Source organism: Clostridium sp. MB05 (assembly GCF_046581255.1).
Classification (GTDB): Bacteria; Bacillota; Clostridia; order Clostridiales; family Clostridiaceae; genus Clostridium.
Genome location: NZ_CP174370.1, coordinates 1111543 through 1169213, shown reverse-complemented (window position 1 = coordinate 1169213; position 57671 = coordinate 1111543). Strand labels below are relative to the sequence as shown.

57 protein-coding genes (2 of these 57 only partly in view) are annotated in these 57671 nt (G+C 28.9%); 9 read left to right on the top strand and 48 right to left on the bottom strand.

Annotation, left to right across the window (positions count from 1 at the left end; genetic code table 11):
* The 4 genes from selD to ACH36K_RS05535 all read right to left on the bottom strand — a co-directional run.
* Positions 1-224: the start of a selenide, water dikinase SelD gene (selD, locus tag ACH36K_RS05550; RefSeq protein ID WP_411169962.1), read on the bottom strand. The gene continues 835 nt to the left of window position 1, outside the view; 224 of the gene's 1059 nt are visible here — the first part of the coding sequence; its start codon is at positions 222-224; the stop codon falls past the left edge of the window.
* A gap of 200 nt (positions 225-424) precedes the next feature.
* Positions 425-1564, bottom strand: coding sequence for a mechanosensitive ion channel family protein (locus ACH36K_RS05545; RefSeq protein WP_411169961.1), 1140 nt, complete (start codon positions 1562-1564; stop codon positions 425-427).
* A gap of 275 nt (positions 1565-1839) precedes the next feature.
* Positions 1840-1998 carry a DUF1540 domain-containing protein gene (locus ACH36K_RS05540; protein WP_411169960.1) on the bottom strand — a complete coding sequence of 53 codons (159 nt, stop codon included), beginning with the start codon at positions 1996-1998 and terminating at the stop codon, positions 1840-1842.
* Between the two features lie 120 nt (positions 1999-2118).
* Entirely contained in the window at positions 2119-2724 is a 606-nt protein-coding gene (locus tag ACH36K_RS05535; RefSeq protein WP_411169959.1) for an FMN-dependent NADH-azoreductase, read from the bottom strand.
* A 196-nt stretch (positions 2725-2920) separates the two neighbouring features.
* On the opposite strand from ACH36K_RS05535, the gene ACH36K_RS05530 reads away from it, so the two are divergent.
* A complete protein-coding gene (locus ACH36K_RS05530) occupies positions 2921-3298 on the top strand; it encodes a winged helix-turn-helix transcriptional regulator (protein WP_411169958.1) in 378 nt (125 codons plus the stop codon).
* 291 nt (positions 3299-3589) lie between these two features.
* On the opposite strand, the gene sdaAA is transcribed toward ACH36K_RS05530, so the two are convergent.
* From sdaAA to ACH36K_RS05510, 4 genes are all read right to left on the bottom strand, one after another.
* Positions 3590-4471, bottom strand: coding sequence for an L-serine ammonia-lyase, iron-sulfur-dependent, subunit alpha (gene sdaAA / locus ACH36K_RS05525; RefSeq protein ID WP_411169957.1), 882 nt, complete (start codon positions 4469-4471; stop codon positions 3590-3592).
* 1 nt (position 4472) lies between these two features.
* A complete protein-coding gene (gene sdaAB, locus ACH36K_RS05520; protein WP_411169956.1) occupies positions 4473-5153 on the bottom strand; it encodes an L-serine ammonia-lyase, iron-sulfur-dependent subunit beta in 681 nt (226 codons plus the stop codon).
* A gap of 128 nt (positions 5154-5281) precedes the next feature.
* The gene (locus ACH36K_RS05515; RefSeq protein WP_411169955.1) at positions 5282-5872 is read right to left on the bottom strand and encodes a hypothetical protein; all 591 of its coding nucleotides are present in this window, start codon (positions 5870-5872) and stop codon (positions 5282-5284) included.
* A gap of 89 nt (positions 5873-5961) precedes the next feature.
* Positions 5962-7617: a nucleoside kinase gene (locus ACH36K_RS05510; protein WP_411169954.1), complete on the bottom strand. Its 1656-nt coding sequence runs from the start codon at positions 7615-7617 to the stop codon at positions 5962-5964.
* 185 nt (positions 7618-7802) lie between these two features.
* Here ACH36K_RS05510 and ACH36K_RS05505 point away from each other — a divergent pair, with 185 nt between their 5' ends.
* The 3 genes from ACH36K_RS05505 to ACH36K_RS05495 all read left to right on the top strand — a co-directional run bounded on the left by ACH36K_RS05505 (position 7803) and on the right by ACH36K_RS05495 (position 10356).
* Positions 7803-8474 (top strand): DUF421 domain-containing protein, encoded by a 672-nt coding sequence (locus ACH36K_RS05505; RefSeq protein ID WP_411169953.1) that lies wholly within the window; start codon positions 7803-7805, stop codon positions 8472-8474.
* Positions 8474-8854, top strand: coding sequence for a DUF4363 family protein (locus tag ACH36K_RS05500; RefSeq protein WP_411169952.1), 381 nt, complete (start codon positions 8474-8476; stop codon positions 8852-8854). Before ACH36K_RS05505 ends, ACH36K_RS05500 begins: the two co-directional genes overlap by 1 nt.
* A 308-nt stretch (positions 8855-9162) precedes the next feature.
* Complete coding sequence (locus tag ACH36K_RS05495; protein WP_411169951.1) at positions 9163-10356, top strand: 3D domain-containing protein; 1194 nt, start codon at positions 9163-9165, stop codon at positions 10354-10356.
* 236 nt (positions 10357-10592) lie between these two features.
* On the opposite strand, the gene ACH36K_RS05490 is transcribed toward ACH36K_RS05495, so the two are convergent.
* From ACH36K_RS05490 to ACH36K_RS05395, 20 genes are all read right to left on the bottom strand, one after another.
* Positions 10593-11786, bottom strand: a complete 1194-nt coding sequence (locus tag ACH36K_RS05490) for an acetate/propionate family kinase (protein ID WP_411169950.1) — start codon at positions 11784-11786, stop codon at positions 10593-10595.
* Positions 11787-11801: 15 nt separating this feature from the next.
* Positions 11802-12803 (bottom strand): phosphate acetyltransferase, encoded by a 1002-nt coding sequence (gene pta, locus ACH36K_RS05485; protein WP_411169949.1) that lies wholly within the window; start codon positions 12801-12803, stop codon positions 11802-11804.
* 28 nt (positions 12804-12831) lie between these two features.
* Positions 12832-13248, bottom strand: coding sequence for a MaoC family dehydratase (locus ACH36K_RS05480; RefSeq protein ID WP_411169948.1), 417 nt, complete (start codon positions 13246-13248; stop codon positions 12832-12834).
* Between the two features lie 55 nt (positions 13249-13303).
* A complete protein-coding gene (locus tag ACH36K_RS05475; RefSeq protein ID WP_411169947.1) occupies positions 13304-14485 on the bottom strand; it encodes an acetyl-CoA C-acetyltransferase in 1182 nt (393 codons plus the stop codon).
* 11 nt (positions 14486-14496) lie between these two features.
* Positions 14497-15219 carry a beta-ketoacyl-ACP reductase gene (locus tag ACH36K_RS05470; RefSeq protein WP_411169946.1) on the bottom strand — a complete coding sequence of 241 codons (723 nt, stop codon included), beginning with the start codon at positions 15217-15219 and terminating at the stop codon, positions 14497-14499.
* A 105-nt stretch (positions 15220-15324) separates the two neighbouring features.
* Positions 15325-15900 (bottom strand): TetR/AcrR family transcriptional regulator, encoded by a 576-nt coding sequence (locus ACH36K_RS05465; RefSeq protein ID WP_411169945.1) that lies wholly within the window; start codon positions 15898-15900, stop codon positions 15325-15327.
* A gap of 66 nt (positions 15901-15966) precedes the next feature.
* Positions 15967-16791, bottom strand: a complete 825-nt coding sequence (locus ACH36K_RS05460) for an alpha/beta fold hydrolase (RefSeq protein WP_411169944.1) — start codon at positions 16789-16791, stop codon at positions 15967-15969.
* A gap of 24 nt (positions 16792-16815) precedes the next feature.
* Positions 16816-18150 (bottom strand): acetyl-CoA hydrolase/transferase family protein, encoded by a 1335-nt coding sequence (locus tag ACH36K_RS05455; protein ID WP_411169943.1) that lies wholly within the window; start codon positions 18148-18150, stop codon positions 16816-16818.
* A 68-nt stretch (positions 18151-18218) separates the two neighbouring features.
* Positions 18219-19433, bottom strand: a complete 1215-nt coding sequence (locus tag ACH36K_RS05450; RefSeq protein WP_411169942.1) for an ABC transporter substrate-binding protein — start codon at positions 19431-19433, stop codon at positions 18219-18221.
* Between the two features lie 67 nt (positions 19434-19500).
* Complete coding sequence (locus ACH36K_RS05445) at positions 19501-20220, bottom strand: ABC transporter ATP-binding protein (RefSeq protein ID WP_411169941.1); 720 nt, start codon at positions 20218-20220, stop codon at positions 19501-19503.
* A 1-nt stretch (position 20221) separates the two neighbouring features.
* Positions 20222-21010, bottom strand: a complete 789-nt coding sequence (locus tag ACH36K_RS05440) for an ABC transporter ATP-binding protein (RefSeq protein WP_411169940.1) — start codon at positions 21008-21010, stop codon at positions 20222-20224.
* Entirely contained in the window at positions 20988-21998 is a 1011-nt protein-coding gene (locus tag ACH36K_RS05435) for a branched-chain amino acid ABC transporter permease (RefSeq protein ID WP_411169939.1), read from the bottom strand. Before ACH36K_RS05435 ends, ACH36K_RS05440 begins: the two co-directional genes overlap by 23 nt.
* A 13-nt stretch (positions 21999-22011) precedes the next feature.
* Positions 22012-22887 (bottom strand): branched-chain amino acid ABC transporter permease, encoded by an 876-nt coding sequence (locus tag ACH36K_RS05430; RefSeq protein WP_411169938.1) that lies wholly within the window; start codon positions 22885-22887, stop codon positions 22012-22014.
* Positions 22888-22890: 3 nt separating this feature from the next.
* On the bottom strand, positions 22891-23910 hold the full coding sequence (locus ACH36K_RS05425) for a 3-oxoacyl-ACP synthase (RefSeq protein WP_411169937.1): 1020 nt from the start codon (positions 23908-23910) through the stop codon (positions 22891-22893).
* A gap of 268 nt (positions 23911-24178) precedes the next feature.
* Complete coding sequence (locus tag ACH36K_RS05420) at positions 24179-25066, bottom strand: alpha/beta fold hydrolase (protein ID WP_411169936.1); 888 nt, start codon at positions 25064-25066, stop codon at positions 24179-24181.
* A 179-nt stretch (positions 25067-25245) separates the two neighbouring features.
* Entirely contained in the window at positions 25246-26286 is a 1041-nt protein-coding gene (locus ACH36K_RS05415; protein ID WP_411169935.1) for a nucleoid-associated protein, read from the bottom strand.
* 87 nt (positions 26287-26373) lie between these two features.
* The gene (locus tag ACH36K_RS05410; RefSeq protein ID WP_411169934.1) at positions 26374-27033 is read right to left on the bottom strand and encodes an HAD family hydrolase; all 660 of its coding nucleotides are present in this window, start codon (positions 27031-27033) and stop codon (positions 26374-26376) included.
* Between the two features lie 187 nt (positions 27034-27220).
* Entirely contained in the window at positions 27221-32443 is a 5223-nt protein-coding gene (gene pbp4b / locus ACH36K_RS05405) for a penicillin binding protein PBP4B (protein ID WP_411169933.1), read from the bottom strand.
* 434 nt (positions 32444-32877) lie between these two features.
* Entirely contained in the window at positions 32878-32961 is an 84-nt protein-coding gene (locus ACH36K_RS05400) for a hypothetical protein (protein ID WP_411170656.1), read from the bottom strand.
* A gap of 13 nt (positions 32962-32974) precedes the next feature.
* On the bottom strand, positions 32975-33124 hold the full coding sequence (locus ACH36K_RS05395) for a hypothetical protein (RefSeq protein ID WP_411169932.1): 150 nt from the start codon (positions 33122-33124) through the stop codon (positions 32975-32977).
* A gap of 389 nt (positions 33125-33513) precedes the next feature.
* On the opposite strand from ACH36K_RS05395, the gene fba reads away from it, so the two are divergent.
* The gene (fba, locus tag ACH36K_RS05390) at positions 33514-34377 is read left to right on the top strand and encodes a class II fructose-1,6-bisphosphate aldolase (protein WP_411169931.1); all 864 of its coding nucleotides are present in this window, start codon (positions 33514-33516) and stop codon (positions 34375-34377) included.
* 113 nt (positions 34378-34490) lie between these two features.
* On the opposite strand, the gene ACH36K_RS05385 is transcribed toward fba, so the two are convergent.
* Entirely contained in the window at positions 34491-35306 is an 816-nt protein-coding gene (locus ACH36K_RS05385; RefSeq protein ID WP_411169930.1) for a ZIP family metal transporter, read from the bottom strand.
* A 95-nt stretch (positions 35307-35401) separates the two neighbouring features.
* Positions 35402-35962 (bottom strand): class IV adenylate cyclase, encoded by a 561-nt coding sequence (locus ACH36K_RS05380; RefSeq protein ID WP_411169929.1) that lies wholly within the window; start codon positions 35960-35962, stop codon positions 35402-35404.
* A 333-nt stretch (positions 35963-36295) separates the two neighbouring features.
* Here ACH36K_RS05380 and ACH36K_RS05375 point away from each other — a divergent pair, with 333 nt between their 5' ends.
* Positions 36296-37342 carry an HD-GYP domain-containing protein gene (locus tag ACH36K_RS05375; RefSeq protein WP_411169928.1) on the top strand — a complete coding sequence of 349 codons (1047 nt, stop codon included), beginning with the start codon at positions 36296-36298 and terminating at the stop codon, positions 37340-37342.
* A 211-nt stretch (positions 37343-37553) separates the two neighbouring features.
* Here ACH36K_RS05375 and aroF read toward each other — a convergent pair whose 3' ends face one another.
* The 15 genes from aroF to ACH36K_RS05300 all read right to left on the bottom strand — a co-directional run bounded on the left by aroF (position 37554) and on the right by ACH36K_RS05300 (position 51295).
* Positions 37554-38576, bottom strand: coding sequence for a 3-deoxy-7-phosphoheptulonate synthase (gene aroF, locus ACH36K_RS05370; RefSeq protein ID WP_411169927.1), 1023 nt, complete (start codon positions 38574-38576; stop codon positions 37554-37556).
* Positions 38577-38622: 46 nt separating this feature from the next.
* A complete protein-coding gene (gene aroQ / locus ACH36K_RS05365; protein WP_411169926.1) occupies positions 38623-39054 on the bottom strand; it encodes a type II 3-dehydroquinate dehydratase in 432 nt (143 codons plus the stop codon).
* Positions 39055-39177: 123 nt separating this feature from the next.
* Positions 39178-39678 carry a shikimate kinase gene (locus ACH36K_RS05360; protein ID WP_411169925.1) on the bottom strand — a complete coding sequence of 167 codons (501 nt, stop codon included), beginning with the start codon at positions 39676-39678 and terminating at the stop codon, positions 39178-39180.
* Between the two features lie 17 nt (positions 39679-39695).
* Complete coding sequence (gene aroE / locus ACH36K_RS05355) at positions 39696-40505, bottom strand: shikimate dehydrogenase (protein ID WP_411169924.1); 810 nt, start codon at positions 40503-40505, stop codon at positions 39696-39698.
* A 120-nt stretch (positions 40506-40625) separates the two neighbouring features.
* A complete protein-coding gene (locus tag ACH36K_RS05350; RefSeq protein ID WP_411169923.1) occupies positions 40626-41042 on the bottom strand; it encodes a GNAT family N-acetyltransferase in 417 nt (138 codons plus the stop codon).
* A gap of 304 nt (positions 41043-41346) precedes the next feature.
* Positions 41347-41637 carry a chorismate mutase gene (locus ACH36K_RS05345; RefSeq protein ID WP_411169922.1) on the bottom strand — a complete coding sequence of 97 codons (291 nt, stop codon included), beginning with the start codon at positions 41635-41637 and terminating at the stop codon, positions 41347-41349.
* A gap of 2 nt (positions 41638-41639) precedes the next feature.
* Entirely contained in the window at positions 41640-42722 is a 1083-nt protein-coding gene (aroC, locus tag ACH36K_RS05340; RefSeq protein WP_411169921.1) for a chorismate synthase, read from the bottom strand.
* The gene (gene aroA, locus ACH36K_RS05335) at positions 42700-43995 is read right to left on the bottom strand and encodes a 3-phosphoshikimate 1-carboxyvinyltransferase (protein WP_411169920.1); all 1296 of its coding nucleotides are present in this window, start codon (positions 43993-43995) and stop codon (positions 42700-42702) included. Before aroA ends, aroC begins: the two co-directional genes overlap by 23 nt.
* Before the next feature lie 91 nt (positions 43996-44086).
* Positions 44087-45136 carry a 3-dehydroquinate synthase gene (gene aroB, locus ACH36K_RS05330; protein ID WP_411169919.1) on the bottom strand — a complete coding sequence of 350 codons (1050 nt, stop codon included), beginning with the start codon at positions 45134-45136 and terminating at the stop codon, positions 44087-44089.
* A 64-nt stretch (positions 45137-45200) separates the two neighbouring features.
* Positions 45201-46628, bottom strand: a complete 1428-nt coding sequence (gene cls, locus ACH36K_RS05325; RefSeq protein ID WP_411169918.1) for a cardiolipin synthase — start codon at positions 46626-46628, stop codon at positions 45201-45203.
* 228 nt (positions 46629-46856) lie between these two features.
* Complete coding sequence (locus ACH36K_RS05320) at positions 46857-47405, bottom strand: NADH peroxidase (RefSeq protein ID WP_411168699.1); 549 nt, start codon at positions 47403-47405, stop codon at positions 46857-46859.
* Positions 47406-47665: 260 nt separating this feature from the next.
* Entirely contained in the window at positions 47666-48613 is a 948-nt protein-coding gene (locus ACH36K_RS05315; RefSeq protein WP_411169917.1) for a siderophore ABC transporter substrate-binding protein, read from the bottom strand.
* A gap of 41 nt (positions 48614-48654) precedes the next feature.
* The gene (locus tag ACH36K_RS05310) at positions 48655-49410 is read right to left on the bottom strand and encodes an ABC transporter ATP-binding protein (protein ID WP_411169916.1); all 756 of its coding nucleotides are present in this window, start codon (positions 49408-49410) and stop codon (positions 48655-48657) included.
* Positions 49407-50360, bottom strand: coding sequence for an iron chelate uptake ABC transporter family permease subunit (locus ACH36K_RS05305; RefSeq protein ID WP_411169915.1), 954 nt, complete (start codon positions 50358-50360; stop codon positions 49407-49409). Before ACH36K_RS05305 ends, ACH36K_RS05310 begins: the two co-directional genes overlap by 4 nt.
* Complete coding sequence (locus tag ACH36K_RS05300) at positions 50360-51295, bottom strand: ABC transporter permease (RefSeq protein WP_411169914.1); 936 nt, start codon at positions 51293-51295, stop codon at positions 50360-50362. Before ACH36K_RS05300 ends, ACH36K_RS05305 begins: the two co-directional genes overlap by 1 nt.
* 180 nt (positions 51296-51475) lie before the next feature.
* Here ACH36K_RS05300 and ACH36K_RS05295 point away from each other — a divergent pair, with 180 nt between their 5' ends.
* The gene (locus ACH36K_RS05295; protein WP_411169913.1) at positions 51476-52180 is read left to right on the top strand and encodes an exosporium glycoprotein BclB-related protein; all 705 of its coding nucleotides are present in this window, start codon (positions 51476-51478) and stop codon (positions 52178-52180) included.
* A gap of 118 nt (positions 52181-52298) precedes the next feature.
* Here the strand turns inward: ACH36K_RS05295 and ACH36K_RS05290 are convergent, their stop codons facing one another.
* Positions 52299-53093, bottom strand: a complete 795-nt coding sequence (locus tag ACH36K_RS05290) for a GTP pyrophosphokinase family protein (RefSeq protein WP_411169912.1) — start codon at positions 53091-53093, stop codon at positions 52299-52301.
* A gap of 164 nt (positions 53094-53257) precedes the next feature.
* Here ACH36K_RS05290 and ACH36K_RS05285 point away from each other — a divergent pair, with 164 nt between their 5' ends.
* Positions 53258-53983, top strand: a complete 726-nt coding sequence (locus ACH36K_RS05285) for a DUF2225 domain-containing protein (RefSeq protein ID WP_411169911.1) — start codon at positions 53258-53260, stop codon at positions 53981-53983.
* Between the two features lies 1 nt (position 53984).
* Positions 53985-54959, top strand: a complete 975-nt coding sequence (locus tag ACH36K_RS05280; RefSeq protein WP_411169910.1) for a methyl-accepting chemotaxis protein — start codon at positions 53985-53987, stop codon at positions 54957-54959.
* Positions 54960-55017: 58 nt separating this feature from the next.
* Here ACH36K_RS05280 and ACH36K_RS05275 read toward each other — a convergent pair whose 3' ends face one another.
* Positions 55018-57492 carry an FAD-dependent oxidoreductase gene (locus tag ACH36K_RS05275; protein WP_411169909.1) on the bottom strand — a complete coding sequence of 825 codons (2475 nt, stop codon included), beginning with the start codon at positions 57490-57492 and terminating at the stop codon, positions 55018-55020.
* A 177-nt stretch (positions 57493-57669) separates the two neighbouring features.
* Positions 57670-57671 carry a 2-nt sliver of an ArsR/SmtB family transcription factor gene (locus ACH36K_RS05270; protein WP_411169908.1) on the bottom strand. 277 nt of this gene lie beyond the right edge of the window, so a 2-nt sliver of its 279-nt coding sequence is all that appears in the window; its start codon lies beyond the right edge, outside the window; the stop codon is cut by the window's right edge — 2 of its three bases fall inside, at positions 57670-57671.

The following is a 57671-nucleotide window of genomic DNA, read 5'->3' as shown; positions in this document are numbered from 1 at the left end:
ACTGGTGTAAAAAAATCTACTGTTTGCACTAACGCTAAATCTTCTGATAATTTATAAACACCAGCATCATCTGATTTATCAAATCCAACGATTAAATTTGGATCTCTATCTTCTTCCTTTGCCTCTATATGACACAAAACCTTTGCTAATCCATCTGGGGTAAATTTACCCGCGCATCCACATCGTTTTGATAATTGCGTAAGTTTTTTATTATTTATTTCCATATAAACACCTCATATATATTATTTAAAAGTACTATTTTTAATTATAATTTACTTAATAATTAAATTATAACACTAAATTTATATAAAAAAGTGGACATATGTAAATTTACTTATTCCGTCGCTCCGCTCCAACTCAACGCAAACTTACATATGTCCACTTAAATACTGAAGGTAAGAAAAGAATAGATAGGATCTCCTATCTATTTTCCACGTTCTTCTTCAGTTATATTTCTTATTGATTCTAATTCTGTACACTCTGTCTCACAATTGGAACCTCTATGTTCAAGTCCATTTCCAAAATTAAATGTAAAAAACATCAATTCAACTTCTTTGTCTCGAAGTATTTTTAATATTTTAATATTTATTTCTTCTTTAAGTTTTTCATAACAAGTGTAGTTTAATTCATTTGTATAAAAATAAACAAAAATCCCAAAACCATAAGTAGATAATTCATTAAAGCTTACTATAATTAAATCCTTATCTATTTTTTCATGCTCCTTAAGCAAATTTTCTATTTCATTTATAATGCCTTCAATTTTTTCTACTTCTGTATCAAATTTTATTGTGAATTTAAAATGTATTCTTCTTAATTTTCTTTGTGTCCAATTTATAATATTTTCATTTGCTAATTTAGAATTAGGTACAGTTGCAACGGCCATAGAAAATGTTCTAATTTTTGTACTTCTAAAGGTTATATCTTCTACTATTCCTTCAACTTGAGAGGTTTGTATCCAATCACCTATTGCAAAAGGTCTATCTAATACTATTATCATTCCTCCAAATAAATTAGAAAAAGCGTCTTGTGCCATTAAAGCAAAGGCTATACCGCTAATTCCAAGCCCTGCTATAAATCCTGTAAACCCAAATTCTCTAGCTATGCAGCTTATTCCAATAACAACGATAATTAATCTTATTATTATAGAAATAAAAGGGAAGACTATGGTATTTCCTCCATCACCTCTATGCATTCTTGTATATAAAAGCGAATTTTCTAATGTTAAGTTATATAAAAAATAACAGGCAACTATAACTACAAATACCATTTTTAATCTATCACTTGTAACTGTATTTACATTTAATCCATCAAAATCTATAATTCTCAAAGATAAATATAAAGAATATAGTATTATGTATAATTTAGTCGGCTTTTCTAAAGCCCTAACAAGGCTATCATCTGCAAAATTTTTAGTCTTTTTTGCTAGTCTAATAATATGGGTAAATATATTATCTACTATATATTTATTTATAGTTATTGCTAAAACTATAACTATAATTGCAATTAAATATTTGCTTATACTTATTTGAAATAATACTTTAATAATATCTTCTAATTCTTTCATAGTTCCTCCTAAAAGGACTTCTACAAAATGTTAACTATAAACTTAATAACACCTGTATTTTATTTGATATCAAGTATTATTTTTACCTATATATTTTGTTCTTATCCAATTAATTTAGAAGTGGACTACTTTAATTTTAATTCATTAACTCTAAATAATTTTTAACTATAAAAAGATAGAGAAAGTATAAATTTCTCTATCTTTTTATTAATTCTTTTATAATGAATTATTTTATTCATTATCTAATTTCAATTCTAAATTATCAAGTTTAATTACTATCTTAATTCAAAAGAATTGCAATCTGTACATTCAACTTGAGTTGGGTGTTTTTCATGTGTTCCAACTTCAATCATTGATAGTGTACAATACTTTTCATTTGTATTGTTATACTTACATTGTTCAACTGTACATTTTATGTTTGGATTCTTATCCATTTAAATCACCACCTTACAAAGTTATTATTTACTTTTAAATTTATACTATTCATAGCTTGAATATAATTTATGGTGATGATTTTAATTTATATTATTTAATCTTAATATTTCTTATTAATTCTAAAATTCTTTTGCTATTTCTTTTGCTTCTGAAATTGTATCTGAAAGTATCTTTTCAACATCCATTCCATATACATCAAGACTTTCAGCAGCAAGGCTCTTAACATCTTTTATTCCAAAGAAAGCTAAAATTGTTCTTAAATATCTTTCTCCCATTTCAAATTGTGAAGTTACTGAATTTGTATAATCTCCACCTCTTCCTGAAACTATAAGAGCCTTATTAGCCTTACATATTCCAACTGGACCTTCTGCAGTATATTTAAAAGTTATTCCTGTTACACTTACATAATCAAAGTAAGCTTTAACTATAGCTGGTGCTCCTAAATTCCACATAGGAGCTGCTATAATAACTTTGTCAGCCTCAGCCATTTGATATGCATATTTTAATATTGGATGATTTTTACTTTCTTCAGTTTTTTCTCCAAATACTGCTTGTAAATCTTCTGGTCTTAAGAAATCAATTTTTTCCTTATATAAGTCTAATACTGTAATTTCATCACTTGGATTATTCTTTTTATATTCCTCAATAAAACTATCAGAAACCTTAAATGTTCTTGATTCACCTTCTGGTTTAATATTTGCTTTTATATATAGTATTTTACTCATTTTTTCCTCCTATTTATATTACCATTGTAATATATATCTTTTTTGTTATAATATAAATATTAGATTATATGATATATTTTTTCAAGTAGGTACTTTTTTTATATATAGTATATAAAAAGATACTATATATTAATATTTAATATATTTATTATGTTTCAATTTTAATAAATATATGTTATAAGTAAGGAGACATTTTATGGAAAAGTTTTCAATAAATCATACAGACTGTTATGTAAATGAAAATACAAATTCTCACGAAATATGCCCAATGATTTTAGTTCACAAACTAATTTCAGGAAAATGGAAAATACTAATACTTTGGTATTTATGTAATGGCTCACTTAGATTTAGTGATATTAAAAGAAAACTTCCTAACGTTACTCAAAAAATGTTAACAAACCAGCTTAGAAGTTTAGAAGAAGATAATTTAATTTATAGAAAGGTTTATCCTGTGGTTCCTCCTAAGGTTGAATATGGATTAACTGAAATTGGTACAAAAATTATACCTGTTTTAAAATCTATGCATAACTATGGAAAAGAATATATAGATATGCTTAATGGTGAAATTTTATAAATTGCGAATTAAACTTAATGCCCTGTATTAATGAGGCTAATTCGTCATTTAATAATTTTAAGTGGAGAAATATAAGTTGGCGAAGATAAATAGAATATGTGGAATAAGCATATAGCGAGCAGTTAGAAGTACTTAGTGAAGGAAAGACCACTAGGCCTTAGTGTTGTTGGTTTGTTTGAGTGTAGCGAGTTTAACCAAAACTCTTGGCATAGTAGTTTTTCTGAGCCTAGTACTTCTTTGCGTAGCTATTTAGCTTATGGAACATATCTATTTATTGTAGCCTTTATATTCTCAATTTTCTCCAAAAGCCTTTTTCTTTAAAGCTAATCCAGCTTTTGTTATAGCCACTCCTCCAAGTCCTGTTTCCCTTAATGATGAAGGTAAACTTCGTCCTACCTTATACATTGCAGATAAAGCATCATCAAAAGGTATTTTAGATTCTACACCTGCCATAACTAAATCTGCTGTGCATAAAGCACTTATTGCTCCAGAAGAATTTCTTTTAGCACAAGGTATTTCCACTAAACCTGCAACTGGATCGCAAACTAATCCTAATATATTTTTAAACACTATCGCAGCTGCATCTAATGACATTTTAGGTGTTCCACCCATCATTTCTACAACTGCTGCTGATGCCATTGCTGCTGCTGAGCCACATTCAGCTTGACACCCACCTTCTGCTCCTGCAAATGTTGCATTTCTTCCAATAATCATTCCAACTGCTGCTGATGCGAATAAAGCCTTCATAAGCTCTTCATCATTTTTACCAAGTTTTTCTCCAGCTGTTAGTATTACTGCTGGCAGAATTCCACAAGATCCAGCTGTTGGACAAGCAACTATTTTCCCCATAGAAGCATTAACTTCTGAAGATGAAAGAGCCATAGCCATAGCCAATATCATTGTATCTCCTGTTAATGATTTTCCCTTTTTTAAATATTCTTGTAACTTATAGGCATCTCCACCAATTAATCCACTAACAGAATATATCTCTTTTTCTCTAGCTTCAGCTGCTCCAACTCTCATAACCTCTAAAGTTTTTTTCATTTTTAAGAAAACTTCTTCTCTTGAAATATCTCTATCTTCCATTTCTCTTATAATTGCATATTCACTTAATGAAATTGAATTTTCTTCGCATATATGTACAAGTTCTTCTCCAGACTTTGCTATATCCAAACTATTCACCCTCCTCAACTTTATTAATAAGGATTACTTTTTCTATTCCTTCAACTTTTTTAATTTCTTCTATTAATTCACTTGGAATTTTACTATCAACTTCAAATGTCATAGTAGCATTTTTACCTCTTTGGTTTCTACCTAAATTTAAAAATGCAATATTAACTTTATTATCATATAAAATATTTGTAACCTTTGCTACAGTTCCAGGTATATCTCTATGTGAAGTTATTATAGTTGCATAAGCACCTGTAAATTTAACTTTATTTCCGTTTATTTCAACAATTTCAATATTTCCTCCGCCTATTGAACTGCCTATGACATCACATTCCTTGCCATTTTTACATTTCATTAAAAATCTAACAGTGTTAGGATGATAATCTCCTAAATCTTCATCCTTAAATGCTATTTTTATTTCCTTTTCTTTTGCAATTTCAAGAGAATCTCTAAGCCTTTCATCTGATGGATCCATTCCCATTATTCCAGCTACTAAGGCTCTATCTGTTCCATGTCCCTTGTAGGTTTTTCCAAAGGATCCATGTAATAAAAAAGTAACCTCAACTACTTCATCTCCAGCTATTGTACGAGCAACCTTTCCAAGCCTTGCTGCTCCTGCTGTATGTGATGAAGATGGCCCTACCATTATAGGTCCTAATATATCAAAAACACCCATGCCACTCATGCTTTTTTCTCCTTTAGTTATAAATTTAATTTAACTATTTATTATTATATATATGAACCTAATAATTATCTATAATTTATTAATTTAAATCTCAATAATTATTAGTCACTATTATACATTGGTAAAACTCATTTATTATATAGTTTTTTACAATCTACATTTTCTCTAATAAACATTTTATACTTGCTCTTTTTATAAACAATTTCTACTATGCTACCCAAATTAATTTCTTTAATCTTTATATATTCTACATCTTTTCTTTTTATTTTAATAACTTTATCATTTTTTAATACTTCAAATTCTTCCTTGTCTAAATTATAAAATGTACCTACATATTTCTTTTTCTCTATTATATATGTACATATAAGTACTGATAAAATTATAATCCAGGTTAAACATATATAACTATTACTATATCGTGGTATAAAAAATAGCAGCCAATATAGTCCAGTATTTCCTATATACCTCTTATCAATATTAAAAAGCATATTTTCTTTATTTAATTCACTATATAGGTACTCTAACTTCTTTCTTTCACTAAATAAAAGAGAATTCATATTTAGTGAATGCACTTTTCCATTATAACAAAGTATAGCTAAGATATTCTCATCATAATATAAACTTCTAATATCACATTTTTTTATAACACGTTTTTTATATATAATCTCTTCTTCATTTACATCTAAAATTACCCTACCATAGTCACTTAATAATACCATTAAAATTCACCCACCCAAAAATAGTATAAAATAACAGACAATTAATTATATATTAATTGCCTATTATTTTTTAATATAAAAATCTACTATTAATACTTATAAAAAACACTTCCACCGATGAATTCTCTTAAAATACTATTTGTAGGAACGTAATCCTTATCTATTTCTTTAAAGAAACCTAGAAATGATTTTAATCTACTTACTTCTAAATAAACTGGACTATCCTGGCTTATTTTATTTAATTCCTCTAAGGCATATTTCTTTAATACACATAGCTCATAAACTAAAGTAGAATTAAACATTACATCAGCCTCTTCTTGAAAAACAAAAATATTTTTTTCTTCTCCTCTTCTAATAGATGGCCACATCTTCAACGTTTGCTCTGCTCCATAACCCCTTGATAAATAATCTCTAACTATTCTTCTAATTCTTCTTATATCTGTTGTTGCTATTCTATTATGATTATCTAAATTAAGTTGTGTTAGTGCTGATATATATACTTTAAATTTATGCTTATCAGAAATAGAAGCTGTAAGCATTGGATTTAATCCATGAATCCCTTCAATCAAAAGTATTCCATTACTTGGAAGGATCAATTTATGACCTATCCATTCTCTTTCACCCTTTTTAAAGTTAAAACTTGGAATTTCAACTTCTTCTCCTTTTAATAAACTACCTAAATGAGAGTTAAATAAATCTAAATCTAAAGAATATATACTTTCAAAATCATATTCTCCATTTTCATCCTTTGGAGTATGATCTCTATCAACAAAATAATCATCCAAAGATATAGGCATCGGAACATATCCATTTACTCTAAGTTGAACTCCTAATCTATTTGCAAATGTAGTTTTACCAGATGAGCTGGGTCCTGCTATTAATACTACCTTTGTTTCCTTTCTTTCACTAATCATATCAGCTATTTGGGCTATTTTTTTTTCATGAAGAGCTTCAGAAACCATAATTAAATCTCTTAACTCCTTATTTTCTACTTTATCATTTAGAGATCCTACTTCTCCAATACCTAGTATATTTAACCATCTTTCTGTTTCTATAAAAATTTGAGATAATTTTCTATTTTCCTTAAACTCTGCTACTATATTTAAATCATCTTTCTTTGGATATTTTAGCACAAAGCCTGGATCATAATACATTAAATCAAGTGCTTTTATTATTCCTGTTGAATATGCCATTTGTCCATAGAAGTAATCATATCTTCCATCTAACTCATATAAATTTACATTTTCAAAGGTTACATGATTTAATAAAGAAACCTTATCTTCCATTCCATAACTCTTGAAAATTTCAATTGCTTTTTCCCTTTTCACCTTTATTTTATTTATTGGTAAGTCTTTATCTATAAGTTCCTTCATTCTTACCTTTATCTTTTCAATATCACTTTCATTTAAAGCCTCTTCTTTATGAAGTTCACCAAAGACTCCTTCTCCAAGACTATGCTCAATTGTTATTATTGAATTATCATAGAGGTCTAAAGCAGCTTTTATAAATATAAATTGTAATGTTCTAGTGTAAATTTTATATCCTATTGGAGTATTAAACTTTACTAGTTCTAAAACTCCCTCTCTATCTATCTTATGAAACAACTCTTTATACTCTCTATCTAGTCTGCATAAAGCAACCTTATTTGAATCAATATTCAGATAATTATCTATAAACTCTTTATAAGTAGTATCCATATTTACTAAGTAGTCTTTATTATTGTATTTTATATTTAAATTATTCATTAAATTCCCTCCTAATACCTACTTACTATTCTCTAATCTCTATTCTCTATTTTATAAGAATCTTCCATATGTATATTATATACTTGAATCTAAAAAAATCTATAAAAATGTATTGTTACCTATTTAAATTATAGGAATAAAGTTATAGTTTTATACAAATAATATCTCATGCGAGGTGTTTGAACATGTTTATAGTATTAATAAGAACTATCTTTCTTTACGCTTTAGTTATATTAGTAATTAGATTAATGGGAAAAAGACAAATAGGAGAATTACAACCCTATGAGTTTGTAATTACAATAATGATTTCAGACTTGGCAGCCTTACCTATGCAAGATACTAGGCTTCCTTTGATTCTAGGGGTAATACCTATAATCACTTTATTATTTATAAAAACTATTTTATCTATAATTCAATTAAAGAGCCAAAAGGCTAGACAAATTTTAGAAGGTGAACCTTCTATTTTAATTTCTAGAGGTAAAATTAATTTTGAGTCTTTAAAAAGACAACAAATAAATTTAGATGAACTTATGGAGGAAATTAGATTAGCTGGGTATTTTGATTTAAGTGAAATTGAATACGGCATACTAGAGAACAATGGTCAAATGTCTTTTTTAACTTCTGATAGTAGTAACTCTAAAAATAATAATTCTACTAAGCCTCTATTACCAGTTATATATGTATTGGATGGAAAAGTAAACAAAAATGCTCTAACATCTAGTGGTAAAAATTATGAGTGGATTAAAAAGCAATTAAAGAATCATAAAATAAACTCTATAGATGATGTTTTAATTGCAATGACAGATACAAAAGGAAAATTTATTTATCAACTACATAAGGACAAGGAGGATTATTAATGAGAAATAGTATTATCTCTGTAGTTCTTTTTATAGCTTTGATCTCAGGCTTATTATTTCTTGATAACAAATTTGTATCACTTTGTGATGATGTAATGTTTAAATGTCAAGAAATTGAAGATTTATTAGAGGCAAATGAAAATTATATAGCCTATGAAAAGTCAGTTGAATTATTAGAATTCATTGAAGAAAGAGCTGATATTCCAGCTATATATTTAAATCATGTTGATTATGATTCTTTAATGAATGAATCCCTAAAGCTTTCCCTATATATTAAAAGTGATGAAAAAGGAGATTCATTAGCAACTCTTCATGTATTAAGATATGCTGCAGAACATTTAAAAGAACTTCAAAAACCTAACCTTAATAACTTATTTTAATGTTACCTTAAAATCTTAAAAATTCATATTAAAAAGACATTAAATAAATTTGTTTTATACAAATCTATTTAATGTCTTTTCGATATAAGTTCTTATCTATTATTTATATTTATAATAAAACTTATTTTAAGTTTTATTAAGCTTATCCTTAATTATAGCACTAGTATATATAATGTTATATATTACATTATATTACATTTTTCTTGCTAAGATCTAATATTTATTGTAGGATAATACATATCATTATAGTCTTATATGACTATTTACATATCAATTATTGTAGCATTGTTTAATTGGAGGTGTATATTTTGACAAGAAGAGCTTTATTCTCTGCATGCATGACTTTTTTATTTTTACTTAATAATAGTTATATTGCATTTGCAGAGCCTAACCCTACTGAAGGCCAAACTATCCAGGAAAATAAGATTAAATATGAACAATTAGATAGCGAAACAATGGAATTAGATACTAAGATTAGTAAATTAAATAGTGAAATTAATAATCTTAACGAAAAGTTATCTAAAAACAATTCTGAAATTGAAGATACTAACAACGAAATAAAAACTATTAATTATAAAATTGAAGAAGCAAAGCTAGAAATTGATAAAACTCAAAAAACCCTTGATGGACGTCTACGTTCAATGTATAAAAGTAATATGACAACAGGTATGTTAGTTTATTTAATAACTTCTGAAAATATTTTTGATATGCTCAACAGGGTACAAGCTATGAGCAAAATTGTTTCTATTGATAAAGAAATGATTTCAGAAATAAATAAAAAAAAGGATTCTCTCAACAAAAATGCAACAGAAATAGAAGAAAAGAAAAATGAATTAGAAAAGCTTAAAGAATCGATTCAAAGTGACTTAGCGGAAGTAAACTCTAAAAAAGAAGAAGAAGAAAACCTTTTGGAAAGTTTAAATTCTAGAAAAGATGAAATTATGTCTGTAATAGAGGCTAATGAAGAGAATTTAATTTCTCACCCTCTTTCTATAATCAACTCTGATTCTTCATCAATTTCTGAATTACAAAATGCTGTTAATACATTGCAAGCTATGTTACCTCAACTTAATAGTGATTATTCTATAGGATTAGCTAAAGATGCAATTAATTTAGGTAATGATAAAATTGCTCTAGCTAATGAAAAGTCTTCTGAAGCAGAATCTAAACCGACTACTTCCAATTCTGTGGAAGATGTCAGTGGACAAGTATCTACACATACTATGAACGCAACTGCATATACTGGACATGGTCTTACTGCAACAGGTCTTAAGCCTATAAGAGATCCTAATGGAATTAGTACAGTTGCTGTTGACCCTAATGTTATACCATTAGGATCAAAGGTTTATGTAGAAGGATATGGGTATGCTATAGCTTCTGATACTGGTGGAGCTATTAAAGGAAATAAAATTGATTTATATATGAATTCAGATGCTGAATGCTATGCTTTTGGTAGACGAACTGTTACTGTAAATGTAATTGCTTATCCTGGGCAATGGTAGTTAAATTAATAAAAAAGTTCACCTATGTAAGTTTTGCTTATTCCGTCGCTTTGCTCCAAGTCATCGCAAAATTACATAGGTGAACTTCAAAACTGAAGGATGGAAATTATAAAAAGTTATTCACGGGGTAAGCTTTTTATAATTTCCTCTAAAGATTTAAAAAGCTATATAATTGGATGTAGGGGAATCCAATTATATAGCTCTTTATTTATATAAGGTCATTTAATGAGAAATAGCTAATTTAAAACTTCTAAAGTTTCTTTTGCAATCATTAACTCTTCATTTGTCGGTATAACATATACTTTTATACTAGAATTATCAGATGAAATTTCTGCTATTTTTCCTCTCACATTATTCTTTTTATCATCAATTTCAATACCTAAAAACTCTAATCCTTCTAAACACGATTTTCTTGTGGTAATAGAATTTTCTCCTATTCCTGCTGTAAATATAATAGCATCTACTCCACCCATATGAGCAGCATAAGCAGCTATTTGTCCTCTTATTCTATAATGAAAGATATCTAATGCAAGTTGTGCTCTATCATTACCTTCTTCTGTTGCTTTTTCTAAATCTCTAAAATCTGAGCTTACACCTGATATTCCTAATACTCCAGATTTTTTATTTAAAGATTCATTTGCTTCTTCAACAGTATACCCACATTCCTCTATTAGAAATGTAGCTATTGATGGATCTATATTACCTGATCTAGTTCCCATTGCAACTCCTGCAAGAGGAGTAAATCCCATTGAAGTATCTATTGATTTTCCATTTTTAATTGCAGACAAGCTAGCTCCATTCCCTAAATGGCAACTTACGATCTTTAAAGCTTTTATATCCTTATCTAGTATTTCTCCAAGCTTTTGGGCTACATATTTATGAGAAGTTCCATGAAATCCATATTTTCTAATTTTATGATTTTCATATAAACTATATTCAATTGGATAAATATATGCAACCTCAGGCATAGTTTGATGAAATGCAGTATCAAAAACTGCTACCATTGGAGTTAAAGGCATTAATTCCATGCAAGCCTTTATTCCAATAATGTTTGGTGGGTTATGAATTGGTGCTAGCTTTATACATTCTTCTAGGTAACTTAAAACATTATTATCTATAACAACTGATTCAGAATACCTTTCCCCTCCATGAACAACTCTATGTCCTACTGCAAATATCTCATTAAGATCCTTTATTGCTCCTATTTCCTTATCTAGTAAAGTTTCTAAAACTAAATTTATAGCCTCTTTGTGATTTTTAATTTCTCTTTTATTTACATGCTTTATATCCATATTTGTCTTATGTGTTAATGTGGAACCCTCTATTCCAATCCTTTCAACTAACCCTTGACATATAACTTCTTCGTTTTTCATCTCTATTAATTGATATTTTAATGATGAACTTCCACAATTAATAACAAGTATATTCATTTATCTTCACCTCTATTATCTTGTAGCTTGTGCTTGTACAGCAGTAAGAACTACTACATTTACTATATCATCAACTGAACATCCTCTAGATAAGTCATTTATCGGCTTATCAAATCCTTGACAAATTGGACCTATTGCTTCAGCATTTGCAAATCTTTGTACAAGCTTATATCCTATGTTACCTGATTGTAAATCTGGGAATACTAAAACATTTGCTCTACCAGCTACGTTACTATTTGGTGCTTTTTGCTTTGCAACTTTTTCAACTATCGCTGCATCTAATTGCAGTTCTCCATCTATTAATAAGTCTGGCCTTAACTCCTTAGCAAGTTCTGTAGCTTTTCTTACTTTTTCTACAGTTTCATGATCTGCAGAACCCATAGTTGAGAAGCTAAGCATTGCAACTCTTGGTTCAATTTTACATACATTCTTAGCAGTATCTGCTGTTGCTATAGCTATAGCTGCTAATTGTTCGTAAGTAGGATTTGGATTAACTGCACAGTCTGAAAATAATAACATTCCTTCTTCACCATAAGAAGAATTTGGAACACCCATTATAAAAAAGCTAGAAACCACTGATACACCTTTTGATGTTTTTATTATCTGAAGACCAGGTCTTAATAAATCTCCTGTTGTATGAATAGCTCCAGATACCATTCCATCTGCATCATTACATTTTACCATCATAGTTCCAAAATATAATGGATCTTTAACTATTCTTTCAGCTTTTTCCAAGGTTACTCCTTTACTTTTTCTTAAGTCATAAAATCTATTTATATAATCTTCAAGCTTATCTGAAGTCTCTGGATCTATTACTTCAACTGCACTTATGTCTTCCTTTAATTCCTTTGATTTATTTAATATAACATCAAAGTTCCCAATTAGTATTGGATGTGCTAAACCTAATCTTTTAATTTTAATAGCTGCTAATATATTTCTTTCTTCTTCACCCTCTGGAAGTACAATCCTTTTAATATCCTTTTTAGATAATTCCCAGAGTTTATCTAATAGCTCCATTTTTCTCCCCCTGATTAAATCAATTAATTTATCTAGGTGGCATTACTACTGCCTTTCCCTTTACAACAACGTCTCCTTTTTGGTTAGTACAAATAGTTTCTAATGTTATTCTATTTTTATCTTCTAACTTCTGTATAACTTCTACAGTAGCTGTTATTGTATCTCCAAATCTTACTGGTGCAGTAAATTTTAACTCTTGTGATAAATATATTGTTCCTGGTCCTGGTAATTGCATACCTAAAACAGTAGATATATATCCAGCTGATAACATTCCATGAGCTATTCTTCCTTTAAACATAGTATCCTTAGAATATTCCTCATTAAAATGTGCTGGATTTAAATCACCGCTTACTCCACCAAATAAAACAACGTCAGCTTCTGATATAGTTCTACTGTAGCTTGATTTATCCCCTATACTTATTTCATTTATAGTTCTTCCCTTCATAATATCCTCTCTCCCTTTTATTCTTTTTATTATTTTTATTCTTTTTATTCCTTTATTATTCTCTTTCAACTAATACTGCTGTTCCCATTCCTCCACCTATACAAAGTGTAGCTAATCCTTTTTTAGAATCTCTTCTCTTCATTTCGTGAAGTAATGTAACAACTATTCTAGCTCCTGAACATCCAATAGGATGACCTAAAGCAATTGCTCCACCATTTACATTTACCTTTTCTGTATCTAAACCTAAATCCTTAACAACTGAAATTGATTGAGCTGCAAAAGCTTCATTTGCTTCTATTAAATCTAAGTCTTCCACAGTCCAATTTGCTTTCTTCAAAGCATTTCTTGTCGCTGGTACAGGTCCATAACCCATTATTGCTGGGTCAACACCTGCTGAACCATAACCTTTAATTGTTGCTAATGGTTTCAATCCTAAACTATCAGCTTTTTCTTTGCTCATTACTACAAGCATAGCTGCACCATCATTAATTCCAGATGCGTTTCCTGCTGTTACAGTACCATCTTTTTTAAAGGCTGGTCTTAAGCTGTTTAACTTGTCTAAATTCATTCCTGCTTTTATATACTCATCCTTATCAAATATAATAGGATTTCCTTTTCTTTGAGGAATTTCAACTGCTATTATTTCTTCATCAAATTTGCCTAGTCTTTGAGCTTCCTCTGCTTTATTTTGACTCTTTACTGCAAATTCATCTTGCTCTTCTCTTGATATATTCCAATTTTCTGCTATATTTTCTGCAGTAATTCCCATATGATATTTGTTAAAAGCATCAGTTAAACCATCTTCTATCATACTGTCTATAAGCCTTCCGTCTCCCATTCTTTGTCCAAATCTAGCTGAATTAAGAATATATGGAGCATTACTCATGCTTTCTGTTCCACCACATAAAATTACATCAGCATCTCCAAGCATTATTTCTTGAGCTGCTAAAGTAATAGCCCTTAGTCCTGATCCACACAATTTGTTTAATGTCATACTTGGAACCTCTACTGGTACCCCTGCTTTTACTGCTATTTGTCTAGATACATTTTGACCAAGTCCGCTACTTAAAACATTTCCTATTAAAACTTCATTTATATCTTCTGGCTTTATTCCAGCTCTTTCAATAGCTTCTTTTGCTGCAATTACTCCTAAATCCACTGCTGTAAATTTTGATAAACTTCCTCCAAAGCTTCCTACAGGAGTTCTTACTGCTGATAAAATAACTACATCTCTCATTTAAATTCCTCCTATAATCTTATTCCACCATTTACTGATAAGTTATGCCCTGTTACATATGAAGATTCATCACTAGCTAAGAATAAAACAGCATTTGCAATTTCTTCAGCTTCTCCTAGTCTTCCAAGCATTGTTTTAGATCTAATATTTTCTAATACTTTCTCTGGAACAGTTTTCATCATATCTGTATTTATATATCCTGGTGCAACTGAGTTTACTCTTACGTTAGCGCCTTTTCTTGCAAACTCCTTAGCCCATGTCTTTGTCATACCTATTACACCAGCCTTTGTAGCTGCATAATTAGTTTGTCCAACATTTCCAAATTCACCTACAACTGATGCTATATTAATAATTGAACCTTTACCAGTTTCCATCATATGAGGTCCTGCAAGTTGTGCAATATTAAATAAACCCTTCAAGTTAACATCTATAACTAAATCCCACATTTCCTCTGTCATTTTTTGTATTAATGCATCTCTTGTTATTCCAGCATTATTTACTAAAATATCAACCTTACCGAACTTTTCTATTACTGAATTAAAGAATATTTTTATACCTTCTCTATCAGTAACGTTTACTTCATATCCATATATATTCTCTACTTCATAAGGTAACTTATTCATATCAACAGCTATTACAGTAGCTCCTTCTCTTGCAAAAGTTTCAGCTATTGCTCTTCCTATTCCTTGTGATGCTCCTGTAACCATAGCAACCTTATTTTCTAATCTTAACATTTTAACTCCTCCTAAAATCATTTTACGTAAGTACTTACTTGCATGATGTTTTTAAAAAAATTAATCTTTCCCTATGGAATAAGATTAATTATTTTTAATATTTTATTAAATCTTGTATAAAGACACAAATTGTCTTGTATGTTCCTTAACTAAATCTTCCCATGATATTTCTGTTATTGTATCATCGCTTAATAATTCAACTGTAAATGCTCCTAAAAGGCTATTTATAAGGGTAATAGCCATTATTTCTGGCTCTCCTTTTATTACATCTTCTTCATTTAACTTTTCAAAATAATCTTTGAGAACACTTATTAACTTTCTTGAAAGCTTAAGTTTAATAAATTCTTTCTCATTGTCTGCTAACTTCATTTGAACCTTATAAAGTTTTGTATTTTGAATAAATAGATCATAAATTCTATTTGAAATCATCAACATAGCATCTTCAAAAGTCAATTCCTCTGTATCATTTAATATATAGTCAACATGTGAATCAATTACATAGTGTTCTGTAGTTACTTGAAATAAATTGCTTTTAGATCCAAAATGTCTAAAAATAGTCAATTCATTAACACTAGCTTCCTCTGCAATCTGCTTTGTAGTTGTAGAGTAATATCCTTGTTCAGAAAATAATTTTAAAGCTACTTTCATTATCTTTTCACTTGTTTCATTGTTATATCTCATTATTTTTTCTCCTTTTTTTAGCAGTTTCAGAGTAAGTGATTCCTTACATTTATCTCTATTAATATATTATACTATTTTTATTTCTTTCTCAATAGCAAGAAATCCTGTTAATATATTAATAAATTCATTAGGCTTTTCATACATAGATGCATGACCACAATTTCTAATTAATACATATTTAGCTAAAGAAATATTATCACAAATGTATTCTTGATCAGGTATTGGTGTTATAAAATCAAACTCACTACTAACAACTAAGGTGTTAGCCTTTATTTCATTTAATCTCTCTCTAACATCGTATCCCTCTGCACTCTCTATAAGCCTTACCATTCCATCTAAAAAGTCTTCTTTAAATACTCCATATAAAAGTTCTCTTCTTTTATTCATCCAGTCTATATTTTTTGTATAAAATAGTGGTGAATATACAATAGGTATAGTTATATTATAAAAAATTTCTTGATCCTTTGTAAGTGCTGCTTTAAGCCATCCTCTTCCAATATCATGTAACCATGGGTTAGTATAACTTGTAGTGTTAAATAGCATAAGCTTATTTACTAAATTATTATATTTTAATGCAAATTGTAATGCTACTTCCCCACCATAAGAAATCCCAAATATGTTCACTTCCCCTACTTCCCCTAAACCCAATTCATCTATTACAGTCTTAACCACTTCAACCTGTAAATCTTGCTTATAGCTTTTATCCATTTTATCTGACTTACCTTGATCAAAAAAATCTAAAAGTATAACTTTATTATCTTTTGTTAATTGAGGTAAGAATGCTGACCAACTCATATGTGACATCATAATCCCATTAAGAATTATAAGTGGATTACCTTCACCATGAACTTCATAGTAAATATTCTTATTGTTATATTTTATAAATGGCATATTTGCTCCTCCATTAACTTTATATTAATAAATTAAGCCCATTTCTTTTGCCTTATTTAAAAGTTCTTCTCTAAATTTGGGATGTGAAATTTCAATTAGCCTATTAACTCTTTCACTAATAGTCGTTCCTCTTAACTCTGCAATACCATATTCAGTAACAACTAAGTCAACGTCATTCCGTGATAAACTTACTGCTGCCCCTGGTTTTAAGAATGGAACTATCTTTGATATCTCTTCCCTTTCCCCTGTTTCTTTATTTTTAACCATTGCTGTTGAATATAAAGCTATAAAAGAACGTCCATTCTTAGATCTTTGTGCTCCTATAGCTGTATCAGCTTGTCCACCTGTTCCGCTAAATTGAACTGCTCCTATTGATTCCGATGCACATTGTCCTGTTAAATCTATTTCTATTGTTGTATTTATAGAAACTTGATTATCATTTAATCCTATTGTATATGGATCATTAGTCCAATACCCATCCATTATTAGTACAGATGGATTATCATTTATAAAATCATAAAGTTCTTTAGTTCCAAGAGCAAATGCTGCTATATGTTTTCCTTTATATATATTTTTATTTTTTCCTGTAACTACTCCAGCTCTTATAAGCTTCATCATCCCAGTTGTAAACATCTCTGTGTGAATTCCTAAATCTTTTTTATCCATTAATGATGCCGCTACTGCATTAGGTATTCCTCCTATTCCTAGTTGAATACAATCTCCATCATTAATTCTATCAGCTATAAATTTTCCTATTTTTAAATCTTTTTCATTTGGCTCTACCTCTAGAAGCTCCGGTACTTCATAATCAGTTTTTATCATATAATCTATATCATTTATATGAACTTCTACATCTCCAAAAGTCCTTGGATAATTCTCATTTATTTCTAGTATTACTAGGTCAGCAGCCTCCAGCATTCTTTTCTCATACACATTGCTTAAAGATAAAGAAACATATCCATGTTTATCTGGCAAAGTTGCAGTTCCCATATATATATTAGGCTCTTTATGAGCTAATCTTTTTACTGCTGCTAAGTGTAAATGATTTGGTATAAATGAAATATTTCCATTTTTATGAGCTTTTCTCATTGCAGCTGTATAAAACCATCCATCCATTCTAAAGGAATCTTTATATTGCGGATTAAAAAAATACTCTGCCATTTCCATCGGTAAACATGTAGTAACTGTAACATCTTCTACTTTATCACTTATAGTATGAAGATTTCTTAATATTTCTCTTGGCTCTGCAGCTGCAAGACCTGAAACAATTATATCACCTGTTTTTATCTTTGTTAAAGCCTCTTCAACTGTTATATATTTATCTTCAATTACGTCTTTTGATTTAATTGTTTGTAACATATTAAACCCTCCCATAAGTTTTGTAAACTATCAGCCAAATCAGCTTGGCTGATAGTTATAAATTCTTATTATTTTCCTAATATATCATTTATGCTCTTAAATCCAACATATGGTGCCCAACCTGTTGGACTTGTTAAATCCATCTTTGCTAGAGACATTTCTTGTGTACCAAGTCTCTTACCACCTGAAAAATCTATTGATCCTCCAAATGGATTCTTTATAGGTTCTTTTTCCATAGCTTTTATATAATTTTCCCAAGTTAGTTCACCTTCAACTTTTTCTAAACCTCTTACAAAGAAATCAGCTGCTATCCATCCAGTCATTGCATATGCATTTCCTGAAAAATCTTGAGTTGAAGTTTCTTTAACCCATTTTTGGAATTCAGCCATAGCTGGTGTAGTCACATCAACCCAAGCATTTCCATAAATATCAAACTTACCTGCTACGTCTGCTTTTACAGCTTCAACCATAGTTTTATCTACGTTTACATAAGTAGTTATAGCTGGTTTAGTGTTTCCTTGCTTTGCTAGTTCTTTAGCTATTTGTGGGAATGTACCTTGAATACCAGCAATTACTATAGCATCTACATCTGCATTCTTTATTTTCGTTACTGCTGCCGATACATCTTCAGCACCTGGAGCTACTTGCTCACTTATTACTTCAACTCCGCCCATATTCTTAGCTTCTGTCTCAATACCCTTAACTAAATCTTTACCAGCATCATCATTAGTGTATATTACACCTATTTTATCTGCTTTAAATTCACCCTTTGCCCAAGCAGCCATTATACGTCCTTCCATTGGATATACAGGTTGTACTGGGAATATATTATCTCCTTGACCCTTTGTTGCATTTTCGTTATATAATATACCTGTTCCTGTCGCAAAGTAAACTGATGGAATACCTATTTCTTTAAGGTCATCTAATGTTGCTCCTACAACTGGAGTTCCAAAGTGCCCAACTATAGAGAATACTTTTTCATCATTTACAAGTTTATCTAATATAGCCTTACCTTTCTCTGGATTGAATTCATCGTCTTGGTGTACATATTCTATTTTTCTTCCCTTAACTCCCCCACCTTCATTTACCATTTTAAAGTAAGCTTCTATACCTGCTTTAAATGGAACTCCTACTGGAGCAAAAGCACCTGAAGTTGCTATACTATTTCCTACCTTTATCGATGTCTCAGTAACACCTTGTGCTGCCTCTTCTTTTTTACCACAACCAGCAAAAGCCATCGTTAGTGTAAGTGAAGCTAAAAGTAACGCAATTTTTTTTCTCATAAAAATTCCCTCCACATATTTTATTTAAATATATTTTACTTATATTAAGGATTTCTCCCTAAAAACTTTATTCCCCTCCAAGATATGCTTCCAATAACCTCTTATCTTGGATTAATTCACTAGCCTTACCTTTCATACTTATCTCTCCAACTTCTAGTACATATGCATAATCTGCTATCTTTAAAGTTTGAAGAGCATTTTGTTCTATTATTAGAACTGTTGTACCTTCTGAATTTATTTCCTTTACAATTTCAAATATATTTTTTACTATAAGAGGTGCTAACCCTAAAGATGGCTCATCTAGAAGTAATACCTTTGGACTTGCCATTAAAGCTCTTGCTATTGCAAGCATTTGTTGCTCTCCTCCACTTAACGTTCCTGCTAATTGTTTTTTTCTTTCTTGTAATATTGGAAAATATTTATAAACTCTATCAAAATTTTTAGCTATTTCCTTCTTACTCTTTACTGTAAAGGCTCCTATTCTTAAATTTTCTTCAACTGTTATATCAGGAAAAATTTGTCTTCCTTCTGGCGATTGGACCATCCTTAATGATGTTATTTTTTCTGGAGATAGCTTAGTTATATCTTTTCCATAAAAATTTATACTTCCACCTTCAGAACTAACAATTCCTGATAAAGTTTTTAAAGTAGTAGTTTTACCTGCTCCATTTGCTCCGAGTAAAGCAACTATTTTTCCTTCTGGAACTTCTATATCTATTCCCTTAAGTGCCTTTATACTTCCATAAGAAACAGTAAGATTATTTATCTTTAATGCTAAATTTTCCATCTTACTCATCCTTTCCTAAATAAGCTTCTTGTACATCTTTATTAGACTGTATTTCTTTTGGAGTTCCCTCTGCTAGTTTTTTCCCAAAAGATATTGCACATATACGATCACAAATATCCATAACTAATCTCATATCATGCTCAACTAATAAAATATTACACTTATACTCATCTCTTATATCTTTAATCAATTTTGCTAATTCTAATGTTTCAGTATCATTTAATCCGGCTGCTGGCTCATCTAAAATTATTAATTTCGGATTGCTCATAAGAGTTCTTCCAAGCTCTATCTTTTTTAATATTCCATAAGGTTGTCCACCAGCAAGTTCATTTTTTTTGCTTTCTATCCCTAAAAAATTTAAAATCTTTTCTGCTTTTTCTATATTTTCTTTTTCTTCCCTTTTAGATTTTCTAGTTCTAAGAGCATTTGAAAATAATCCTGATTTATATGAAATATGTGCACCTATAAGTAAGTTTTCAAGTAGGCTTAAGTCTTGAATTAATTCAACATTTTGAAAGGTTCTAACTAATCCAAGCCTAATAATGTCATGGGTATTTTTTTCTACTAAATTTACATCCTCATTTTTTATTGATTTAAATATAACCTTTCCATTATTAGGTTTATAAAATTGTGTTATACAGTTAAACACTGTTGTTTTACCAGCTCCATTTGGACCAATTAATCCATATATTTCTCCTTCATTAATATGAAAGCTTAAGTCATCAACGGCTTTTAGTCCTCCGAAAGCTATAGATAAGTTTTCAACCTTAAGTGTTTGCGTTAAGCTCATTTACTTTCACCTTCTTCTTATTAATATATTTTTTAATATCTTTTCCTATATAGATTAATCCATTTGGATAGAACAGTATTACAACTATTATCAGTATTCCAGTAAATATATAAGCTAGTCCATCTATGCTACCTATTACAGGTAATTGCTTTAGTATTAATTCTGGAATTCCAAAAACTATTATTGATCCTATTATAGGCCCACTTATAGTTCTCACTCCTCCAATAACTATTACAGCTAGTATTTGTAAGGATAAAAGTAAGTTCCATGTAGCTGGATAAGAGAATCTTATAAAATGAACATATAACACTCCACCCAATGAAGCATAAACTGTTGCTATTGCAAATGCTGCAAGCTTATACTTTAAAAGGTTAATTCCCATTGCTTGCGCTGCTGCTTCACTAACTCTCATAGTTAAAAGAGCTCTCCCTGTTGCTGAATGTATAAAGTTATCTGTAAGTATCATAACTATAACTAGCAACACTACAATTAATATAAAAGTGGTATCTCTATCTAATGTTATTCCAAAAATGCTTGGATATCCTGCCCTCTTACCTGAAAAACCACCTGTTATATTGTCAAATTCAATAAATATCTTTTTAAATATTTCTGCTACCGCTAATGTTGCTATAGCTAGATACATTCCAGAAATTCTTAAAGATACAAGTCCTATTAGAAGACCTATTAAAAGTGGAACCACTATAGATATTATTAAAGATACTATAAAAGGAAATTTCAAATCACCAGTTAGATATGCTGATAAATATGCTCCAAGTCCCATAAACCCTGCAGTACCTAACGATATTAATCCTGAATATCCTAAAAGAACATTAAGTCCTATAGCTACTATTGCATAAAACAGTATTGTTCCAAATATAGTTACAGTTGAACTTTTTATAATTCCCATTTGTTGAAGTAATGGCAATAAAGCTAATACAACTCCAAATAAAATATATTTGATATATCTATTTTCTAAAAGTTTCTTCATTTCTTTGTTCCTCCTATACCTTCTTTATTATTTTCTTTCCTATTATTCCGTTTGGTCTTAAAACTATGAATAATAAGATTAATGTAAATAGTATAGGTTCACCCCAAGTTGATGAAACATAATATATTAATACATTTCTTCCAAGTCCAATTATATAAGCTCCTATTACAGGCCCATAGAAAGTTTGGAATCCACCTAATACACAAGCTATAAGTGCATTAGTTTGAACATTATCCATCATAGAAACATTTACTGTAATTGCTGGTGCAAGCATTAGTGCTGCTAAAGTTCCTAAAGCTGCTGCTATTGCCCAAGCACCCATTGTTACTAATGATGTTGGAACCCCCATAAGTCTTGCTGTTTGCTCATTTGATGCTGTTACTCTTACTGCTAGTCCCCATTTTGTATTTTGTAAGAAATAGAATAGTACACCCATTATTACTAATCCAACTATTATATTTAATAAAGCATTATAAGAAATTGATGCTCCAAATATATCTATAGCTCCACTTTCTATAAACTTTGGAAAATTCAAAGGTGTTGAACCAAATATCATAGGTGCTACTCCTAAGAAAAGCATTATTACTCCAAAAGTTATGATTTGCTTTGCTACTGGTGATGTTTTTTTAGCTTTTCTTATAATTACTACATCTACTAATACCCCTGATACAAAAGCTGCTATCATACCAACTATTGCAGCTGCCCATGTTGGTAATCCAAAATGTATAAAAGCAAATGTTGCAACAAAAGCATTAAACATACCTATGGAGCCTTGAGCAAAGTTAGTAGTTCTACTTGTTCTAAAAATTATTATTATACCTAATGCTGCTAAGGCATATACACTTCCAGTTTCTAAACTACTAAATAATATTTGAAAAAATGTATCCATGCTTTAACACTCTCCCCATTTTATTACGTTGGCAGACCATACATATCCTATACCAGCAGCTATCATTAAAACTACTGATCCATCTTTTACCTTTCCTTCTTCTATTCCAAGCTTTAATGAAAGTATTTGATCTACTTGTCCCATGTGTCCATAATTTGATAGATAAATTGATTGATCTTCTCTTAAACCTAAATCCTTTAGCATTAAATCATGCATTGATTTCTTAAAATGAAGAATCGCACAATAATCTATATCCTCTCTTGTTAAACCTGATTTTTCTAAGGCTTTATCAATACATTCATACCAATTTGGCATTGAAATAGCATTTAAACCATCTTTCATATGCTTTGCATCCATTAGTCTTAAAGACTTGTAGCCTTCTTCAACATTATTTGAAGTAAATGGATTGGCTATTCCTCCAATTTCTACTCCAGCATCTCTTGAAAATGTTCCATCTGCTTTTATATGTGATCCTAATACAAGATTTTTTCCAGCATTTCTCTTTAATATTATAGCTCCACCACCTGCTGATAGGTTGTACATCATAGATATATTTGGATCAGAATAATCAACAAAATCTCCATTTCTGTATCCACCAACTACCATTACTGTATTTATATCTTCGTCTGCAACAAGAATATCCTTAGCTATTTTCAAAGCAGATACAGTAGTACAACATCTATTTTGAACATCTATTCCCCAAGCATTAACAGCACCTATTTTACCTTGTATATAAAGTGCTGATGTTGTAAGTGGGTATTCTTTCCATTCTTCACCCATACATAAAATTACATCTATCTCTTCTGGAGTCATATTTGCATCTTTTAATGCGTCTAAAGCTGCTCTAACACCCATTTCTTGAGTCCCATCATTTTCTCCTGGTATAGTTTTTTCAATTATACCTAATTTTTTAATTACAGCATCTTCACTCCAAATACCATTTGTAGCCTCTGAAATTTCCTTTGCTGTCATTTTTGTTTCTGGTATATACAATCCTAATCCTACTATTCCTACATTAATCATATTAATCCCCCATTCCAATAACCTTATAGTATGTAAGTATTTACTTTCATACTAATTGTAAACCTTTTCCGGTTTTCTTGTCAATATAACTTTCCTAATTTTCTAAATATTCCCAATGAAATATTTTTACTACATTCTTTTTGATAATTTGCTAAAATATTCTATAATACTTTCACAACTTACTATTTTAGTTATATATATAACAATCTTTTTCTATAGTTAATAAAGCAGAATGATATTATTATCATTCTGCTTTATTTTTATTTCTTTATATAAATTTATTTATTTCTTTTAGCAAGTTATCCATACAGTCTATCATTGGTGAATGTCCAGAATTATTAAGTATAACTATCTTTGAATTTTTAATATGCTTACTTGTATCTTCTGCCATATACATAGGTACTACAAAATCTCTATCTCCTTGTAATATTAAAACAGGTGCCTTAACTAGTTTACATCTATCAGTACCTTCATTTACTCCATTACTTTCATTAGTCATATTAAAATGCGCCAGTGAATAATCTACATCTACTAAGTTTCTTTGAGTCATCATATCTTCTAAATACTCATCATATAACTCATCATTAGGTTTATTATGAGTGTAAATCACCATATTCCAAAGCATTCTATAATATTCCTTATTTCTACTTGCTAGTGCCTCTAATACAGGTTTAACCTGTATAGGATCTTCTGCTATTTCTTCCTTAGTTTTTAATAACTCTCTTGTAGGATTTCCATCTTTATCTTTTTTATATATAGGATATCCTTTAACCCCTACTGACTCTATTAGCACTACTTTTTCAATCTTATCTGGACAATTAGCTGCTAGCTCTAATGAAACCCCTCCACCAGTTGACCATCCAATAGCAGAACATGATTCAATATTCATTATATTTAAAAATTCTTCTATATCTTTAGCAAAATCATTTAATGAATTAATTGGATTTTTATAGCTTGACTCTCCAAAACCCCTCATATCTACCGCAAATATTTTGTACTTATCTTTTATCTCATCAATAAAAATATCCCAATGCTTAGAAGATGACATATTTCCATGAATAAGAAGTAAAGTTTTCTCCCCTAGTCCAGCCTCTCTATATGCCATAGTTTCACCATTTGACAAATTCACCTTTTTTAACTCAACAGTATTAACCATAAAGAACCCCTCCCATTCCACGTAAGTAATCGCTTACATTTAATAATTCTATTTTAGTATATTAATTTAGAACTTACAATAGTAAATTTATATATTTGCTAAAAATACTATATTTTAGTAAATTATAAGGCTATATAATAATTAAAATCATTATATAGCCTTTATTGTTAAATATAGTTTTACTTTTCTAAATAATTTATAACATGCTTTATTATCATATTTATACTTCCATCACCATTTCGTTGTATCTCGAACCTACTAGCATCATTGTATGCTTCTTCATTTATGTATAAGTCTATGTCTTTATCAATTTTTAATCTTACCCTTTTTAACTTTTTCTCAACCCATTGCTTATCTATGGATACCTCATCCTCTAATCCATGACTTTTAATAAAATTAGAAAAATCATTTTTTATTTGTGGTTCTTCTTTAAATAACTCATGAGAAATTTCATCTATATTTATTGTATCTTCTTCTTTCAATTTTGCTTTAACAGTGGTTCTTATTCTCTCAGCCTTATCTGCATCTTCTACTATATTACTTCTAGTCCAGTTTTCTGTAGCCTTTAAAAAAGTTTTAGTCATATCTCTTTCATTATTTACTATTGAACACCCTAAAAAATTGCTTATAAAATAGTTTGCTCCATATGCTTCCTCTTCTTTACTCTTTTTTTGTTTATCTATTACCATAAGATTATATGCTTGATTTTCTCTTATAGGTTTTATAAAGGCTGCTTTTTGTATTCTTTGGCTACTTGCTGGAAGTCCTGCTGATTGTGGTACTATACCTATTCCTATTTTATTCTCTATAAACTCTACTTGATGAGTAAAATTCTTAACATAATCCATCTTAAGTATACCAATCATAGGTCCTTGATCTGTTATTAATGATATTACTATCAAATCACAAGAAGGAATATTAACATTTGCTTTCATTATTATAAATAACTGCCTTGCTAATTCTTGCGATAGATTAATTAAGTTATCATCTATTCCATTTAAATAATCTTGAACAAGCTCCTTCACTATATTTCTTTCTGGATTAAAAATAGCATATTTTAGTTCCTCATCCTTAAAACATTTTTCTATATGCCTATGAAGAAATTTATAAATATCTTCATTTAGTTCAAGGCTATACTCATTTAAAATAGGCTCATCTGCATTTGAATCTACTATATGAATAACTGCTTCTTGTATATTTATATCATTTATATATTCCATTATTAATCTTTAGTAGAAGGCTAAATTATAACGCATTCTACTAAACTTCACCACCTTTTCTCTTATGCACATATTATTATCTATAATTTATTTTAAGTTTTCAATTACATTTACTACTTCTTCTAAATTATCTAGCTTTTTGAAGGCTAGCTTTTCTATTTCCTTACTAGGTTCTTTTAAATCAGGTATAATTATTGGAATCATCATAGCTTTGTTTGCTGCAATGGTCCCTGCTTCAGAATCTTCTAAAACAATACATTTACTTGTATGTACATTTAGCTTATTTGCAACAGTTAAAAAAACTTCTGGATCTGGCTTTGATTTTTTAACTTCATCACCACATAATATATAGTCATAATAATCATAAATCTTTGCTTCTTTCAATAATTTATAAGCAACTTCCCTATTGGATGATGTAGCAACAGCTTTTTTAATTCCTTTACTAGTTAAATACTCTAATAACTCTTCTATTCCCTTCTTTTTTTCTACTTCTCCATTTAATATTTTAGACAAATAAATTTTATTTCTTTCCATTATATAATCATCTGCATTTATTTTATTTGCAAACTCCTTATTTAAAGTATTTCTAACACTTTCATGATTAGTTCCAAGTAACTTATATAATAAATTTAAATCAAAATTTATGTTAAACTTATTAGCAGCTTCTCTCCATGACTCATAAGAAAGTCTTTCTGTATCAAATATTAATCCATCCATATCAAATATTACTAGTTTTACATTTTCCATTGCAATTTTCCCCCAGTCATTTCTTCATTATATATTTTATAATAAAACTTACTAATTTTTAACCTTTTATTTAATCTATATTTTATTAGCAACTTAAATCTATTTATAAAAAAGGATTTATACCTTTTTGAGCTTTAATCTCTAAAAGAATATAAATCCTAATTTTTGTTTTAAATTTGTTTTTTATCTATTGTTGTACTTTCCTTTTTCTGATTATATATATACCTATTGCTATTATTAATATTCCAATACTACCTAATACTATAGGTGAGTTTCCTCCTGTACTTGGTAAATTAGAATTACCTTTGCCAACGTCACTATTATTACCATTATTTTCATTACTGCTATTTGTGTTATTATTATTTGTTGTTGTATCCTCTTGTTCTTTGTTATCATCTTCATTTCCTGAGTTTCCAGAACCATTACCATTAGATGAATCTTTTAATACAAGTGATTCTATTGAATTATTTAAATTATTTGTTGCATTATTTACAACAGCTTGATTATCTATTGATATATTTTTATCTTCCATAATTGTTTTAGCTTCATTTAAAGCTTTATTAAATCTTTCCAAGCTCTCACTTGTGTACTTATTAACATCAATACCTACTGCTTTATCAATTATATTTTTAAGCTCGCTCTTATCAGCTACTTTTATAAGTGCTTCTAAAGCCTTATTCAAATTTTCTACTGCAACATTAACTTCTTCTTGAGTAACTTCTTCATTATCTTTTACACTATTTGCTACTTCTAATGCTTCTAAAAGACTTGTTTTACTATTTTCAGTATATTCATTTAAATTAACTTTTTCTGCAGATATAATTGTGTTATAAAGACTAGACTTATCTGCCTTTAACTCTAATTTCATCATAGAATTATATAGAGTTTTGTAAGCTTCATATATTTCAAATTCTGATACTTCTTCTAACTCTAAAATAACTTTTGCATTAGCTAAAGCATTTTTAAATTCATCCTGGCCTTTGCTTAGATATCTATCTAACTTAATAGCTTCAGCCAGTTTTACTATATCATCAAGAGTGTTTTTATCTCCAATTGGAAGACCTATCTTTCTATATTCTTCTAAAATATTATTATATCCTTGTGCAACTTCTTGTATACTTGAATCCTTATTCTCATATATAGCTAATGCCTCTTTTATAGCTTTATTAAATGAATTCTTAAATTCTTCATCTACGTTATCTAATTTTCCCTCTTTAATCTTAGATCTAGCATCTTCAATTGCTTTATTAAGATTAGTTTTATCTATTTTAACTAATTCATCTTTTGCTAGATTTAATTCATTATAAGCATTAACAAGTTCATCTTTCTTAGCTTCATTTCCCATACTAGATACTTTCACAGCATTTTCATAAGCTTGAACAAGCTTATTCCAAGTAGTAGTTTGATAATGAATGTGATTTGCTATATCTTGTCCCTTATCAATTATAACTTTTGAATCTTTAATAGCATTATTTAATTGTTCTATTTCAACACTATACTTTGGAAGTTCTACTGGTGTACCACCAAGAGCTACAATTCTTTCATTAAATTTAATTATTTGTTGTCTATCATTTTCAATGTCTAATTTAGCAACTGCTTCTTCAGCATAAGCTAAATTTGCAGCAGTTTTTCTTTGCTCTGCTCTTGTAATAACAGTATCAACCTTAGAATAAACAGATTTTAATACAGCTTTACCTAAATAGCTTTTAGAATCATATAGCTTTAAATTTTCAGCTACCATTTGAGCAATATTTGCATCTACTGCATCATCATTGTTATGAATAATAGATTCATAAACAAGTGTTGGTATTGTACCAAGAGTTGCTGTAGTGAATTTATTTCCAATGAAAGTATTAGCATTTATAGTATTATCTATAACTGGTGAGTTAATTTTATTTGTTAATAAAGCAACTACTAAATTACTTTCAGGATCTATAACAGTTAAGGTACCCGTCCATCCTTGATGTCCAAAAGTATTACTAGATGATTGTGTACCAAAATACCATAATCTACCGTTATCTCCTTCTCTCCACCAACCTAATCCCCAAACTGGACTAGAAGCCTTTCTCTTTGTAAATTCTTCTATAGTATTTTTAGAGAAGACTTTATTATTTCCATATCCACCATCGTTAAGCATAACTTGAGCTAATTTAGCTAAATCTTCAGCATTTGCAAATAATCCTGCATGTCCTGAAACTCCATCCATAGAATAATAAGCTTTTTCATCATGAACTTCGCCTTGAAGTGTATAGTCACGAATATTTTCAAAACTTATAGCTCCATCTCTTGTATTTCCATTAAGTTCAGTTGCTGCTATATCATCCTTTTCAAATCCCTTTTGTAATGGATTATATACTATATTGTTTAATCCTAACGGCTTATAGAATGTATTCTCTACATACTCATCTAGAGCCACTCCTGTAACCTTCTCAAGAATAAGTCCTAAAAGCATATAATCTACATCAGAATATACAGTCTTTGTTCCTGGTTCGTATTGTAGAGGGGTCTTTAATACCATTTCCAAAGTAGTAGCTTTATCTTGTGAATATAAAGGATTATCTACATTTTTATCAGGCTTTTGAGTTGCTTGATTAAATTTATTATTATGATATTGTGGATCTGCTGGAAATCCCCCCTGATGTTCTAAAAGATTTTGTATAGTAAGATTATCCTTACCCTTTATTGGATCATTAGCTCCATCTGCAAAGTTGGGAAAATACTTAGTTATCTTATCTGTAATATTTATTCTTCCGTCACTAACAAGCTTTTGAATAGCATAGTTTGTTGCATACATCTTTGTATTTGATGCTAAATCATAAAGAGTTTCAGTTGTAACCTTTGCTGAATCTGTTTTTGGTGTTCCATCTTGGTTATAAGAGTTTACATTACCGTAAGCACTATTTTTAACCATAACACCATCTTTAATAACTGCTAATTGAGCACTTGTGAATCCATACTTAACATCATTATTAATCATAGTATCAATTAAATCCAAGGTACTTTGATTCATTCCGACTGATTCAGCATTGCCTTCTATAACCTCTGGATATGGTATTTTTACTGATATACCATTTTTTATAGCAATATTTTTAGGCTCTATATTTGTAACTTGTATGGTATTTCTTCCATTCTTGGCTACTTGAGAATAATCAACCTCAAAAGTTGTTCCTGAGTTAATAAAAATTTCAGTTGTATCCATTTCAACGCCATTTATAAATATTCTTGCAGATGTAACTCCTTGTGAAGCTTTGATATATACCTTTCCTTGATTTTGATATCCATTGAATGTATATAAGTTATTTACTATTAATGTATCATCAACATATCCTAAGCAATCTGGAAAAGCAATATCTGCCTGCCATTCTGCACTTGGAACTTCTGATAATTTAGATGAAGAAATCTTAGATAAATCCATTTCTACTTCATCACCAACTGTTATATTATCTACTCTAGCCTTTAGTTCATTAATAATAGTTTTATCTGTATCTACTTTGTTTATTTCTTCTATTGCAGCATAGGCATACTCAACAGTAGATTGAACTTTACGTTCTTCTGCTCTTGTTACCATTGTATCAACTACAGAATATGCAGATTTTAAAACTGCTTCTCCTTGATAATTTGAAGGGTTATATAATTTTAATTTTTCTGTTACCATAGTTGCAAGGTTAGCATCTATTGCTTCTTTATTACTATGCTCTGTTGATTCATAAACAAGTGTTGGTACTGTACCAAGAGTTGCTGTAGTAAATTTATTTCCAATGAAAGTATTTGTATTTATAGTATTATCGATAACTGGTGAGTTAATTTTATTTGTTAATAAAACAACTACTAAATTACTTTCAGGATCTATAACAGTTAGGGTACCTGTCCATCCTTGATGTCCAAAAGTATTACTAGATGATTGTGTACCGAAATACCATAACCTACCGTTATCTCCTTCTCTCCACCAACCTAATCCCCAAACTGGACTAGAAGCCTTTCTCTTTGTAAATTCTTCTATAGTATTTTTAGAGAAGACTTTATTATTTCCATATCCACCATCGTTAAGCATAACTTGAGCTAATTTAGCTAAATCTTCAGCATTTGCAAATAATCCTGCATGTCCTGAAACTCCATCCATAGAATAATAAGCTTTTTCATCATGAACTTCACCTTGTAGTGTATAGTCACGAATATTTTCAAAACTTATAGCTCCATCTCTTGTATTTCCATTAAGTTCTGTTGCTGCTATATTATCCTTTTCAAATCCTTTTTGTAATGGGTTATATAATATATTATTTAATCCTAATGGCTTATAGAAAGTTTCTTCTACATATTTATCTAAATCCATTCCAGTTATTTTTTCAACCATGAAACCTAAAAGCATATAGTCAACATCTGAATATACAGTTTTACTACCTGGCTCATATTGAAGTGGTGTCTTTAATATCATTTCTAAAGTGGTAGCCTTATCTTGTGAATATAAAGGATTATCTACATTTTTATCTGGCTTCTGAGTTGCTTGATTAAATTTATTATTATGATATTGTGGATCTGCAGGGAATCCCCCTTGGTGTTCTAATAAATTCTGTATTGTTAAATTAGCTTTTCCTTTTATTGGATCATTAGCTCCATCTACAAATTTGGGAAAATACTTAGTTATCTTATCTGCAATATTTATTTTTCCATCACTAACAAGCTTTTGAATAGCATAGTTTGTTGCATACATCTTTGTATTTGATGCTAGATCATAAAGGGTTTCAGTTGTAACCTTTTCTAAATCTGTCTTTGGTGTTCCATCTTGGTTATAAGAGTTTACATTACCATAAGCACTATTTTTAACCATAACACCATCTTTAATAACTGCTAATTGAGCACTTGTAAATCCATATTTAATATCATTATTGATTATAGTATCGATTAAATCTAAAGTATTTTGATTCATTCCGACTGATTCTGCATTGCCTTCTATAACTTCAGGGTATGGTATTTTTATATTAACTTTACCTGTCTCAGGTACAAAATTTGTAACTTGTATAGTATTTCTATCGTTTACTGAAACATCTGAAAAATCTATTTCATAAGTTGCTCCATTATTTTTGCAAGCTTCGGTAACATCAATTTCTTTACCATTTATAAATACTCTTATGCTTTGCAATCCATCAGTACATGTAATATATAATTTTCCTTGTCCTTTATATCCCTTAAAAGTGTACATATTATTGACTATTAAAGTATCATCTACATAATTTAAGTAATCAGGAAAAGTTATATTAGCTTGTAATCCTGAATCATTAATAGAGCCATCTGACACACTAACATTTCCATAATTAATTTCATTTGCTTTAACTTTTAATGTAGGTACAGATATCATAGATGACATGAATGTTAAAGCCATAGCAATGCTGAATAAATTTTTATTACATTTCAAATTTACCACCTTACCTTCCAATTTATCTCATTTTATGTTATATACTACTTTAATTAATAGTTATCTATATAAATTATGCATTTCTAACATCAGATTCCTTTATAACAAAATAAGCTATGATAAAACTTGCAACTCTTCAGCTTATTTATAATTAATTTATTCTACCTCCCTTCTCTAAAGCCTTAGTCCAAACTTCTATTACATCTGCAATTTGTGGCAAAGCATTTCTTACTGATTAAATTACCTTTTCACCTCCTCAAGATAACGTTTACTTAATATGTATATTTATTTTTTATATGTATTCTATTAAATGGCTTAATATTAGAATCATAATGTTTATTTACAAAGGCAATATATAAACTATCTATTAAATTTAATTGTGCTATTCTAGAAGAACTTACACCTTTTCTAAATATTAATTCTGTTATAGCTACCTACAAATTATAATCTGCTATTTTACCTATAGGAGAACTCTCTGATCTAGTAATTGCAATAATAGTAGCATCAATTTCCTTTATGACCGTTGCACATTTAATTATTTCTTCTATAAGCCCCGAATAACTGATAAATATTACAGTCTACTACAGACTCTGGATTCTTTAATAGATAATTTATTATTTCCCTCTCAGTTTCACTTGACTTATTTATATATTCTTGTAATTCTACAATTACGCTTTTCATAAGGTAATCTCCATCTTCAAATAAATCCTAGCATCTAAAAATTATCTCTTTAATATAATACCATATTATGGAAATTTTATTTAAAAATTTGATTAGTTTTATCATTTTGCTATTTATTTGATGATATTTTCCTTCAAATAATAAATTTAATAAAACTATGATTGAAATTTGTAAAAATAATATTCAAATTTATTTATACTTAAAAATTTTACCTAAATAGTTATAATATTTATGTACTAGAAATTAAATTCTAATTTTTTTGTTTCAATTAAATTTATTTTGAGTTATAATACTATTGACAAGAATAAATATGTAAAGTATATGTTCTTACTAAATTTTAGCTTTACAGCTTAATTATAATAAAATTTAAAGTTATGGAGGTTTATACCATGTTAGTTTCAGCAAAAGAAATGTTAAACAAGGCTAAAGCGGGAAAATACGCTGTTGGTCAATTCAATATCAACAACTTAGAATGGACCAAAGCTATTTTATTAACTGCTCAAGAAAATAATTCACCTGTTATTTTAGGAGTTTCAGAAGGAGCTGCTAAATACATGTGTGGTTTCAAAACTATAGTTTCAATGGTAAACGGAATGATGGAAGAGTTAAAAATCACTGTTCCTGTTGCAATACACCTAGACCATGGTAGCTATGATGGAGCTTTAAAAGCTATGGAAGCTGGATTCTCATCAATAATGTTTGATGGATCTCACTATCCAATAGATGAAAATATAGCTAAAACAACTGAAATGGTTAAATTAACTACTGAAAAAGGAATTTCTTTAGAAGCAGAAGTTGGTTCAATCGGTGGAGAAGAAGACGGAGTTGTAGGTGCTGGTGAAATAGCTGATGCTGCTGAATGTAAAGCAATTGCTGACTTAGGAGTTACTATGTTAGCTGCTGGTATCGGTAATATCCACGGACAATATCCTGAAAACTGGAAGGGATTAAGCTTTGATGCATTAGAAGCTATAAGCAATTCTACTAACAATGTTCCTCTAGTATTACACGGTGGTACTGGAATTCCAGAAGATATGATTAAGAAAGCTATCTCTTTAGGAGTTGCAAAAATCAATGTTAACACTGAGTGTCAATTAGCATTTGCAGAAGGCACTAGAAAATATATTGAAGCTGGAAAAGACCTACAAGGAAAAGGCTTTGACCCAAGAAAGCTTTTAGGTCCAGGATTTGAAGCTATAAAAGCTACAGTTAAAGAAAAAATGGAATTATTCGGATCAGTTAACCAAGCTTAATTCCATAAAATATAAAGGTAGAAACATATTGTTTCTACCTTTTAGTTTATCTAATTTTAAATAACCTTATAGATAAATTTGTATTAACCTTTAATTAAAAATATTAATTTATGTTATCCTAGCGCCACATCTAATACCATCATAACTATAAATCCTAATATTAATCCTAGTGTTGTTAACTTTTTATTTTCCATTGATGCTTCGGGCAATAATTCAGCTCCTACTACAGCAATCATTGCTCCTGCTGAAAATGATAATAGAAATGGTAGAATACTTCTTACTGATAAAGCTGCTATTACTCCTATAACACCAGCTATTGGTTCAACTAGACCTGATGCTTGGCCATATAAAAAACTTTTGGTTCTTGATATTCCTTCTCTTCTTAATGGTAGAGATACTGCTGCTCCTTCTGGAAAATTTTGAAGCCCTATTCCTAATGCTAAAGTCATTGCTGCAATCAAAGATGTACCTGGAATACCAACTGCAACTCCTCCAAATGCAACTCCTACCGCAAGTCCTTCTGGAATATTATGAAGTGTTACAGCTAAAACTAGCAATATACTTTTTTTATACTTTGTTGTTTTTGGCAAGCTTTTCTCATCTTTATTTGCTACTACACCATAAGAATAAGTATCCATTAATTTATCAGCAAATATTAAAAATAACCCGCCTAAGAAAAATCCTACTGCTGGAATCACAAAACCACTATATCCAAGTTCATTACAAAGTTCAATAGCAGGATTTAATAAAGACCAAAAACTAGCTGCAATCATTACTCCAGCTCCAAAGCCTAACATAGTATTTAGTATTTTTTTATCTACTTTTTTAAAGAAAAATACCAGTGATGCTCCCAAAGCTGTAATAAACCAAGTAAATAAAGTTGCAACTAATCCTTGTAAAACAGGGCTAAGTCCACTAAACCAATCCACGTCCTATCCTCCTTAGCATTTAAATTCCTTAATTACAATTTACTAAAGAGGATATCTTTTGGTTACAAATAAATACAAAATATTACATTTATAATTTAAAGGCCTTTACCATCACCTAAGCTCAGTCCCTTTTCTTCTAATATTTCATATATAGTTTTTGATGTGGTGTCGTCTATTGTATAACCAATTAAATCTAATATTTCTTTTAAGCTTTCCTCAGAAGATGTTTCAATCTCTAAATATGGAAATGGACAGAAACTTTCGTCATTTATATCTATTTCAATTAAAGAACCTTTTATCTCATAACTTTCTCTATACTTTTTAATTGACTGCCTAAGTTGCAATCCTAAAGATAAAAGAATTTTATTTGCTGCTTCTTTATCTTCAACTATTGTTTCATTTTCTTCCATAACTTTAAAAGTATCTTGTCTTAACATTTTTTTTGTTGTCATATATATAATTTCTTTATTTGTAATTTTATCATCTGTTATTCTTATTCTTGCATATCCTTTATTATTAAGAAGCCTATTATCCTCAAAGTCATATATATTATTTATTTGATATTCTTCCTTTACCTTAGCTGCTCCAAGCTCTCTAAGTTTCTTTCTAATTTCATCAACATTTATATCAATTATTCTAGTTTCTAATTCTTTCATGAAAATCTACTCCTTTCAAAAATTATATAAGATATTATACCATAGTAAAATTAAAAGCAGATAAGCTTTTATTCTTCCCTACCTTTAATTAAATTATATTAATCTATAGTTTTGTATTATTTAGTTTAATATTTATTATTTTATATTCTTTATAGGCACTACACAAAAAAATAGATATTACCATGTCTATTATTACAAATTTAACCTTATAGTATAAAATTTTTCATTTACTGTCCGAGATTAAATATGTAAGCAATAATTTACATTAATTCTATTAAATTGTATAATTATAGCAATTACATTTATAAAAATTTATTCTGTGAGGTTAAATTAATGAATTTTAAAAAAAAGACTCTAAATATTAGGGATTTAAAAGAAGGTATGGTTACAGCTGATGAAATATTGTCTAATGGTAAAGTTCTTGTAGGAAAAGATAAAGTTCTTACTGAGCATATGTTAAATAAATTAAATTCTCTTTGTACCTTTGATGATATTGAAATATACACCAATGAAAAAGATAATTTTGAGGAAATTCTAGCTTTAAAGGCTGCTGATAAAACCCTTAATAATATATCTATAGATGTTAAACTTATATTTGATAACGTTAAAACCCTTCAATCATATAACACAAATGAAATAAACAAATATGCAAAAAAATTAATGAAAGAACTTAAATTAAATAATAAAATATTAAAAAGTGTAGTATTGCATGGTAGTGGAGATGATTGTATATATAGACATTCTGTTAATGTTGCATCTTTAAGCTATTTATTTGGAAAGTGGCATGGATTAAATGACACTCAATTGCATAATCTTATATATGCTTCTCTGCTTCATGACTTTGGAAAAACTAAAATTGATAAAAAAATATTAAATAAAAAAGGAAAACTTAACAAAGAAGAATTTGAAACAATAAAAACTCATACAACTGTTGGATACAATGAAATAAAAAATATTCCTTTTATAAGTAAATCTGTAATTTATTCAATTTTAATGCACCATGAAAGATGTGATGGTTCTGGATATCCTCTTGGACTTAAAGGTAATCAAATCCATGAATTTGCTAAAATTATAGCTATTTCAGATACATTTGATGCGATAAATTCTAATAGATGTTATAAGAAAAAAAGTAAACCTTTGGAAGCACTTAGGATAATTCAAGAAGAAAGCTTAAATAAACTAGATTATACTCTATGTTGCACATTTCTAAAAGGTATGGCAAATTTCTATACTGGTCAAGAGGTATTATTAAACAATGATTCAAAAGCTAAAATAATACAGATTGATTTAAATAATATTTCTTCACCACTTATATTATGTGAAGATGAATTTATAGACTTAACTAAAACTGATGATTTATACATTGTAGAAATTTTATAAACTACGAATATAAAGGCGAAGATAAATAGATATGTTTCATAAGCATATTCTATTTATCTTCGCCAACTTATATTTCTCCACTTAAAATTATTAAATGAAGAATTCTCCTCATTAATACATGTCATTAGGTTTAATTCACAATTTATTACTTTAGAATATACCTTTAATACCTAAATATCTTACAATAGTTATTCATAATAAATATAATTTCCTAAAGAGTTTTTATTTTTTTCTCTTCTATTTCTGCTAGTATCTTAACTTTATCCATTAAGTTTTTAAATGATTCCGGCTTAATTGATTGTTGTCCATCACTTAAAGCACATTGTGGATTGTTATGTACTTCTATCATAAGACCATCTGCTCCTGCACTTATAGCAGCTTTTGCTAATGGTTCTACAAGGTACCAATATCCAGCTGCATGGCTTGGATCTACTATTACTGGTAAATGTGATTTTCTCTTTACCACAGGAACTGCACTTAAATCTAATGTATTTCTTGTGTAATTTTCAAAGGTTCTTATCCCTCTCTCACAAAGAATTACATTTTCATTACCTTCTGCCATTATGTACTCAGCGGACATTAACCATTCTTCTATAGTAGCTGAAAGTCCTCTTTTTAGTAAAACTGGTTTATTAGTCCTTCCTATTTGCTTTAACAAATCAAAGTTTTGCATATTTCTAGCACCAATTTGAATTATATCAACATCTCTAACAAATACATCTATATAATCAGTTGACATTATTTCCGTTACTATTGGTAATCCAGTTACTTCTCTAGCCTTTTTTAATAATTCTAACCCTTCTAATTCTAGGCCTTGGAAACTATATGGAGATGTCCTTGGCTTAAATGCTCCTCCTCTTAAAAAAGTTGCACCTGATTCCTTAACACTTTTAGCTATTTCAATTATTTGTTCTTCACTTTCAACAGAGCAAGGTCCTGCCATAACAGCTAAGTTATTTCCTCCAATTAAACTTCCCTTTACATCAATTACAGTATCTTCAGGCTTAAATAATCTATTAGCCTTCTTGTATGGTTCTTCAACATTAAGTACCTTATCAACTCCTGGAAATCTTAAAAGTTTATCTGAATCTATTGTTCTAGTTTCTCCAACTACTGCCAATATACAAAATGTAGCTCCTTGTGATAAGTGAACTTCTAACCCTCTACTCTCTAATTCTCTCTTAACCTTCCACACTTCATCTTTATTACAATTTGGATTCATTATAATAATCATCTCTGTCCTCCATGCTACAAAACAATTTAAACTGTAAAATTTAAAATTATTTTTTATTCTTTAATGCTTCCATTGCCATTACATAACCATATTCTTTAAAGCCACAAATTTGACCTATACATGCTGGTGCTATAACTGACTTATGTCTGAATTCTTCTCTTGCATGTATATTTGATAAGTGTACTTCTATAGTATTTATATTTACTGCTTTTATTGCATCAAATATAGCATAACTATAATGAGTATATGCTCCTGGATTTATTATCATTCCGTCATAATTTTCATAATATGCTTTATGAATTGCATTGATTATCTCTCCTTCAATATTGCTTTGAAAAAGTGTTATATCGATATTTCTTTTTTGCCCCTCTTCTTTTATATAATTGCATATATCTTCAAAATTTCTAGTTCCATAAATGCCTTTCTCTCTTATGCCAAGCATATTTAAATTAGGACCATTTATAACTAGTATTCTCATAAAATCGCTCCTTTATATTAAGCTTATAGCTATAAATATATATGATTCTAATTCACTATTAAACTTGCTTTTTGAATTTTAACTATTGATTTCAATTTAAATATAGATAATGTAGAATATTAATTAGAATATATATATATTACTTTTAATTTTATATACAATATCATTTATTGTTCCATCATTAACTATCTTAAAATCACAATATTTATTATATAAATTATATCTTTCTAAATATAAGTTGTAAAGTTTAGACTTACCTTCTGCTAATAACGGCCTTAAATTGATATCAATATCATTAGCTATATCTTCTATTTGTCTGTCAATAAATATAATTACACTATTTCCTTTAAATAACTCTATATTCTTATTTCTTTTAATTACCCCTCCACCAGTTGATATAACAACTTTATTTTTATTGCTTAATTCTGCACAAGCCCTTGTTTCATAATCTCTAAAATACTCTTCATTTATATTGAATAATTCTTTTATAGTTTTATTGGAAATTTCCTCTATATAATTATCCATATCATAAAAATCATAATTTATATTATTTGCTAACGCTTTACCTATAGTCGTTTTCCCACATCCTGGCATACCAATTAGTAAAATTATATCTTTATTCATTTTTGTTCTCCTTTAAACTAAATGAATTTCAATTTTATTTTCTCATATATCTTTTTTATTACTTCCTCTTCTATTTCTTTCTCTTGCCATATCTCTTGACTTTTAACTGCCTGCCCTATAAGCATATAAAGTCCTCCAATGCTTTTCTTTCCTAATGACTTTCCGATACTTAAAAACATAGTTTCAGTTGGATTATATATTAAGTCTACTAAAACATCAAAATTTTTTATTACATATTCACAAACTGGAGTTTTATCTATATTTGGATACATACCAATAGGAGTTGAGTTTATAATTATATCTCCCCTTAAGTCTTCTAATTGGTCGTAACTTATAACTTTAACATTTTCTAAATTAAATTCTCTTTTATCTGGATTTCTACTTACTATATAAACATTACTTATACCATTATCTAAAAGATAATATAAAACTGCCTTACAAGCTCCTCCATTCCCTAATATAACTGCTCTTTTCCCCTCTACATTAATGTCATTAGCTTTTAACATATATCCAAAACCATAATAATCAGTATTATGCCCATATAACTTATTATTCTTTAACCATATGGTATTTATAGCCCCTATTCTCTCTGCCTCTTTGGATATACTGTCTATATGTTTAATTATTTCTTCTTTATATGGTATTGTAACGTTTGCTCCTTTTATTTTTAATATTTTTAAAGCCTTTGTAAACTCTTGAAGGTTTTTCTCTTTAACTTCAAATAACTTATAAGCTCCTTCTCTATCTATTAATTTTAATATTTCACTATGAATTTGAGGCGATAAGCTATGTGAAAGCTTTTCTCCTAATAATCCATAAAACTCCATAATTATGTCTCCTTAAACTATTATTTTAATTTTTATTATAGCATAATCAATTTATTATTTCTTTATAAATAATTAGAGTGATGAACCTGACTAATTTAAGTTAGTTTCACCACTCTTCTATTATTGCAAATTTGTATTTTTCATAAATTTAAAATCATTATCTAATGTAAATCCTTGTCTTTTATAAAATTTAATTTCTTCTTCATTACAGTTTTTATTCGAAGATATAATATAATTTGCCCCTTTACTTTTTTCACTTTTTTCTAGTTCTAACATCAATTGATGTCCTACACCAAGCCCTCTATACTTTTCGTCTACAATTATATCTTCAATTCCAACTACCTTATTAGCTTTTATATCCCCATTTAAATTACTACTAATATAGCCTATAACATCATCATTTAATTGAGCTACAATCATTAAATGATTTCTATCTTCTAAGATAGATTTTACCTTGGAATAATCTATCTTAGAATTAAGCTTATTAATATCATTATAATCATTTAACTCCATCTCTCTAACATCAAAACCCACCATAGAAATTCCCCCCCAGTTTTAGTAAACCTTTTCAAAATATAGTTTTTTAAAAAGACTGTTGTTTTTATACCCTTTTAATTTTTCTGAAAATTCTAATAATTATTCGTATACTAATTATACATCTAAAACTTCCTAATTTCTACTATTTTTTTATGCTCTTCTAATAAAAGCTTTCAAAAGAGAACGTGGACATATGTAAACTCACTTATTCCGTCGCTCCACTCCAAATCAACGCCAACTTACATACATCCACGTACAAACTAAAGCTAAGGAAAGTATAAAGAAAAAATCTAATTTCCCTAATTTAATTGCTAGAATTCTTATCTTCTTTAATTATATTTTCTTGAAGAAGCCTACTTAATTCCATTATATTTTTAAAAAAGCTCTGTGCAAAATTAGAATAATTCTTATTCTTAAGCTTCATTATATTTTTTTCTATAACTTCCTCTTCTCTTTTTCCATTAAAAATTGGTAAACTGTTTTTCTTTTTATAGTCTCCAACTTTAGCTGAAATATCCATCCTTTTCTCAAATAGTGCTATTAGTTCTTTATCAATGGTATCAATTTCTTTTCTATAGTTATCTAACTCATTCATTCCTATTCTATCCCCTTTATTAAATCAAGTAAACCTATTGCTGTCACGGCTTCAATAACTGGTACTGCTCTTTGAACTATACAAGGATCGTGTCTTCCTTCTACTTTTAATTTTACATTTTCTTTAGCTTTTATATCTATTGTATTTTGTTCTTTTATAATAGAGGCTGTAGGCTTTATAGCAACCTTAAATACTATTGGCATTCCATTAGTTATTCCACCTAATATTCCACCATTGTTATTAGTTTTTGTCTTAACCTTATCTTTATCATAATAATATTCATCATTGCACTCTGAACCAAACATATTAGTCATTTCAAAGCCCTTACCAAACTCTATTCCCTTTACAGATGGTACTGAAAATATTAAATGAGCTAATGTAGACTCTACTGAATCAAAAAATGGATTTCCTATCCCTGGATTTATTCCTATAACAGCACACTCTATACTGCCACCAACAGAGTCTCCTTCATATTTTGCTTGTAGTATAGTGTTTTTTATTTTCTCTTCTAGAGAATTATCTATTAATGGTAATTCCTTGCTTCTTAATTCTAATAATTCTTCTTTAGATATATTTATACTATTAAATTCTTTATCAACTACATTCTTTATTGAAGAAATGTGGGCTCCAATAAATATTCCTTTTTCCTCTAATATCTGTTTGCATATAGCTCCAGCAAATACTAGTGGAGCAGTTATTCTCCCTGAAAAGTGCCCTGCCCCTCTATAATCATTAAAACCAGAATATCTTGAATTCCCTGTAAAATCAGCATGACCCGGCCTCATATAATCTTTTGTTTTACTATAATCTTTTGATCTAGTATCACCATTTCTTATTATTGCACAAAGAGGGGTTCCTGTAGTTCTTCCTTGGAAATAACCACTTAATATTTCAGGAAGATCCCTTTCTTTTCTTGCTGTTGATATTTGATTTTTACCTGGAGCTCTTCTTGACATTTCCAAAAGAATTTTTTCCATATCAATTTCAAAGCCTGATGGTAACCCATCTATATTTATTCCTATAGCATTTCCATGGGATTCTCCAAATATAGAAACCTTTATGCTATTCCCCCATATCCCACTCATCTACACTGCCTCCTAGCATTTTAAAATCCTCAAAGAAATTTGGATATGATTTTGCAACACAATCATAATCCTTTATTATTATAGGCTCTTTACACCTAGTTGAGGCTATAGCTAAGCTCATTGCTATTCTATGATCTTTCCAGCTCCAAACTTCAACTCCACCTTCAAATTCATCTATTCCCTCTATTATAACCCCATCTTCTTTTTCTTCTACTTTAGCACCAATCTTATTAAGCTCAGTTGCTATCGCTTTTAGCCTATCGCATTCTTTAATTCTAAGCCTTCCTCCATTTATAATTTCAGTTCTCCCTTTTGCTAAAGCTGCAACTGTTGACAATACTGGAATTATATCAGGACATTGAGATGCATCTATAACAGTTGATATTAATTCATTATCTATAGTGCAATTAATGCTATTTTCATTAACGTGAAATTTAGCACCCATTCTTTCTAATATCTCTATTACTTCCTTATCTCCCTGTAGTGATTTTATATTTAAGTCATCAATTACAACATTTGATCCTAAGGCATCTGCTGAAAGATAAAATGCTGCTTGAGAGTAATCTCCCTCAACTCTATAGTTTCTAGATATATATCTTTGGTTACCTTTAATTATAAACTCTTTATAATTATTATTTTCTATTTCTATTCCAAAATCCTTCATACAAGAAAGAGTTAAATCTATATAACCTTTTGATTCTATATCAGTAGTTATAATTATTTTAGAGTCCCCATCTAGTAAAGGAAGAGAAAATAATAACCCAGTTATAAACTGTGAGCTTATATTCCCTGGCAAAGTAAACTCTCCTGATTTTAGAACACCTTTAACTATCATATTTAATTCGTTCTCAACATAATTATATTTAATTCCCTGTTCTTTAAATATATCAAAATATGTATCTAAAGGTCTTTTTCCTAAGTTACCTTTGCCCACAAATTTAGTAATTCCATCAAATAAAAGAGAAATAGGTATTATAAATCTTAAAGTAGAACCTGATTCATTACAGTCAATAACCCTAACATTACTTTTTATTGAATCTTCTCTATACATTCCACTAACAATCACTTTATCTTCTTCTTTAATAATTGCTGCTCCTAAAGCAATCATTGCATCTATAGTTGCATTAATATCATCTGAGTAATCTATATTCTCTATAGTAGATGTTCCCACTCCAAGAGCTGCACAAATAATAGCTCTGTGTGACATACTCTTTGAGGGAGGCACCTTAACAATTCCATCTAATTTGGATCTTCTTATTTTTAATGTCTTCATAAAACACCGCCCTTATTAATGATTATGGTAATGAAATAACTTTCACTAACTTTATTATATTGTTCTCTTAATTTCTTATTTTCAGATTCTGTTATTCTATAAATATTTTGCTAGTAGTTGTATATATAAAGCTATTCCCTATTTCTTTTAGAAATATTAAATTAAGATTTGCCCCTAAATTCTTCTTATCTAATTCTACTGTCTTAATTATTTCATTAATATTAATATTTAATTCATATGGTAATTGGTATTTAATTAATATACTCTTTATTCTATCTGCTGTACCACCTTTAGTACACTTCAGCTTTTCGCTTAATTTAGTTATTTCATACATTCCTATTGCAATAGCTTCTCCATGTGTATACTTACTATATTTAAAATATTGTTCTATTGCATGACCTATTGTATGACCAAAATTTAAAAGCATTCTTTCTCCAGTATCCTTTTCATCTTTTTCCACAATTTTTGTTTTAATTTTGCAACAATTGTGAATAATGTATTCTATATTGTTTATAACTTCTTTTTTATCTCTATAATTAAATAGCCTTTCAAAAAAATCTTTATCCTCTATACAACCATATTTAATAACTTCAGCCATACCATCATTAAAAACTCTTTCACTTAAAGTTTCTAAAACTATAGGATCTATAATAACCTTCTTTGGATGATAAAAACTACCTACTAAATTTTTTCCCTTATCTAAATCTACTCCTACTTTTCCTCCTACACTGCTATCTACTTGAGCAAGTAAAGTAGTTGGACATTGTACAAATGGTACCCCCCTTAAATAAGTAGATGCAACAAATCCTCCTAAATCTCCAATAACTCCACCACCTAAGGTTATAATTAAATCACTTCTAGTAAATTTAAAATTTAAAAGTTCATCATATATTAAAGGTAAAGTAAAAAAGACTTTTGTTTCTTCCCCTGGATCCAACACTAACTTTTTACATTCATATCCTTCTTGAGTTAATCTATTTAAAATATTGCTACCATAATGCTTATCAACATTTTTATCAGTTAAAATAAAAACTTTATTTCCTTTAAAAGTATCCTTTATTTCATAAGCAATTTTATTTAGCAAACCTTTTTCTATAATAATATCATAGTTACTGTGATTTAAATTTACAGATAACTTCAAAAACATCACCTCTTATAATTAAATTAATTAAAGATTTAATAACACTAACAAAAACTCTTTTACACTACAATATAGGTGCAAGTAACATAATTAAAGCTTCTTTAATTCTTATCCATTTTCCTCTATTGTTATATTCATCCATTGTAACAAGATTACAAACTTCTATATCCTTATAAAAAACTTCTTCTTGTGCTTTAGCAAAAACCTCTTCAAATATAAATGCATTTATTTCAAAATTTAATTGAAAGCTTCTTATATCTAAATTAGCTGTTCCTATGCTACATACATTTCCATCTGCCACTATTGTTTTAGAATGAATAAATCCTTTTTGATATCTATATATTTTTACACCACATTCCATAAGTTCACCCATGTTGGCACTAAGTATCCACTCCATAAAAAAATGATCTGGTTTACCTGGAACCATTATTCTTACATCTACTCCTGATAATCCGGCTATTTTTAAAGCCTCCATCATTGGTTCATCTGGAACTAAATACGGTGTTTGAATATATACATTTTTCTTTGCATTATTAATTATTTTCATATATGCATTTTTTATATACTGCTCTTTATGATCTGGCCCTGATGATATTATTTGCATTCCTACATCACCATACACATCTTGCTTTAGAAAATATTTTTCATAGCTCTTAAGCTCTTCCTCTGATGCATAATCCCAATCTAGTATAAATCTCTTATTCAACTCATTTACAGCTTCACCTTGAATTCTTATATGTGTGTCCCTCCAAAAGTCAAATTGTGTTCCTTTATTTATATACTCATCACCAACATTGAATCCACCTACATATCCTACCATACCATCTATTACCACAATCTTTCTGTGATTTCTATAATTTAAACGTATATTTATATAAGGTAATATTCCTGGAAAAAACATTTCAAATTTTATTCCTAAACTTCTTATATACCTAATATGCTTGCTCCTTATGCTCTTAGATCCCATTCCATCAACTAAGAGTCTAACCTCTACGCCTTCATCTACCTTTTTCTTTAACTCATTTATAATTTTATTTCCTAATTCATCTAATCTAAATATGTAATACTCAATATGTATAAAATGTTTAGCTGATCTTATATCTTCAATTAAATTTCGAAACTTTTCTTCTCCATTTATGTAACTTCTAAGACTATTTCCTGTTGTATAAAGAGATCCTGAATGATTATAATTCATTCTTATTAGATCAACATATTCTTTTGATATTCTTTGAGCTCTTTTTTCTTCTTTAAACTTTTCTAGTAATTCTTTTGACTTCTTTTCATCTGTAACTTTCTTTTCTTTAAATATCTTTTGTCTACTTAAATTTTGACCAAATATCAAATATATTATAAAGCCTGCACCAGGAAGAACTAATAATATTAATAGCCATGCCCAAGTAGTAGTTGGTTCCTTTCTCTCTATAAATATTAAGGATATTGCAGACAAAATATTAATAATATAAGCTATTACTAATAAAATAGATGCATTCATTTTATATCACCTCTATCTGAACTTATTTTATTCTATTATCTTATTATATACATTTTTATAATATTATGAAAGAAATAAGAATTTATATTGCAATTTTCAATTCATTTTTATTATGAATTGTTAAGCTCTTAATCTCTTTATATAAAAATATAAAAAAGAGTTATATCTCTAATGATTTTATTAATCATTAGAGAATAACTCCTTTTTTGAGAATCTATATACTTATAATTAGTTTTGTCCGAAATATCTGTCTAATAATCCTTTGAATGCTTGACCATGTCTAGCTTCATCTTTACACATTTCATGAACTGTGTCGTGAACTGCATCTAAGTTTAATTGTTTAGCTAATGTTGCTAAATCTTTCTTTCCTTGGCAAGCTCCGTGCTCTGCATTTACTCTAGCTTGTAAGTTAGCTTTTGTATCTGCTACTACTACTTCTCCAATTAATTCTGCAAATTTAGCTGCATGTTCTGCTTCTTCAAATGCTATTCTCTTATATGCTTCTGCTACTTCTGGGAATCCTTCTCTGTCTGCTTGTCTTGACATTGCTAAGTACATTCCTACTTCTGTACATTCTCCTACAAAGTTAGCTTGTAATCCTTCCATTACTCTTGGATCTACATCTTTTGCTACTCCAACTCTGTGCTCATCTGCCCATGCTAAGTCTCCTGATTGTTCTACGAACTTATCTGCTCCAACCTTACATACTGGACATTGTGCTGGTGCCATATCCCCTTCATGAACGTATCCACATACTGTACAAACAAATTTCTTCATAATTTAAACTCCTCCTCATTTATATCTTAATTTAATTATAATCTTTTTTTATTTTGTAATTCCTGTTTACATTTATTATTATATAATAATAATTATTAGTTGTAAAGAGTTTTTTATAAAATTTTCTAAAAAAATTGATATAAATAAAAGTAAGACACTTTTATGATTTAAAAGTATCCTACTTTTACAAATAAACTTAAATTTTCTTAACTTAACGTATTTTTTATATAAAGAGATATTTGATGACTAATTATAGAATTTTACTTAAGTGAGTTTTCTATTTCTGTAAGCATTACATCTGTTGACATTAATCCGCTACCACCTATATACCATGCTTGTGGATTTAAATAAACAATGTTGCCTTCTTTATATGCGTCTGTTGTTTTTACTAATTCATTTTCTATAACTTCTTTAGCTGGCTTTTGATTTCCACCTACTACAGCCCCTCTATCCACAACAAATAAATATCCTGGGTTCTTAGCTTTTAAGTATTCATATGAAACATCTTGTCCATGTCCTGACACTTCAATTTTATCGTCAGCAGGAGTGAATCCAAATTTATCATATATCATTCTGTATCTTGATCCTTGTCCAAATACACTTATCTTACTATCACTAACCATTGTAACTAAAGCTGTTTTATTTGTTTCTTTAACTTTTTTATTTAATTCTTCAACTCTTTTGTCTATAGCCTTTAACTTATCTTCAGCTAAATCCTTTTTGCCAAATATAGTTCCTAAAACTTCTACATTTGTCTTTAATGAGCCAAAATGATCTCCATCTTTTGTTCCTAAGAATACTACTGGTGCTATTTTAGCTAGTTCATCATAAAAAGATTCTTGTCTTCCTTCTATTATAATTAAATCTGGTTTTAGTTCGTTTATTTTTTCCATATTAAATTCTTTTAAAGCACCTAAATCAGCATATTTACTATCTTTATACTTTTCTAAATATGATGGTAATGAATTTTTAGGCAACCCAACTGGTTCTACCCCTAATTCAGTCATTATATCTAATGAACCTAAATCTAATACAACTACTCTTTCTGGCTTTAATGGAACTTCTTTTTCTCCCTTTCTATCTACAATTTTAACTGTCTTTTCGACTTGTGTTTGTTTTGTAGATTCACCTTTAAATTTATATACTCCAAAGCCAGCAAGCATTAATACTATTATAATACCTATAATTATTCCTATTTTTTTATTCATTTTAAAATTCCTCCATTTTATAAAAATTTATATTAATTATGTTAAAAATATATACATATTCTTTGATTATTAACTTCTCTTATATTAAAGTTCATCTCATAAAGTTTACTTAAGCTATCCTCTGTAATAATATTTTCCCAGTTGCCATTTTCAACTAATTTCCCATCCTTTAAAGCAACTATATTATCTGAATAGCATGATGCAAAGTTTATGTCATGAATAACTATTATAATTGTTTTACCTAAATCATTAACCATTTTTCTAAGTAGCTTCATCATTTCTGCTGAATGCTTCATATCTAAATTATTTAATGGTTCATCTAAAAGTATATAATCTGTATCTTGAGCTACTATCATAGCTATATAAGCTCTTTGCTTTTGCCCACCACTAAGCTCATCTAAATATTTATCTTGTATATCCGTAAGCTTCATATATTCTAAAGCCTTGTCTACTAAAATTTCATCTTCTTCTTTTAACTTTCCTTCACAATATGGGAACCTTCCAAAGGATACTAATTCTCTAATTGTTAATCTTATATTTATATTGTTACTTTGCTTAAGTATAGATAATTTTTTTGAAAGTTCTTTTGTATCCCATGATTTAAGTTCTTTACCATCTATAAATACCTCTCCTTCATCCATATCCATGAGTCTTGATATTATAGATAGAACTGTGCTTTTTCCTGCACCATTAGGACCTATAAAAGACGTTATTTTTCCTTTTTCTATATTAAAAGAAACATTTTCTAAAACTTTTTTGCTTCCATAACTTTTACTTATATTTTTAACTTTTATCATGCTCTACTCTCCCTTAACAGTAAATTTATAAAATAAACTCCTCCTATGAAGTTAATTATTATTCCCACTGTTGTATTAAAATTAAATACTCTTTCAACTAAAAATTGTCCTCCTACCAAAGCTATAACACTAATTAATATACCTACTATAATTAATTCAGTATGCTTATGGCTTCTTATAATTTCATAAGTTAAATTTACTACTATAATTCCTAAGAAAGTTATTGGTCCAACCAAAGCTGTTGATAAAGATACTAATATCGCTACTATTACTAATATTTTTTTACTAAATTTATCGTAGTCTATGCCTAAATTTATTGCTTGCTCTCTACCTAATGACATAACATCTAGTTTTTTAAAGTCATCATATAAGAATGCAAAAAGTATTAGTATAACTATAATTGATACGAACAGTATCTGTGTATTTACTAAACTAAATGAAGCATATAATCTACTTTGTAATGCATCATATTCGTTAGGATCTATAAGAACTTGAATAAAAGTTGAGAAGCTTCTAAACAAAGTTCCTAGTACTGTTCCTACTAAAAGCAAGAAAAATATATTGTTTTTTCCTTTTTTTAATACAACTTTAAATAATATCATTGCAAGTCCTATCATAATTGTTCCTGATACTATGAAGTTTATAGTTTTGTTAGTCATAAATATAGAGCTTGACCCAAATACGAATACTACAAAACTTTGAACTAAACCATATAATGCATCCAATCCTATTATGCTAGGTGTAATAATTCTATTATTTGTAATAGTTTGAAATAGTATTGATGCTACTGCTATTGTTCCTCCTGCTATTATTATCCCTAAAGCCTTTGGAAGTCTATGTGATAAATTGTAAGTATAGTTATTAGAATTTAATCCCCATACAATATATAAAATCAAAAAAATTACTGCTAGTATAAAAAGTCCCCATATTCTTTTTTTCTTATTTATCATTACTTATTCCTCCTAAATATTAGATAAAGGAATATTATTCCACCAATTACCCCAACTGTTAAATCTATTGGTATTTCATAAGGGAAAATTATTAAACGACTTAATATATCACATGCTAATAAAAAGCTAGATCCTAAAAGTGCAACTAAAGGCATATTATTTTTTAAGTTGTCCCCTTTCCAAATAGATACAATATTAGGGATAATAAGTCCTATAAATGGGATATTTCCAACTGTTATTACAACTAAAGCTGATATTAATGCAACTAATATAACTCCTATATTAGTTACTCTTTTGTAGTTTAGCCCAAGGCTAACTGACATCTCTTCCCCCATACCTGCTAATGTAAACTTATGTACATATGAAAAAGCAATTATTACCAATGGAATACTCAAGTACAATATTTCATAGTTTCCCTTTATTACTGATGAGAAACTACCTTGCATAAAAGCTCCAATATTTTGAGTTAAGTTGTATTTGAATGCAAAGAAATCTGTTATTGAGCCTATTACATTTCCGAGCATTATACCTACTAATGGAATAAAAATTACATTTTTAAATTTTATTTTTTTAAGTATTGCCATAAAAATAAAAGTACCTATTATTGCAAATACAAAAGATAAAAACATTTTTTGCATTATGGTAGCTGAGTTGAACACTATTAATGAAAATAAAACTCCAAGCTTAGCCGAATCAACTGTCGCTGCTGTTGTTGGCGAAATAAATTTATTATTACTTATTTGCTGCATTATAACTCCACTAATGCTCATTCCTATTCCGGCTACTAATATGCTTAACACCCTAGGTATCCTACTTATCATAAGCACTTCTATTTCTTCTGCTCCTATATTAAAAAAATTAATATCTGATACTCCAACAAATAGAGATATTACTGATAATATAATAGTAGTTGCTATTAAAGATTTCTTAGTCATATACTCACTCCTGTTATTTGATAATTTCTATCAATTGATTATTAGTATAGATGATAAAGATTATCATTGTCAATTATTTTTTTAAAATAAATGAATATATTTTTATATAGAATTAACATTTTTAAATTTTCTGCATATTATGTAATATATCAATAACTTATGAAAAAAGGAGAAATACAAATGAGTATTGACAATTATCCAAATAATTTTTATTACGATGATTCTTCAAATGATTATTCAGACTCTAAAGCAATGTACGAAGAAGATGAATGTGACGATAAGCACAGATGGCATGATGATCACAAATGTGATGATGAGCACAGATGTCATGAAAGACATTGTAGAGAAATAAGATTAGCTTCAAGTATAATTCCATTTGCATCAGGAGGTCCTGTAACCTTAAATGTAATTCAACCTAATACTATTAATGTAAATGAAAGTGCAATTGCTTTTGGTAATAATGCAACTCCGCTTACATTAAATGTACCGAGTGGAACTATTACTTTACCGCTAGGTGGCACTGTTAATATGGCATTTACTATGCCAAGAAATGGAATTATAAGATCACTAGCTGCAGATTTTACTTTATCTACTTTACCAGGTATTACTGCAGGGGCAGTTCTTATAAGGGCTCAGTTATACAGATCATTCCCACCAAGTATTACTTTTACAGCAATACCAGGTACAGAAGTAACATTAGCACCACCAATCACAGGTGCTTCAATTATAGGTAGTGTATCTACTGGAATTAGGCGAAATATAAATATACCTGTAAGAAGGCAAACACGCTTAATGTTAGTTTTCTCAGCTATAGCTCAAGGAACAACAACTGTTGCTCCTAATCCAATAATAGGTTATGCAAGTGCAGGATTGGGTATATTATAAAAAATTTAAAATAGATTTAAATAATATCTTATAATAAATAAAAAACAGGGTATATTTTCACATATCTAATTGTGAAAATATACCCTTCTTTAAAATACTAATTATTGATTTTTAAATATTAATTATCTTTATACTTATTTATATCTCTTTTAATAGATACTAGTAAATTGTTAAGTTCATATATCTCTCCATCTTCTATTAACTTATTTAATGAACTTTCATACCTACTTGCTTCAGCAAACTTTCCTAATGATATAAGAGTTAATATATTATGCATTATACTTGAAATAATATCTGACTTTATTTCAAATAGCCTTTGAGCATCTTTAATTTCATCCTTAATATCAAGCATTTGTTCATCTAATTCAAAAGCTGCATCAGCTGCTTTCTTAAGCTTCTCTCTTACATTATCAGGTAATTGTTTTTTATACTTATAATTTAAAGAATGCTCTATAGTTGCCCAAAAGTTCATAGCTAATGTTCTTATCTGAAATTCAGCTAATATCTCCTTTTGGCCTTCTGCCATATTTATTGGATACTTAATTATAATATGATAGCTTCTATATCCACTTTCTTTTACACCTCTAACATAGTCCTTTTCATAGAGTATTTGCATATCTTTTCTTGCTCTTAATATTTCTACAACTCTATCTATATCATCTACAAACTGACACATTATCCTAATGCCAGCTATGTCTTCAATTTCATATTGAAGCCTATCTAAAGGAATTCCGAATTTATTAGCTTTTTCAAGAAGACTTGATATTTCTTTTACTCTTCCTGTAACAAATTCTATTGGAGAATATTCATTTTTCTTTCTATATTCCTTTCTTATGCTTCTAAGTTTTACTTTCAGTTCATCTACAGCCTGTTCATAAGGCATAAAAAAACTTTTCCAATCTTGAATTGCCATATCTTATCACCCTTTTCAAACTTCACCTTAACTATTATATCAAAAATATTAAAATGTGTAATCAAATTATTTAAGTTATATTCTTATATTTATAAATGTCTTATCTACAAAATCACTCCAATATGTTATAATTAACTATATGTGTAATATTGAGGTGGTAACTTATGATAAAATCTTCAAACGACATAAATACTAAAGATTTAAAAGAAGTAAACGATAATAATCATAAATTAATAAATAATTTATTCCTTAAGGAAGTATCTTGTCCAGTTTGTGATAACTCTTTTAGAACAGCATCTGTAAAGGTTAATGCACCTAGAGTTGTTTCTAGAGATTCAGACTTATTTATAAGATATTCTGTTATAAATCCATATTTTTATGAAGTATGGTTATGCCCAACTTGTGGTTACGCTTCCTTAAAAACAGATTTTAATAAAATAAGAGAATTTCAAATAAAACTAGTTAAAGAAAAAATCACACCTAAATGGATCAATCGTGAATATGATATTCCTTTTAATGAAAAAATTGCAATTGAAAGATATAAATTAGCTTTACTTAACGCCTTAATTATTGAAGGTAAAAGTAGTACTAAAGCTATGCTTTGCTTAAAAATCGCTTGGATGTACAGGCTATTAATGGACGATGTTAATGAAAAAAACTTTATTAAACAAGCATTAGCAGCTTTTAATGATACATTTACGAATGAAAAACTTCCAGTATATGGATTGAATAGGTTTTCTATTATGTTCCTAATCGGTGAATTATATAGAAGAATTAGTGAAGATACCCTTGCTCTAAAATGGTTTTCTGAAGTAATTACTTCTATAGGTTCACCTCAAAAAATAAAAGAGATGGCTCGTGATGGAAAGGATAAAATTAGGAGGTACTAAAATGGGTTTATTTTCTAAATCAAAGAAAAATAGTGAAGTAACCAAAAATAATGCAGAGGAAATTTCAAATGAGTTCGTTACTACTAATATTAACACAAAAGAAAATTCAAACGAGAATCTAAAAAATGAGATGGTTATGTTAAGTGAAAGCAGTTCTAGTATATCTAGTGCAATACACGATGTTAATAGTTCATTATCAAATTTAACTACTGCTACACTTACACAAGCTGAAGAAATTAATAATGTTAACAATATAATGGCAAATTTCAATAGTCGTATGGAACAGTTAGCTTATAATGTTACTAATGTGCAAATAGCAGTATTTGATACAGATAAAGTTGCTGATGAAGGATTAAATACATTTACTGGCTTAAATGAATCATTAATGTCATTACAACAAGCTTTCACAATAGTAAGCCAAACTGTAAATTCTCTTGTTTCAAAATTAGAATCAGTAAATACAATTACAGATTCTATAAGTCAAATTGCAAGCCAAACAAACTTACTTTCTCTTAACGCAGCAATTGAAGCTGCAAGAGCTGGAGAAGCTGGTAGGGGCTTCTCAGTAGTTGCTGGTGAAGTAAGAAAGCTTGCTGAAAATTCAAAACAATCTGTTGAAAGTATTACTAAAATATTAGATGATATTAAATCTGATATAATTGATACTTCAAAAGCTGTACAAGCTGGTAGTTCAGCTATAGATAATCAACAAAAAACCCTTCTTAGCACTAAAAGTAGCTTTACAAATATAAAATCATCAATAAGTGATTCAATTACAGAAATTGATAGCTGTATAGAAAATCTAACTGTAGCTTCTTCTGAAAAAGATAATGTTTTATCTACAATAGAAAGAGTTTCTACTATTTCTCAAGAGCATTCTGCTTTATGTGAAGAAATTGCTGCAAATATGGACTTACAAACAACTAGCTTAGAAAGGCTTGATGATACTATTTCATCATTAAATAATCAAATTTAATAGTAATAGAAAGGGATATGCAAAGCATATCCCTTTAGTTTTTAAGTTATTTTAACTATTAAATAAATAAGTTAACATTAGAATCATCAGCTTCTCCAAGGTAGTATCCTACCCCACCATAGCTTATACTATCTATTAATTCTTCTTTTTTAATTCCCATAACATCCATAGACATTGTACAAGCTACTATTTCAACTCCATTTTCAATAGCTGCCTCCATTAAGTCTTCAAGAGATTGAATGTTTTTGTTGTTCATGACACCTCTTATCATTTTAGCGCCCATTCCTCCCATATTCATCTTTGATAAGCCTAGCTTTTTGCTACCTCTTGGCATCATCATTCCAAAGGCTTTTTCTATTAAATTCTTGGAAGTTTTAATCTTTTCTGGTTTTCTTAATATATTTAATCCCCAGAAGGTGAAAAGCATAGTAACTTTTTTACCCATTGTTGCAGCACCATTGGCTATTATAAATGAAGCTATAGCTTTATCTAAATCTCCACTAAACACTACCATTGTTTGTCCATTTTTAGTTGGAAGATTTGAACAAGCATTAGAAACTGCTTTTTCTGATAAAAACTGATCTGAGCATTTCTTAATAGTAGCTTCTATTATACCTTTATTCTTTTCTATGCTTAAAAGTCTATTATTAGTCTTTTTAGTCCATGCTTCAATATCTCTCCAGAAACCATCATCTGATACCTTTACTTTTAGTACTTCTCCATCATCCATAGTATCCATAGTTGCTTTTACTTGCATTAATGGTCCTGGACAAGATAATCCAGTTGCATTCAATTCTCTTATTTGATCTACTGCTACTTCCTTCATTACAGAATCTCCGCCATAGTTATTTCCGTTATTATCATCCATAGAATCTTCTATAACTCTAGCTTTATAGTTCCAGTTTGCATAAGTTTTGTATCCACCGTTTAAGTTTCTAGCCTTAAACCCATTAGCCTTTAATATTCTTACAGCTATATAACCTCTTATACCAACAGCACAGTAAACCAAAATCTCCTTATCCTTATCTAACTTATCTAAATTTTCTCTTAAATCATTAACTGGTATATTTATCGAATCTTTTATTTTACCAAGTTCAACTTCTTGCTTGTCTCTTGTATCTAGTAAAATTTGCTTTGATGAATCAAAGTCTTTTAACTCTTCTATGTTTATAGTATCTACTAATCCTTTGTTTTGATTTTGAGCAACAAAACCTGCCATATTTGCTGGAGATTTTGCTGATAAAAATGGAGGTGCATATGCAAGTTCAAGCTCTGCTAGGTCTTCCATTGTTCCACCAAATTTAATTGAAGTTGCTATTACATCTATAAATTTATCTACACCTTCGTAACCTAAAGCCTGTGCTCCTAATATTTTTCCTTCAATATCATATATAACTTTAATTGTTAATGGTGTAGCATCTGGATAATATCCCGCATGGCTCATTGGATGTAAATAAGCCTTATTAAATTTAATTCCAAATCTATTTAGTGTTCTTTCATTATTTCCAGTTGATGCAGCAACCATATCAAAAACTTTAATTATTGAAGTTCCTAATGTTCCTTTATAAGCTGAGTTTAATCCAGCTATATTATCTGCTACTATTCTTCCTTGTCTATTTGCAGGTCCTGCTAATGGGATAAATGCTTCTTTTCCATTTACATAATCTTTAACAACTACGGCATCTCCTACTGCAAAAATCCCCTCTTTATTTGTTCTCATATGATCATCAACTATTATATGACCTCTTTCCCCAAGCTCTATTCCTGTATCTCTAATAAAAGAAGTGTCAGGAGTAACTCCGATTGCTGAAATAACCATATCAGCAACTATTTCTTTTCCACTTCCAAGGTTAACCTTTATTGAATCTGAAGTTTCTTCAAATCCATTAACCTTGTCATTTAGTATTATGCTTATGTCATTTGCATTTAATTCTCTTTCAATTAAACATGAAAATTCAGAATCAAATGGTGCTAAAACATGAGGCGCAGCTTCAACTAAAGTTACTTTTATTCCTCTTTCTTTTAAGTTTTCAGCCATTTCTACTCCGATAAATCCTCCACCTATAACAACAGCAGATTTAGTCTCTTTCGAATCTACATAAGCTTTTATTCTATCTATGTCTGGAACATTTCTAACAGCAAATATTTTTTCACTATCAATCCCTGGTAAATTAGGTCTTATTGGTTTAGCTCCTGGTGATAGAATTAAGTAATCAAAGTTTTCTTCATACTCACCATCTTTTAAGGATTTAACTTTAACAGTTTTCTTTTCTGAATTAATACTTACTACTTCACTATTAACTCTAACGTCTATATTAAATCTAGATTTCATTTTTTCTGGTGTTTGAAGTAAAAGTGCGTCTCTTTCTTTTATAACTTCTCCAACATAGTAAGGAAGTCCACAATTTGCAAATGAAATATATTCACCTTTTTCAAACATTACTATATCAATATTTTCATCTAACCTTCTAAGTCTAGCTGCAGCAGATGCTCCTCCTGCAACACCACCAACTATTAAAACCTTCTTTTTCATTTAAAATCCTCCTAAATTAAATAATACTAATCTTTATAAAAATTTAAATAAATGAATTTCATTTTAATATCTATTTAATAAGTTATTTGTATATTATAATATTACGATTTATACTATAAATTTAAAGAACAGCTTTATATTAGCTGTTCTAAATTAACAACTACTTATTATCACTTATC

Bases quoted from the DNA above. Each gene is read 5' to 3' on its own strand.
- ACH36K_RS05545 (WP_411169961.1), bottom strand. From the start codon at position 1,564: ATGAAAGAATTAGAAGATATTATTAAAGTATTATTTCAAATAAGTATA.
- ACH36K_RS05540 (WP_411169960.1), bottom strand. From the start codon at position 1,998: ATGGATAAGAATCCAAACATAAAATGTACAGTTGAACAATGTAAGTAT.
- ACH36K_RS05535 (WP_411169959.1), bottom strand. From the start codon at position 2,724: ATGAGTAAAATACTATATATAAAAGCAAATATTAAACCAGAAGGTGAA.
- ACH36K_RS05530 (WP_411169958.1), top strand. From the start codon at position 2,921: ATGGAAAAGTTTTCAATAAATCATACAGACTGTTATGTAAATGAAAAT.
- sdaAB (WP_411169956.1), bottom strand. From the start codon at position 5,153: ATGAGTGGCATGGGTGTTTTTGATATATTAGGACCTATAATGGTAGGG.
- ACH36K_RS05515 (WP_411169955.1), bottom strand. From the start codon at position 5,872: ATGGTATTATTAAGTGACTATGGTAGGGTAATTTTAGATGTAAATGAA.
- ACH36K_RS05510 (WP_411169954.1), bottom strand. From the start codon at position 7,617: ATGAATAATTTAAATATAAAATACAATAATAAAGACTACTTAGTAAAT.
- ACH36K_RS05505 (WP_411169953.1), top strand. From the start codon at position 7,803: ATGTTTATAGTATTAATAAGAACTATCTTTCTTTACGCTTTAGTTATA.
- ACH36K_RS05500 (WP_411169952.1), top strand. From the start codon at position 8,474: ATGAGAAATAGTATTATCTCTGTAGTTCTTTTTATAGCTTTGATCTCA.
- ACH36K_RS05490 (WP_411169950.1), bottom strand. From the start codon at position 11,786: ATGAATATACTTGTTATTAATTGTGGAAGTTCATCATTAAAATATCAA.
- pta (WP_411169949.1), bottom strand. From the start codon at position 12,803: ATGGAGCTATTAGATAAACTCTGGGAATTATCTAAAAAGGATATTAAA.
- ACH36K_RS05480 (WP_411169948.1), bottom strand. From the start codon at position 13,248: ATGAAGGGAAGAACTATAAATGAAATAAGTATAGGGGATAAATCAAGC.
- ACH36K_RS05475 (WP_411169947.1), bottom strand. From the start codon at position 14,485: ATGAGAGATGTAGTTATTTTATCAGCAGTAAGAACTCCTGTAGGAAGC.
- ACH36K_RS05470 (WP_411169946.1), bottom strand. From the start codon at position 15,219: ATGTTAAGATTAGAAAATAAGGTTGCTATGGTTACAGGAGCATCACAA.
- ACH36K_RS05465 (WP_411169945.1), bottom strand. From the start codon at position 15,900: ATGAGATATAACAATGAAACAAGTGAAAAGATAATGAAAGTAGCTTTA.
- ACH36K_RS05460 (WP_411169944.1), bottom strand. From the start codon at position 16,791: ATGCCATTTATAAAATATAACAATAAGAATATTTACTATGAAGTTCAT.
- ACH36K_RS05455 (WP_411169943.1), bottom strand. From the start codon at position 18,150: ATGTTACAAACAATTAAATCAAAAGACGTAATTGAAGATAAATATATA.
- ACH36K_RS05450 (WP_411169942.1), bottom strand. From the start codon at position 19,433: ATGAGAAAAAAAATTGCGTTACTTTTAGCTTCACTTACACTAACGATG.
- ACH36K_RS05445 (WP_411169941.1), bottom strand. From the start codon at position 20,220: ATGGAAAATTTAGCATTAAAGATAAATAATCTTACTGTTTCTTATGGA.
- ACH36K_RS05440 (WP_411169940.1), bottom strand. From the start codon at position 21,010: ATGAGCTTAACGCAAACACTTAAGGTTGAAAACTTATCTATAGCTTTC.
- ACH36K_RS05435 (WP_411169939.1), bottom strand. From the start codon at position 21,998: ATGAAGAAACTTTTAGAAAATAGATATATCAAATATATTTTATTTGGA.
- ACH36K_RS05430 (WP_411169938.1), bottom strand. From the start codon at position 22,887: ATGGATACATTTTTTCAAATATTATTTAGTAGTTTAGAAACTGGAAGT.
- ACH36K_RS05425 (WP_411169937.1), bottom strand. From the start codon at position 23,910: ATGATTAATGTAGGAATAGTAGGATTAGGATTGTATATACCAGAAACA.
- ACH36K_RS05420 (WP_411169936.1), bottom strand. From the start codon at position 25,066: ATGGTTAATACTGTTGAGTTAAAAAAGGTGAATTTGTCAAATGGTGAA.
- ACH36K_RS05415 (WP_411169935.1), bottom strand. From the start codon at position 26,286: ATGGAATATATAAATGATATAAATATACAAGAAGCAGTTATTCATATA.
- ACH36K_RS05410 (WP_411169934.1), bottom strand. From the start codon at position 27,033: ATGGAAAATGTAAAACTAGTAATATTTGATATGGATGGATTAATATTT.
- ACH36K_RS05395 (WP_411169932.1), bottom strand. From the start codon at position 33,124: ATGAAAAGCGTAATTGTAGAATTACAAGAATATATAAATAAGTCAAGT.
- fba (WP_411169931.1), top strand. From the start codon at position 33,514: ATGTTAGTTTCAGCAAAAGAAATGTTAAACAAGGCTAAAGCGGGAAAA.
- ACH36K_RS05380 (WP_411169929.1), bottom strand. From the start codon at position 35,962: ATGAAAGAATTAGAAACTAGAATAATTGATATAAATGTTGATGAAATT.
- ACH36K_RS05375 (WP_411169928.1), top strand. From the start codon at position 36,296: ATGAATTTTAAAAAAAAGACTCTAAATATTAGGGATTTAAAAGAAGGT.
- aroF (WP_411169927.1), bottom strand. From the start codon at position 38,576: ATGATTATTATAATGAATCCAAATTGTAATAAAGATGAAGTGTGGAAG.
- aroQ (WP_411169926.1), bottom strand. From the start codon at position 39,054: ATGAGAATACTAGTTATAAATGGTCCTAATTTAAATATGCTTGGCATA.
- ACH36K_RS05360 (WP_411169925.1), bottom strand. From the start codon at position 39,678: ATGAATAAAGATATAATTTTACTAATTGGTATGCCAGGATGTGGGAAA.
- aroE (WP_411169924.1), bottom strand. From the start codon at position 40,505: ATGGAGTTTTATGGATTATTAGGAGAAAAGCTTTCACATAGCTTATCG.
- ACH36K_RS05350 (WP_411169923.1), bottom strand. From the start codon at position 41,042: ATGGTGGGTTTTGATGTTAGAGAGATGGAGTTAAATGATTATAATGAT.
- ACH36K_RS05345 (WP_411169922.1), bottom strand. From the start codon at position 41,637: ATGAATGAGTTAGATAACTATAGAAAAGAAATTGATACCATTGATAAA.
- aroC (WP_411169921.1), bottom strand. From the start codon at position 42,722: ATGAGTGGGATATGGGGGAATAGCATAAAGGTTTCTATATTTGGAGAA.
- aroA (WP_411169920.1), bottom strand. From the start codon at position 43,995: ATGAAGACATTAAAAATAAGAAGATCCAAATTAGATGGAATTGTTAAG.
- cls (WP_411169918.1), bottom strand. From the start codon at position 46,628: ATGAATGCATCTATTTTATTAGTAATAGCTTATATTATTAATATTTTG.
- ACH36K_RS05320 (WP_411168699.1), bottom strand. From the start codon at position 47,405: ATGAAGAAATTTGTTTGTACAGTATGTGGATACGTTCATGAAGGGGAT.
- ACH36K_RS05315 (WP_411169917.1), bottom strand. From the start codon at position 48,613: ATGAATAAAAAAATAGGAATAATTATAGGTATTATAATAGTATTAATG.
- ACH36K_RS05310 (WP_411169916.1), bottom strand. From the start codon at position 49,410: ATGATAAAAGTTAAAAATATAAGTAAAAGTTATGGAAGCAAAAAAGTT.
- ACH36K_RS05305 (WP_411169915.1), bottom strand. From the start codon at position 50,360: ATGATAAATAAGAAAAAAAGAATATGGGGACTTTTTATACTAGCAGTA.
- ACH36K_RS05300 (WP_411169914.1), bottom strand. From the start codon at position 51,295: ATGACTAAGAAATCTTTAATAGCAACTACTATTATATTATCAGTAATA.
- ACH36K_RS05295 (WP_411169913.1), top strand. From the start codon at position 51,476: ATGAGTATTGACAATTATCCAAATAATTTTTATTACGATGATTCTTCA.
- ACH36K_RS05290 (WP_411169912.1), bottom strand. From the start codon at position 53,093: ATGGCAATTCAAGATTGGAAAAGTTTTTTTATGCCTTATGAACAGGCT.
- ACH36K_RS05285 (WP_411169911.1), top strand. From the start codon at position 53,258: ATGATAAAATCTTCAAACGACATAAATACTAAAGATTTAAAAGAAGTA.
- ACH36K_RS05280 (WP_411169910.1), top strand. From the start codon at position 53,985: ATGGGTTTATTTTCTAAATCAAAGAAAAATAGTGAAGTAACCAAAAAT.
- ACH36K_RS05275 (WP_411169909.1), bottom strand. From the start codon at position 57,492: ATGAAAAAGAAGGTTTTAATAGTTGGTGGTGTTGCAGGAGGAGCATCT.